The sequence below is a fragment of the Gemmiger qucibialis genome (assembly GCF_027689445.1).
Lineage (GTDB): Bacteria > Bacillota > Clostridia > Oscillospirales > Ruminococcaceae > Gemmiger > Gemmiger qucibialis.
Genome location: NZ_JAQFEN010000015.1, coordinates 1 through 57671 on the forward strand (window position 1 = coordinate 1; position 57671 = coordinate 57671).

The 57671-nt window shown below is 52.5% G+C and carries 44 protein-coding genes and 1 pseudogene (1 of these 45 running past the window's edge); 19 read left to right on the forward strand and 26 right to left on the reverse strand.

The window, feature by feature from the left end; all coding sequences use genetic code 11:
• Positions 1-450 (forward strand): IS3 family transposase (locus PG062_RS14135; RefSeq protein ID WP_270752750.1); only part of this gene is annotated, 450 nt, incomplete at its 5' end.
• 122 nt (positions 451-572) lie between these two features.
• Here PG062_RS14135 and PG062_RS14140 read toward each other — a convergent pair.
• From PG062_RS14140 to PG062_RS14150, 3 genes are all read right to left on the reverse strand, one after another.
• Positions 573-794 carry an HPr family phosphocarrier protein gene (locus PG062_RS14140; protein WP_113999179.1) on the reverse strand — a complete coding sequence of 74 codons (222 nt, stop codon included), beginning with the start codon at positions 792-794 and terminating at the stop codon, positions 573-575.
• Positions 795-1199: 405 nt separating this feature from the next.
• Positions 1200-3368 carry a Tex family protein gene (locus PG062_RS14145; protein ID WP_270752753.1) on the reverse strand — a complete coding sequence of 723 codons (2169 nt, stop codon included), beginning with the start codon at positions 3366-3368 and terminating at the stop codon, positions 1200-1202.
• Between the two features lie 631 nt (positions 3369-3999).
• Positions 4000-6375 carry a YfhO family protein gene (locus PG062_RS14150; protein WP_270752755.1) on the reverse strand — a complete coding sequence of 792 codons (2376 nt, stop codon included), beginning with the start codon at positions 6373-6375 and terminating at the stop codon, positions 4000-4002.
• Positions 6376-6744: 369 nt separating this feature from the next.
• On the opposite strand from PG062_RS14150, the gene yfbR reads away from it, so the two are divergent.
• A complete protein-coding gene (gene yfbR, locus PG062_RS14155; protein ID WP_270752757.1) occupies positions 6745-7341 on the forward strand; it encodes a 5'-deoxynucleotidase in 597 nt (198 codons plus the stop codon).
• A 140-nt stretch (positions 7342-7481) separates the two neighbouring features.
• Here the strand turns inward: yfbR and dusB are convergent, their stop codons facing one another.
• A complete protein-coding gene (dusB, locus tag PG062_RS14160) occupies positions 7482-8465 on the reverse strand; it encodes a tRNA dihydrouridine synthase DusB (protein ID WP_270752760.1) in 984 nt (327 codons plus the stop codon).
• A gap of 590 nt (positions 8466-9055) precedes the next feature.
• Here dusB and polA point away from each other — a divergent pair.
• The 3 genes from polA (at position 9056) to PG062_RS14175 (ending at position 14609) form a co-directional block, all read left to right on the forward strand.
• Positions 9056-11569 carry a DNA polymerase I gene (polA, locus tag PG062_RS14165; RefSeq protein ID WP_270752761.1) on the forward strand — a complete coding sequence of 838 codons (2514 nt, stop codon included), beginning with the start codon at positions 9056-9058 and terminating at the stop codon, positions 11567-11569.
• 227 nt (positions 11570-11796) lie between these two features.
• Positions 11797-12804 (forward strand): tRNA (adenosine(37)-N6)-threonylcarbamoyltransferase complex transferase subunit TsaD, encoded by a 1008-nt coding sequence (gene tsaD / locus PG062_RS14170; RefSeq protein WP_270752763.1) that lies wholly within the window; start codon positions 11797-11799, stop codon positions 12802-12804.
• A 143-nt stretch (positions 12805-12947) separates the two neighbouring features.
• Positions 12948-14609, forward strand: a complete 1662-nt coding sequence (locus PG062_RS14175; protein ID WP_113999151.1) for a glutamine--tRNA ligase/YqeY domain fusion protein — start codon at positions 12948-12950, stop codon at positions 14607-14609.
• Between the two features lie 93 nt (positions 14610-14702).
• On the opposite strand, the gene PG062_RS14180 is transcribed toward PG062_RS14175, so the two are convergent.
• Positions 14703-15704, reverse strand: a complete 1002-nt coding sequence (locus tag PG062_RS14180; protein ID WP_270752766.1) for an alpha/beta hydrolase — start codon at positions 15702-15704, stop codon at positions 14703-14705.
• Positions 15705-15799: 95 nt separating this feature from the next.
• Entirely contained in the window at positions 15800-15970 is a 171-nt protein-coding gene (locus PG062_RS14185; RefSeq protein WP_270752767.1) for a hypothetical protein, read from the reverse strand.
• A gap of 264 nt (positions 15971-16234) precedes the next feature.
• Here PG062_RS14185 and PG062_RS14190 point away from each other — a divergent pair, with 264 nt between their 5' ends.
• The 7 genes from PG062_RS14190 (at position 16235) to PG062_RS14220 (ending at position 23576) form a co-directional block, all read left to right on the forward strand.
• Positions 16235-16936: a sigma-70 family RNA polymerase sigma factor gene (locus tag PG062_RS14190; RefSeq protein ID WP_270752768.1), complete on the forward strand. Its 702-nt coding sequence runs from the start codon at positions 16235-16237 to the stop codon at positions 16934-16936.
• A gap of 322 nt (positions 16937-17258) precedes the next feature.
• A complete protein-coding gene (locus tag PG062_RS14195; RefSeq protein WP_270752769.1) occupies positions 17259-18002 on the forward strand; it encodes a nucleotide-binding protein in 744 nt (247 codons plus the stop codon).
• Positions 18003-18056: 54 nt separating this feature from the next.
• Positions 18057-18461 carry a methylglyoxal synthase gene (gene mgsA / locus PG062_RS14200; RefSeq protein WP_113999155.1) on the forward strand — a complete coding sequence of 135 codons (405 nt, stop codon included), beginning with the start codon at positions 18057-18059 and terminating at the stop codon, positions 18459-18461.
• 575 nt (positions 18462-19036) lie between these two features.
• Positions 19037-19429, forward strand: coding sequence for a TnsA endonuclease N-terminal domain-containing protein (locus PG062_RS14205; RefSeq protein ID WP_270752770.1), 393 nt, complete (start codon positions 19037-19039; stop codon positions 19427-19429).
• Positions 19416-21293, forward strand: coding sequence for a TnsB C-terminal domain-containing protein (locus PG062_RS14210; protein ID WP_270752771.1), 1878 nt, complete (start codon positions 19416-19418; stop codon positions 21291-21293). The genes PG062_RS14205 and PG062_RS14210 overlap by 14 nt, the downstream gene beginning before the upstream one ends.
• Positions 21283-22569, forward strand: a complete 1287-nt coding sequence (locus PG062_RS14215) for an ATP-binding protein (RefSeq protein ID WP_270752772.1) — start codon at positions 21283-21285, stop codon at positions 22567-22569. The genes PG062_RS14210 and PG062_RS14215 overlap by 11 nt, the downstream gene beginning before the upstream one ends.
• Complete coding sequence (locus tag PG062_RS14220) at positions 22566-23576, forward strand: TniQ family protein (RefSeq protein WP_270752773.1); 1011 nt, start codon at positions 22566-22568, stop codon at positions 23574-23576. Before PG062_RS14215 ends, PG062_RS14220 begins: the two co-directional genes overlap by 4 nt.
• A 77-nt stretch (positions 23577-23653) precedes the next feature.
• On the opposite strand, the gene PG062_RS14225 is transcribed toward PG062_RS14220, so the two are convergent.
• From PG062_RS14225 to PG062_RS14275, 12 genes and pseudogenes are all read right to left on the reverse strand, one after another.
• Positions 23654-25360: a hypothetical protein gene (locus tag PG062_RS14225; RefSeq protein WP_270752774.1), complete on the reverse strand. Its 1707-nt coding sequence runs from the start codon at positions 25358-25360 to the stop codon at positions 23654-23656.
• Positions 25361-25710: 350 nt separating this feature from the next.
• Positions 25711-26631, reverse strand: coding sequence for a replication/maintenance protein RepL (locus tag PG062_RS14230; protein ID WP_270752775.1), 921 nt, complete (start codon positions 26629-26631; stop codon positions 25711-25713).
• A 1370-nt stretch (positions 26632-28001) separates the two neighbouring features.
• Positions 28002-31157, reverse strand: a complete 3156-nt coding sequence (locus tag PG062_RS14235; RefSeq protein WP_270752776.1) for a type I restriction endonuclease subunit R — start codon at positions 31155-31157, stop codon at positions 28002-28004.
• On the reverse strand, positions 31154-31888 hold the full coding sequence (locus tag PG062_RS15935) for a restriction endonuclease subunit S (RefSeq protein ID WP_408611419.1): 735 nt from the start codon (positions 31886-31888) through the stop codon (positions 31154-31156). The genes PG062_RS14235 and PG062_RS15935 overlap by 4 nt, the downstream gene beginning before the upstream one ends.
• Positions 31874-33112, reverse strand: a pseudogene (locus PG062_RS15940) (restriction endonuclease subunit S); the annotation flags it as partial. The gene PG062_RS15935 and the pseudogene PG062_RS15940, both read right to left, overlap by 15 nt.
• Positions 33105-34286 carry a hypothetical protein gene (locus tag PG062_RS14245; RefSeq protein ID WP_270752778.1) on the reverse strand — a complete coding sequence of 394 codons (1182 nt, stop codon included), beginning with the start codon at positions 34284-34286 and terminating at the stop codon, positions 33105-33107. The gene PG062_RS14245 and the pseudogene PG062_RS15940, both read right to left, overlap by 8 nt.
• 42 nt (positions 34287-34328) lie before the next feature.
• Entirely contained in the window at positions 34329-34955 is a 627-nt protein-coding gene (locus PG062_RS14250; RefSeq protein ID WP_270752779.1) for a hypothetical protein, read from the reverse strand.
• Between the two features lie 167 nt (positions 34956-35122).
• Positions 35123-36688, reverse strand: coding sequence for a type I restriction-modification system subunit M (locus PG062_RS14255; protein ID WP_270752780.1), 1566 nt, complete (start codon positions 36686-36688; stop codon positions 35123-35125).
• A gap of 216 nt (positions 36689-36904) precedes the next feature.
• Positions 36905-37072: a hypothetical protein gene (locus tag PG062_RS14260; protein WP_158538804.1), complete on the reverse strand. Its 168-nt coding sequence runs from the start codon at positions 37070-37072 to the stop codon at positions 36905-36907.
• A gap of 56 nt (positions 37073-37128) precedes the next feature.
• Positions 37129-38463 carry a type IV secretory system conjugative DNA transfer family protein gene (locus tag PG062_RS14265; RefSeq protein ID WP_270752781.1) on the reverse strand — a complete coding sequence of 445 codons (1335 nt, stop codon included), beginning with the start codon at positions 38461-38463 and terminating at the stop codon, positions 37129-37131.
• A 12-nt stretch (positions 38464-38475) separates the two neighbouring features.
• Entirely contained in the window at positions 38476-39165 is a 690-nt protein-coding gene (locus PG062_RS14270) for a plasmid recombination protein (RefSeq protein WP_270752782.1), read from the reverse strand.
• 332 nt (positions 39166-39497) lie between these two features.
• Positions 39498-40106: a hypothetical protein gene (locus tag PG062_RS14275; protein WP_270752783.1), complete on the reverse strand. Its 609-nt coding sequence runs from the start codon at positions 40104-40106 to the stop codon at positions 39498-39500.
• Positions 40107-40274: 168 nt separating this feature from the next.
• Between PG062_RS14275 and PG062_RS14280 the strand changes: the two genes are divergently transcribed.
• The 4 genes from PG062_RS14280 (at position 40275) to PG062_RS14295 (ending at position 45390) form a co-directional block, all read left to right on the forward strand.
• On the forward strand, positions 40275-40580 hold the full coding sequence (locus PG062_RS14280) for a hypothetical protein (RefSeq protein WP_270752784.1): 306 nt from the start codon (positions 40275-40277) through the stop codon (positions 40578-40580).
• Between the two features lie 18 nt (positions 40581-40598).
• A complete protein-coding gene (locus tag PG062_RS14285; RefSeq protein WP_113999170.1) occupies positions 40599-41252 on the forward strand; it encodes a SprT-like domain-containing protein in 654 nt (217 codons plus the stop codon).
• 346 nt (positions 41253-41598) lie between these two features.
• On the forward strand, positions 41599-42312 hold the full coding sequence (locus PG062_RS14290; protein WP_270752785.1) for a recombinase family protein: 714 nt from the start codon (positions 41599-41601) through the stop codon (positions 42310-42312).
• Positions 42313-43368: 1056 nt separating this feature from the next.
• Positions 43369-45390, forward strand: a complete 2022-nt coding sequence (locus PG062_RS14295; RefSeq protein WP_270752786.1) for a fructose-1,6-bisphosphatase — start codon at positions 43369-43371, stop codon at positions 45388-45390.
• Between the two features lie 776 nt (positions 45391-46166).
• Here PG062_RS14295 and PG062_RS14300 read toward each other — a convergent pair.
• The 4 genes from PG062_RS14300 to PG062_RS14315 form a co-directional block, all read right to left on the reverse strand.
• Positions 46167-46622 (reverse strand): hypothetical protein, encoded by a 456-nt coding sequence (locus PG062_RS14300; protein ID WP_242979485.1) that lies wholly within the window; start codon positions 46620-46622, stop codon positions 46167-46169.
• A gap of 95 nt (positions 46623-46717) precedes the next feature.
• Positions 46718-47515, reverse strand: a complete 798-nt coding sequence (locus tag PG062_RS14305; protein ID WP_270752787.1) for a GGDEF domain-containing protein — start codon at positions 47513-47515, stop codon at positions 46718-46720.
• 190 nt (positions 47516-47705) lie between these two features.
• Positions 47706-49340, reverse strand: coding sequence for a 4-alpha-glucanotransferase (gene malQ, locus PG062_RS14310; RefSeq protein ID WP_270752789.1), 1635 nt, complete (start codon positions 49338-49340; stop codon positions 47706-47708).
• Between the two features lie 81 nt (positions 49341-49421).
• Complete coding sequence (locus tag PG062_RS14315) at positions 49422-50819, reverse strand: hypothetical protein (RefSeq protein ID WP_270752790.1); 1398 nt, start codon at positions 50817-50819, stop codon at positions 49422-49424.
• A gap of 146 nt (positions 50820-50965) precedes the next feature.
• On the opposite strand from PG062_RS14315, the gene PG062_RS14320 reads away from it, so the two are divergent.
• Genes PG062_RS14320 through PG062_RS14330 form a run of 3 tightly spaced genes read left to right on the forward strand, consistent with a single transcriptional unit; the run spans position 50966 to position 53846 of the window.
• The gene (locus PG062_RS14320; protein ID WP_270752791.1) at positions 50966-52126 is read left to right on the forward strand and encodes an alanyl-tRNA editing protein; all 1161 of its coding nucleotides are present in this window, start codon (positions 50966-50968) and stop codon (positions 52124-52126) included.
• 11 nt (positions 52127-52137) lie between these two features.
• The gene (gene trmB / locus PG062_RS14325) at positions 52138-52893 is read left to right on the forward strand and encodes a tRNA (guanosine(46)-N7)-methyltransferase TrmB (protein ID WP_270752792.1); all 756 of its coding nucleotides are present in this window, start codon (positions 52138-52140) and stop codon (positions 52891-52893) included.
• Entirely contained in the window at positions 52890-53846 is a 957-nt protein-coding gene (locus PG062_RS14330) for a putative ABC transporter permease (RefSeq protein ID WP_270752793.1), read from the forward strand. The genes trmB and PG062_RS14330 overlap by 4 nt, the downstream gene beginning before the upstream one ends.
• A gap of 624 nt (positions 53847-54470) precedes the next feature.
• On the opposite strand, the gene PG062_RS14335 is transcribed toward PG062_RS14330, so the two are convergent.
• The 4 genes in view from PG062_RS14335 to PG062_RS14350 are tightly spaced (at most 19 nt apart) and all read right to left on the reverse strand, a layout consistent with a single transcriptional unit that may run on beyond the window.
• On the reverse strand, positions 54471-55304 hold the full coding sequence (locus PG062_RS14335; protein WP_114000328.1) for an ABC transporter permease: 834 nt from the start codon (positions 55302-55304) through the stop codon (positions 54471-54473).
• Entirely contained in the window at positions 55292-56815 is a 1524-nt protein-coding gene (locus tag PG062_RS14340; RefSeq protein ID WP_270752795.1) for an FHA domain-containing protein, read from the reverse strand. Before PG062_RS14340 ends, PG062_RS14335 begins: the two co-directional genes overlap by 13 nt.
• Before the next feature lie 5 nt (positions 56816-56820).
• Complete coding sequence (locus tag PG062_RS14345; RefSeq protein ID WP_270752796.1) at positions 56821-57324, reverse strand: FHA domain-containing protein; 504 nt, start codon at positions 57322-57324, stop codon at positions 56821-56823.
• Between the two features lie 19 nt (positions 57325-57343).
• Positions 57344-57671: the 3' end of an FHA domain-containing protein gene (locus tag PG062_RS14350; protein ID WP_270752797.1), read on the reverse strand. It continues 1394 nt past the right edge of the window; only the last 328 of its 1722 coding nucleotides appear in the window; its start codon lies off the right edge, out of view — the gene reads right to left on this strand; its stop codon occupies positions 57344-57346.

Below are 57671 nucleotides of genomic sequence, written 5' to 3' on the forward strand. Positions count from 1 at the left end.
CTGTTTGGAGAAAAGCTCTATCTGTCCCCGATTCTCGATCTGCACAGCAGCGATCTGGTCAGTTATACCATATCGGATCGTCCTGTACTCAGCATGGTAACCACCATGCTGGATGAGGCGTTTGCAAAGATCCCGGCCGGAACAAACCTGATTCTCCACTCTGATCAGGGTTGGCAATATCAGCACAAGCAGTACCAGCGGATGCTCCGCGAGAAGGGTATCCGACAGAGCATGAGCCGCAAGGGAAACTGTCTGGACAATGCTGTGATAGAAAATTTCTTCGGACTGCTCAAAAGTGAACTGTTATATCTGCAAGAATTTCAATCCATGGAACACTTCAAACAGGAACTGATCGAATATCTGGATTACTACAACAACCGCAGGATCAAGGCAAAGCTAAAGGGCTTGCCGCCTGCAATTCACAGACAGCAAGCCCTTTCGGCTGCTTGAGCAATTTTTACTTCAAAATATTGTCTAACTTTTGGGGGTCACTTCAAATGGCCAACCGCCCTGTTCTGTTTTTCCTTATTCCTGCCTCCGGGGCTGAAAGCCAGCCCGCCGGGCAGCTGAATTTACTGGCGCAGTGCCTGGATCACACAGTCCAGGTCATGTTCGTCCTCACAGACGATCTTGACCGGATGGCTGTAGTCCAGACTCATCATACCGAGAATGCTCTTTGCATCAGCAATGCTGCCCTTCATGTCATGCACGCCGACCTCATTGTAACACTTGGCAGCGGCAGACACGATTCCCTGTACTTCTGCGAAGTTGGAAACCTTGACTTGTCTTACCATAATAATGACCTCCATAAATAAAACCCGGCACAGGCCATCATGCCTGCGCGGTAAGGGCGGGACCCACATTTCCTTTCCCTTACAGCTGCATTATAGCATAATTCTATCCGGCGTACCTATGTTAGATTCATTGTTGCCATTTTTTCATCGGGATGCACAAAAGACAAATTTGTTCATGTTCCGCTTTGTACAGGCTGCCAAAATTTTGTCGCTTTATTCACGAATTTTCTTTATTTTTTGACTTTTCTGATTTCAGTTTTTGTCTTTTCGGCTCTGTATTTTAACGGTTTTTGTTCCTGTTTTGGCAGGTTGCACATTCAAACTGTCCATTTGGCTTTTCCTTCCGGCAACATAATTCCATGCTCTGCCGAAAAGTGCTGATTTTTGCGGTTTTCGGCCAGGTTTTCAGCTCTGGGGCACGCCTTTCATGGTCAGGGCAATGCGCTTTTTGGCTGTATCCACGCTCAGTACCTTGACCTGCACCACATCGCCCACTTTCAGCGCATCTCTCGGGTTCTTGATAAACTTATCACTGATCTGGGAAACATGCACCAGTCCATCCTGATGCACGCCGATATCTACAAATGCGCCAAAGTCAATCACATTGCGCACGGTACCTTTCAGCTCCATGCCGGGCTTCAGGTCCTCCAGCCCCATCACATCGCTGCGCAGCAGGGGTTTGGGCAGGCTGTCGCGCACATCGCGCCCCGGCTTGCACAGCTCGGACACAATATCCATCAGGGTGGGTTCGCCCACGCCAAGTGCTTCGCACAGGGCTTTGGTGCCGCGGCTCTTCACCCGTACCGGCAGGCTCTGCATCGCGTCCGTGCCGATCTCTTTGGCGTCACAGCCGCAGGCTTCCAGCAGGCCCTTGGCGGCGGGGTAGCTTTCGGGGTGGACGGCGGTTGCATCCAGCGGGTTTTTGGCACCCGGCAGGCGCAAAAAGCCTGCGCACTGTTCAAATGCCTTGGGGCCAAGGCCCTTGACCTTTTTCAGCTGCGCACGGGAGGTAAACGCGCCCTCCTCCTCACGCCAAGCCACAATATTTTTAGCGGTAGCGTTGGTAATGCCGGCCACACGGGCCAGCAGCGGGGCGGACGCCGTGTTCAGATCCACGCCAACGCTGTTCACGCAGTCTTCCACCACACCGTCCAGCGTTTCGTTCAGGCGCTTCTGGGGCATATCATGCTGGTACTGGCCCACGCCCACGGCCTTGGGGTCAATTTTAACCAGTTCGGCCAGCGGGTCCTGCAAGCGGCGCGCAATGGAAACCGCGCTGCGCAGGTTGACATCATACTGCGGGAACTCCTCCGCCGCCAGCTTGGACGCCGAATATACCGAAGCACCGGCTTCACTGACGACCATATATTGCAGGTGCAGCCCCTTTTCCTCGGCCAGTTCACGGATTACGGCGGCGGCAAACTCCTCGGTTTCATGTCCGGCGGTGCCGTTGCCGATGGCCATGACCTCCACCCCGTTTTTCAGCACCATGCTCTTGATGGTTTTCTTGGCCTGATCCACCCGCTTGAATTCCGGCACCGGGTATACCACGTTGGTATCCAGCACCTTGCCGGTGGGGTCCACCACGGCAACCTTGCAGCCCATGCGGTAGCCGGGGTCCAGGCCCATCACGGTTTTGCCGCGGATGGGCGGCTGCAGCAGCAGCTGGCGCAGATTCTCGCCAAACACAGTGATGGCACCCTCGGCGGCCTTGGCGGTCAGTTCGGCGCGCAGTTCGTTTTCCAGGCTGGGGTGGATCAGGCGGCTGTAGGCATCCAGTGCCGCGGCTTCCACAATGGCAGCGCTGGGGCCGCCGGTCTTTTTGCGGGCGAACATCCAGGCCACAATGCCCCCGGCGCGCTCGGCTTCCACGGCAATGCTCACCTTCAAAAAGCCTTCCCGCTCGCCGCGGTCCAGGGCCAGAATACGGTGGCCAGGGATTTTGGCGACAGGCTCGGTATAATCATAATACTGGGTGTATACGCTGTCTTCGTCCTTAGCTTTTACGCTTTTAACCATGCCGAACGCATGGTAGTAGCGGCGCAGCTCGGCGCGGCAGCGAGCGTCATCGCTGATGGTTTCGGCAATGATATCTTGTGCCCCGGCCAGAGCGGCTGCTGCATCGGGGACTTCCTCGTTCAGGTAGTCGTTGGCGGCTGTCTGCGGGTCAAAGTTAGTATCCTGCTTCAAGGTAGCATCGGCCAGCGGCTGCAGGCCGCGAGCGCGGGCGATGCTGGCGCGGGTCTTGCGCTTGGGCTTATACGGACGATAGATATCCTCCACCTCGGCCAGTGTTTTGGCACCAGCCAAAGCGGCCTGCAGTTCCGGCGTCATGGCGTTCTGCGCTTCAATGGAGCCGGTCACTTCTTCTTTACGCTTATCCAATCCGCGCAGGTATTCCAGGCGGTCGCCCAAGTTGCGCAGCACCTGGTCATCCATAGAGCCGGTAGCTTCTTTGCGGTAGCGGGCAATAAATGGGATGGTGTTCCCGGCATCGATCAGGTCAATGGCACCCTGTACGTTTTTCAGGCTCAGGTTCAGTTCCTGCGCCAGCTGTTCGGCATGGTTCGGCATCTTTGTTCTCACTTTCTGTTTTACGATGGATTTTCCACGCGGGATTTTCCAGCCTTTTTTGAAAAAAGGGCTTCGGCGAAAAAACTTTAATACTTTAATATATAAATTATAGTAGATAGTTAAAAATCAGCTGTAGGGCGGGATGCCCTCATCCCGCCGGGGAGAGACCTTGCCATTTGTTGCAAACGTTGCAAGCAATCCGTAGGGACCGATGCTCGCCATCGGCCCGCAAAGGGGAATGCAATCACAGACCAGGTGTTGGCACCGGCGGGGTGTTGTGCCATGATTCCACATATCGGGCTGTATCCGGGTATATCACCCCATCATATGCCACACACCCGCGTGCGCACAATGTGCGCCCCTACGGTCTCTATCGGGATAAAACGCAATTTTCCGCCCCCGACTGCATCCTAAGGCAATACCGCATAATTCTAAGTGCCGATACGGCGAGCGAGGTACGGCAGATGCTAAGCCAAAAGCGCAGATAATACTTTGTGTATTATCGAGCATTTTGGCAACGCAGATGCCGTACCGCAGCCGCCGGAGCGGTGCTTAAGCCGTAAGGCGGGAATTATGCGGTGTTGCCCTAAATTTGACCGTGCACACCCCCAACGGTTTGGCGGGGCATCATTTACCCCACACTGCTCTCTTCCCGGCGCTTTTCCTGGTGCAATACTGACACCCACACGGCATACACCACAATAGCGCCGGCGCTGACGGCAACGCTCTGCCGCAGACCGGCCGTGTGGTAGGTGAACACGATCTCGCTGTGGCCCGCCGGGGCGGCAACCGCCATCAGGCCGTTGTCCACTTTCTCCACCTCCGCCGGCACACCGTTCACGGTTGCGGTAAAACCATCGTCATAGGGCACGCTGAACAGTACCAGATTTTCGGCTTCCAGATCCGCCTGCGCGGTAAAGCCGGTGCGCGTTGCGGTAAAGCTTGTCACAGCGCTTTCCCGCCGGGCCGTACAGTCCTGCACATAATCCTCATAGCTGATGTTATTTTTCTCATCATCCGTCAGGTTCTGCATCATCTGGCCGTACCGTTCCACCTGTTCATCGGTCAGCAGCAGGGCTTTCATCAGTACATTGCCCGCGTTGGTATCGCTCACCGTTTCAAAGTTCTCTTCCGTAATATAGGAATCATATGTAAAGCCCATCGGCACCCAGTTCTCGTTCTCGTAAATCAGGTAGCTTGTGGTGCTTGAAACAAGGTTCCAGCCTTCCAGCTTTTCTTTTTCCCAATCCTCAACTTTTTCTTTCGGCACAAGGGTATACCGCACGCTCAACAGACCGCGCAGGGCATACAGGCTGGCTTCCGGCTTGGAGTTCACATCCCGCTTAACGCCCACCGTAGGGTAAAATTCCAGAATGCTGGGTGCTACCGTGGAGTTAAAGAACTGGATGCAGCTTTTGTCCAGCCACAAACCAAGGTTGTTATAACTGTCGTAAGCGTCCAGCCGGTAAAAGACATCGTCCGGCAGAACGGCGTTCAGCTCCGGGGCTTCGCGCCAGGTCTGCTGCACATAGTCCGCATCGTGGTACCACTGGCCGTATTTGGTGATGGAAAGGTGTACCTGCCCATACACAAAGCTGAACCCCAGCGCCACGGCCAGCACCACCGCCGGGAACCGTGCCGCCAGCTGCCTGCGGTAATGCAGCAGCAGCCAGAACAGCCCCACGCCCAACATGCTGACCAGCAAAATGCCCCAGTAGCGCAGCGGTTCCTCCACCACGCCAATGGTGGTGGTGCCGTCTTTTTCATTGGGCACCAGCACAAAGGCAATGCTGCTCAAGGTACACAGCGCCACAAGGCCCAGCGCGCGGCGGTACTCGGTTTCGCACAGGTTGGCTTTTTGCAGCGTCATAGCCGTGGCGGCGCAGAGCACCAAAACCGGCATATAATACCAGCGCGCATAATAGCTGGAATTGAGGGCATAGAACATGCTGTTCAGCACCGGCACAAAGGCGCAGATAAGGCACACTTTCATGATGCGCGCAAAGGGGTGGCGCCGCCGCACGCGGCAGAACACCAGCCCGCCCGCAATGCCCACCACCGGCAGGTAGACGGTCATGCTGGTGTGCTTTAAGATGCCCTCCTGGAACAGGTCTTTCAGGTAGGGGGCATCCGGCATCAAAAAAGCGCTGTAAAAAATGGCAAGGTACTGCTGGGCGCTGCCGTATACAAGGTAGCCGTACCCATTGAATGGATCGATTGTGCGCGGGTTCTGCACCAGCGAAAGTGCCGCCGGAACCAGCAGCGCACAGCCCATGCAGCAGCCCAGCACCGTCTGGAACGCCAGCGCCCCAAACAGGCGCAGGTTCAGCTTGTACCGGCCGCCCGCCACCATGCAGACAAAATAAATCATCAAAAACACGGCCTGCCCGGCAAAAAAGAAATAGTTGTTGAGCAGGTTGACCGCAACCCAAAACGGGAATGCACCGTGCCTGCGGTCCAGCACGGCGTCATCCAGCGCTTTGAGCATGTAGGGGAACAGTGCCACAACGTCCAAAAAGTGGTTAAAGAACACGTTGTACACCGTAAAGCCGGAGAACGCATACAGACACGCGCCCACCATGCTCCAGCGCTCGTCTTTTACCCAGCGGCGCATCCACAGGTAAGCCCCGCCGCCCGCCACAGCAAATTTAAGGCAGAGCATTGGCACCATGGCCCAGGGCGTCCACCGATAGGGCAGCAGCAGGGTGAGCCAGAAAAACGGGCTGCCGCACAGATAAAAGCTGTAGGAGTTCACAAACCCGCTGCCCAGGTCCGTTGCCCAGCTGAAACTGCCCCCCTGCTTAACAAAATTGTTGGCATAGGAATAAAAGGAAATCTGCTGGTCGTTAAAGTCACCGGCGTAGTGGAAAAAGTCGCCGTTCAGGCCATCAATGATGCAGTGGGGCAAAAACAGCGCCGCCGCCACCGCAAAGCAAAGCCAGAACACCTGCCAATACCGTGACCGCCCGCCTGTTTTGCGCTCCAAAAGCTTGCCGCCAATCTTCAATGCAATTCCCTCCTTTGAAGGGATGTGATATACTTTATAATTAGAAATTAGAAATGAGGAATTAGCAATGAGCAATTATCTGCCATTCTTTGGCTCCTCGTATTTTGGCAAAAGGTCTGCCCCATTGCCCACCATTTAATTTCTCATTACTAATTCCTAATTTCTAAGGCAACACTGCACAATTCCCGCCTAGCGGCTTAAGCACCGCTCCGGCGGCTGCGGCACGGCATCTGCGTTGCCAAAATGCTCGATAATACACAAAGTATTATCTGCGCTTTTGGCTTAGCAGCTGCCGCACCTCGCTCGCCGTATCGGCACTTAGAATTATGCGGTATTGCCCTAATTTTTTCAAGAGTGAGGTGCTTTGTTTTGTCTCTATACCCTTTTCACGCTCTTTTGGGGCGCATGAAGTATATTACGCGGTGGGCGCTGATGCGCTGCATGCGGCAGGAAAGCCTGAGTGAGCACACGGCGGATACCGCCCTGCTGGCCCATGCGCTTTGCCTGATCGCCCAGAACATCACCCACACCGGGGCCGATATCCGCCCCGACACCGTGGCCGCCGCGGCGCTGTACCACGATGCACCGGAAATTTTGACCGGCGATATGCCTACCCCGGTCAAATACAAGAACGAAGCCCTGCGCACCGCCTACAAAGCCGTGGAACGGGAAAGCGCCCTTGCCATGGCGGATCTGCTGCCGCCGGAGCTGCATGAGATCGAAGGCAGCTACCTGACCGGCAGTGTGCTGAACGATGCCGAGCGCAAGCTGCTGAAAGCCGCAGACCGGCTTTCGGCCCTGATCAAGTGCATGGAGGAGGTGGAAAGCGGCAACCGCGAGTTCACCGCCGCTCTCGCCCAGCAAAAAGCCGATCTGGCCGCCATGCACAGCCCCGAAGCCGATTATTTCATTGAGCACATGCTGCCGTGCTATACGCAGAACCTGGATGAGCTAACGAAAAAGTAAGTAAATAGTTAGGGCAATACCGCATAATTCTAAGTGCCGATACGGCGAGCAAGGTGCGGCAGCTGCCGGAGCGGTGCTTAAGCCGCAAGGCGGGAATTGTGCGGTGTTGCCCTAATTAACTCCTCACTCCTACCTCCTAACTACCCTTGGAGCTTATATACCGCCTCAATCAGCTTGTCCACATCGGTAAAATGCTCCAGCATGGAACAATAACGGCGCAGGGACGCGGCGCCTTTCAGACCTTTCATATAGTGCATGGCCTGGCCGCGTGCCTGGGGCATAGCGGTCCATTCGCCTTTTTCTTCGCACATTTCGTAGATTTGGGCGCGCAGTGCGCTCATCCGGGCGTTCAGGCTGGGTTCGCCGGGCTCCGGCTGGCCAGTCAATACGGCGTTGATGCGCTCAAACAGCCAGGGGTCGCCCAGCGCGCCGCGGCCGATCATCACGCCCGCGCAGCCGGTTTGCTCCAAAATCTGCTTTGCGTCTTCCGCCGTGGTGATATCGCCGTTTGCCAGCACCGGAATGCCGACCGCTTTGCGGATCTCCGTGATGGCATCCACATCAATGGGCGGGATGTACATCTGCTCCCGCGTGCGGCCATGCACGGCGATCAGGTCTGCACCGTTTGCTTCACACTGCCGGGCCACGGCAACGCCGGTCAGCTGCTCGGCATCCCAGCCAATGCGCATTTTAACGGTTAAAGGCTTATCCGGTCCCAGGGCTCCGCGGGCAGCGGCCACCATGCGGCCGCACAGCTCCGGGTTCTGCATCAGTTTGCTACCTGCACCGCTGGATGTGATCTTGGGGGCCGGGCAACCCATGTTGATGTCCAGAATATCAAACTGCACGCCTTTTTCCTGAATGATCCGGATCGCCTGCGCCATCGTTTCGGGCTCGGCCCCAAACAGCTGCACGGCATAAATGCCGTGGGAGGCCTTGTCCCGCAGCAGGCGCACGCTTTTGTCATCGCCAAAGGTAATGGCCTTGGCGCTGGCCATCTCGCTTACCGTCCACGCCGCGCCATGGTCCGCCATCAGGTGCCGGCACGCCGCATCCGTAAACCCCGCCATCGGCGCAAACACCGCAGGCTGTGCATATGGAATGGTTAGATTGCGTAATTGCATATTTTTGATAGGCAGGAGTGAAGAGCGAGGAGTTAGGAGTGAGGAGTTAAAGGTGCGGCTTGCGCCGCGTTTTGAATTTTTGGGGTAAAGCAATAAAACCTAAGGCAATACCGCATAATTCTAAGTGCCGATACGGCGAGCGAGGTGCGGCAGATGCCAAGCCAAAAGCGCAGATAATACTGGATGCTGCAAAGGTGAGCGCCGCCAGTGGCGGAAACAGCGAACCGAAGCAGGGGCAGCGGTCGCAGAGTGCGAGGGGCTTTTGCCCCCGAAGCACGATGCGGGTACCGCAACCCGACATTATCGAGCATTTTGGCAACGCAGATGCCGTGCCGCAGCTGCCGGAGCGGTGCTTAAGCCGCAAGGCGGGAATTGTGCGGTGTTGCCATAACATTCAAAATTGTGCGCGCCAGCGCACACCAATAACTCCTAACTCCTACTTCCTAACTCCTAACTCCTAACTCTCTCCCAACTTTTGTTTTTGCTTCAGCTAAAATATTATTTTACCACACTCCCCACACCAGTGCAATTTGTGATATACTATTTTTATTATTGCGATCGATGTGTTTCGTTTTTTCGGAGGTTCCTGTATGAAACTGCTGGTTTTGGATGGCAACAGTCTGGTGAACCGGGCTTACTTCGGTATCAAGCTGCTGACAACCAAGGATGGGCGCTACACCAACGCCATTTTCGGCTTCCAGAATATCCTGCTCAACCTGCTTTCCGCCCACCACCCGGACGCTGTGGCCATTGCCTGGGACGAAAAAGCCCCCACCTTCCGCCATACCGCCTATGACGGCTACAAGGCCACCCGCCATGGTATGCCGCAGGAGCTGGCGGAGCAGATGCCGGTATTAAAGCAGCTGCTGACCGACCTTGGCTTTGTGCAGGTCAGCAAGCCCGGCTGGGAAGCGGACGATATCCTGGGCACGCTGGCCGCCGCCAACGAGGCCGCCGGGGGCACCACCCTGCTGGCAACCGGTGACCGGGACAGCCTGCAGCTGGTAGACGATGCCACCACGGTGCTGCTTGCCACCAACCGCGAAACGCTGCCCATGGACCCCGCCGCCATCCAGGAAAAATACGGCGTGGCCCCGCCGCAGCTGATCGAAGTAAAAAGCCTGATGGGCGATGCTTCCGATAATATTCCCGGCGTGCCCGGCATTGGCGAAAAGACCGCCCTTGCCCTGGTGCAGAAGTTCGGCAGTTTGCAGGGCGTGTATGAGCACCTGGACGACAAAGCCATCAAACCCAAACAGCGGGAAAAGCTGGAAGCCAACAAGGAGCTGGCCGAGCTTTCTCACATGCTGGGCACCATCCGCAAGGACGCTCCCATCGAAACTGCGCCGGAGCACTACTGCCGCACTGCCGGGGACCCGGCTGCCGCAGCCCAGCTGCTGGCTGAGCTGGAAATGCACAAGCTGACCGCCCGCTGGGGGCTGGATGAATCCCCGGCAGCGGTTGCCGCCAGCGCAGAAACTCTGCCGGAAGTGCAGCCCGACCTGCTGCCCCTTGCGCCGGAAGGCCGATATGACCTGGCCCAGAACAAGGACGGCAGCTGGTACGCCGTGCAGGGGGATTCCGTTTACCTGCTGGATAACGACCGCCTGCCCTCTCTGCTGGATGCCGCCGGGGTGCAGCTGCGTGTGTTTGATGCAAAGCCGTTGTACCACATTGCACTGGAGCATGGCGGCGTTGGCGCGGCCATTGTGTTTGATGGCAAGCTGGCCGCCTACCTACTGAATCCTTCGGCCAGTGATTACCAGGCCGGGCAGCTGGCGGCAGAATACGCTGCTGCCCCCGCCTTTGCCTGCGCCGCCGCGCCGGATGCCGGGGCGCTTTCCGCCTTGCTGGATGTGCTTTCCACTAAGCTGGACGAGCAGGGCGGCCACGACCTGCTGGCCACGATGGAGCTGCCTCTGGCCCGCGTGCTGGCCGACATGGAGCGCATCGGCTTTGCGGTGGACGCCGAGGGCATCCGCCAGTTCGGCGATAGCCTGCGCGCCGAGCTGAACGGCATTTTGCAGAACATTTATGCTGAGGTCGGGTACGAGTTCAATCTGAACAGCCCCAAGCAGTTGGGCGAAGCCCTGTTTGACAAGCTGGGCCTGCCGCCCCGCAAAAAAACGGCCCGCGGCTATTCCACCGACGCCGAAACGCTGGAAAGCCTGCGCGCCTACAGCCCGGCGGTGGATGATATTTTGAAGTACCGCACCTATTCCAAGCTGCTTTCCACCTATGTGGAGGGCCTGCTGAAAGCCCTGGGGCCGGACGGACGCATCCATTCCACCTTTATCCAGACCGAAGCCCGCACGGGACGCATCAGCTCCACTGAGCCGAATTTGCAGAACATTCCCATCCGCACCGAGCTGGGCAGCCGCCTGCGCGGCTACTTTGTGGCCGCCCCCGGCGAAACGCTGGTGGACGCCGACTATTCCCAGATCGAACTGCGCATTCTGGCCCACATTACAGGCGATGAAGCCATGCAGCAGGCGTTTTTGTCCGGGGCAGACATTCACCGCGCCACCGCGGCCAAGATCTACCACATCCCGGAATCGGATGTCACCCATGAGCTGCGCACCTCCGCCAAGGCCATCAACTTTGGCATCATGTACGGCAAGGGAGCGTTCTCTCTGGGCAAGGACCTCGGCATTTCGGTCAAGGAGGCAGATACTTTCTTGAAAACGTATCTGAATACCTTCCCGAAAGTGGACGGCTACATGCAGAACTGCATTGAACACGCCAAAGAGAAGGGCTATGTAGAAACGCTGTTTGGCCGCCGCCGCCCGCTGCCGGAGCTGGCAAGCTCCAACTTCCAGGTGCGCAGCTCCGGCGAGCGCATGGCCCGCAACACACCCATCCAGGGCACCGCGGCGGATATCATTAAGCTGGCCATGGTGCATGTCTGGCAGCGCCTGCGGGACGAAAAACTGCAGGCCCGCCTGCTATTGCAGGTACACGATGAACTGATCGTGGAAGCGCCGGAAAACGAAGTGGAACAGGTCAAGCGTATTCTGAAAGAGGAGATGGAGCAGGTGGTATCCTATTCCGTCCCCCTCACCGCCGAAGTCGGCACCGGCAAGACCTGGCTGGAAGCACATTAACAGATAGGAGGTAGGAAGTAGGAGTTAGGAGTTAATTAGGAATTAGCAATGAGCAATGAGAAATTGCAATGCTCCCGCCAACCTTGCTGCAAATCCCGTCATGGCATCTGTAGGGAACGGTCAAGACCGTTCCCTACAGATCAAAATAAAAGGTTGCTAAAATCTTTTCGTTCCTATTAACTCTTAACTTCTCCCTCCTAACTCCTAACTTCACACGGGGGTATACAATGTATATTTTAGGCATCGAATCGAGCTGCGATGAGACGGCGGCTGCGATTGTGGAGGATGGAAAACATTTAATTTCCAACGTTATTTCTACCAGCGTCAAAGAACAGGCGCTTTACGGCGGTGTTGTGCCGGAAATTGCCAGCCGCCGCCATGCGGAATACATCAGCGCGACGGTGCAGCAGGCTTTGCAGGATGCCAACATGGCCATTGCGGATGTGGACGCGGTGGCCGTCACCTTTGCCCCCGGCCTGATTGGGGCCGTGCTGGTGGGGGTCAACTTTGCCAAGGGCCTGGCTTACGGCGCGGGCAAGCCGCTGGTGCCGGTACATCACCTGCGCGGGCACATTGCAGCCAACTATCTGACCCACCCACAGCTGGAGCCGCCATTCCTCTGCCTGGTGGCCAGCGGCGGCCACAGCCATATTGTGCAGGTAGAGGACTGGTGCAAGTACCATGTTCTGGGCCGCACGGTGGATGACGCCGCGGGCGAAGCGTTTGATAAAGTTGCCCGCACCCTGGGGCTGCCCTATCCCGGCGGGCCCAGCGTTTCGCAGGCCGCCAAAACCGGCGACCCGCACTATTACAAACTGCCCACCCCGCATGTGGAGGGTAAATACAACGTGAGCTTTTCCGGCTTAAAGACTGCCGTTGTCAACGAGGTTCACAACGCCCAGCAGCGCGGTGAGGAAGTGCGCGTGGCCGATATGGCCGCCAGCTTCCAGGAGCGCATTGCACAGATCCTGGCCAAAAAGCTGCTGGCCGCCGCAGCGGATACCAACGCCAAAACCATCTGCCTGGCGGGCGGCGTTGCGGCCAATGGCCGTCTGCGCCAGCTGGTGAACGATGGTGCCCAGAAGCTCGGCGCGAAAGTGTATCTGCCGGAACTGAAATACTGCGGCGACAACGGCGCGATGATCGCCGCGCAGGGCTACTATGAATTCAAGGATGGCAACATTGCAGACCTTACCCTGAACGGTCTGCCCACCCTTGCCATTGACTATCGCTAAGCGTTTTTTTGCTTAAAAAGCGGTTTTGCACGTTCAATTCTGCATTTTGCCCCTGTTCCCCATATTGCAAAACCCTGCCGCTTATTGTAAAATAAGAAAATCGACAATATTACAATCTACAATATTTTATTGGAGTGGAATACATGGCTGACGAAAAGTTTTCCAATTTTTTGACTGAGATCATTGACGCGGATCTTGCCGAGGGCAAGGTCAAGGAGATCCATACCCGTTTTCCGCCGGAGCCGAACGGCTACCTGCACATTGGTTCCGCCAAGGCCATTTACATCAACTACATGACCGCCAAAACCTATGGCGGTAAGTTTAACCTGCGCTTTGACGATACCAACCCCGCCCGCGAAGGCGACGAGTATGTGCAGAGCATCCTGAAAGATCTGGAATGGCTGGGTGCCACCCCCAACGGCGGCATTTTTTACGGCAGCGATTACTTTGAAAAGTGCTATGAATACGCCGAAAAGCTCATTCAGGAAGGCAAAGCCTATGTGGATGACCTGACCCGCGAGGAGATGCAGGAATACCGCGGCAACGATGCCGGTAAGCCCAGCCGTCCTTCCCCCTACCGCGACCGCACCCCGGAAGAAAACCTCGACCTGTTCCGCCGGATGCGCGCGGGCGAGTTTGCCGATGGCGAAAAGACCCTGCGCGCCAAAATCGACCTGGCCAGCCCCAACATGAACCTGCGTGACCCGGCGATTTACCGCATCAAGCATGTTTCCCACCACCGCCAGGGCGATAAGTGGTGCATCTACCCCCTGTATGACTTTGCCCACCCCATTCAGGACGCCATTGAGGGCATCACCCATTCCATGTGCAGCCTGGAATTTGAGAACCACCGCCCCCTGTATGAGTGGGTCGTGACCAATATTTTTGGCGCCGGCTTCCCCAAGCAGCGCGAATTTGCCCGCCTGAATGTGACCAACACCGTCATGAGCAAGCGCTACCTGCGCGAACTGGTGGAAAAGAACATTGTGGATGGCTGGGATGACCCCCGCATGCCCACCCTGTGCGGTCTGCGCCGCCGCGGCTATACCCCCACCAGCATTTTTGAGTTTGTGCGCACCGCCGGTGTTGCCAAGGCAGACAGCCTGGTGGATATGCGCCAGCTGGAAGCCGTGCTGCGCGCCGAGCTGGAGCTGAACGCCGCCCGCCGCGTTGCCGTTCTGGAGCCGGTCAAGCTGGTGATCGACAACTACCCGGCTGACCAGGTTGAGTATTTTGACCTGCCCAATAACCCCAACCGCGATGCCAACGACACCACCACCCGCCCGGTTGCCTTTACCAAGGAAGTCTGGATCGACAAGAGCGACTTTTTTGAGGTTCCCCCGCCGAAGTTCAAGCGCCTGACCCTGGGCAGCGAAGTCCGCCTGATGGGCGCTTACCTGGTGCGCTGCACCGGCGTGGACAAGGACGAAGCCGGTAATGTGGTGACCATCCATGCCGAAGCCGACCTGGAAACCCGCAACGGCAACCCCGCCGATGGCCGCAAGGTGCGCGGCACCATCCATTGGGTCAGCTGCGAGCACTGCGTGGACGCTGAGATCCACCTGTACGACAAGCTGTTTACCGAAGCCAACATGAACGGCATTCCCGATGGCGCTGACTTCAAGGATTACCTGAACCCCGACAGCGTGCAGGTCATTGACCACGCCAAGCTGGAAGAGAGCCTGGCTGATGCCAAGCCCGGCGAGCGGTTCCAGTTCGTGCGCACCGGTTACTTTACGCCGGACAGCAAGAACCCCCACGTTTACAACCGCATCGTCACCCTGAAGGACAGTTTCAAGTTCTGATTTTTCAGGCTTTCCATTTCATCGTTCAAATTATAATTCAAAGGCCGTTGTGCAAGCCAAACTGCACAACGGCCTTTTTGTTATGGCAAACGCTCAGCCGGCCATGTACTGGCCTTCAAAGTCAAACACGGTATTCCAATAGGTATCACCCAGAACATCCATCGCCTCGCCGTGGCCTGCGCCCTCGGCGGTCAGAGTGGCCTTGTTGGTGCCGGGTTTGGCGTTATACAGGGTCCCCATCATCTCATAGGGGATAAAATCATCCGCGGTGCCGTGGATGAACAGCATCGGCTTTTCACAGTTCTGCACCTGCTGCAGGGCGGATGCTTCCTTAAAGCCATAGCCCGCTTTGGCTCTTGCCGTGGCGCTGGCGGTATACAGAATTGGGAACTCCGGCAGGCCGAACCGCAGTTTCAGCTCACTGGAAAAAATATCCCACACGCTGGTGTAGCCGCAGTCCTCCACAAACACTTTTACCTGTTCCGGGGTGTCCTCCCCTGCTGTCATCATGGTGGTGGCGGCACCCATGGAAACGCCGTGCAGCACAATTTCAGCTTCGCTGTCCTGCGCCAGCACCCAGTCGATCCATTGCAGCACATCCTTGCGGTCCAGCCAACCCATGCCGACATAATCGCCCTCACTGTCGCCGCAGGCGCGCAGATCAGGGGTCAGCACCTGGTAGCCTGCATCGTAGTAGTGCTGGGCCAGGTTGGTCACGCCGGTATGGTTGCCGCGGTAACCGTGCAGGGCAATCACCCACAGGTGGCTGCCCGCATTGGGGTAATACACGCCGTTCAGCCGCAGGCCGTCCGCTGCCGTGATCTGCACCGTCTGGCCGGGATTCTGCTGCAAAAATTCCTCATTGGCCTGCTTTTGTACGGCGCGGTTTTCGGCAATCAACTGTTCCACGCCATCCGTGGGGGCTTCCACATCCAGCGCCACCTCACGGTCACCGCCGTCCCCGCTGCGCCCAATGGCATAATTGACCAGGTAGCTGCTGGCAAACGCAATGACAGCCGCCACCAGCACCACCACGGCAATCAACACGCCAATGACAATCTTTCTTCTGTTCTGCTTTTTTGTTGTAACTTCCATTCTGTTTTCCTTTCCCTCTGTGCCCGTGCCATATGTTGCACGTTTCAATCCAGAATGTTCAATATTATACAACAATTAACAAGAATGTTCAACGGTTATTTGCTGGCATACAGCGGGTTGGCCGCGCGGGTCTGGGTGCCATAAACCGCTTGCAGCCGTTCAAATGCCGCCTGTACCTCCGGTGGGATGTCATCATGCGCAATATAATTTTTGCCGTAGGGGGCGCACATTGTGTCAAGTCCCCTCGCCCCATCATTACTTATCATCTTAAGGCAATACCGCATAATTCTAAGTGCCGATACGGCGAGCGAGGTGCGGCAGATGCTAAGCCAAAAGCGCAGATAATACTGGAGTCTTATCGAGCATTTTGGCAACGCAGATGCCGTGCCGCAGCCGCCGGAGCGGTGCTTAAGCCGTAAGGCGGGAATTGTGCGGTGTTGCCTTAATATTACCACATTTCTCCCGCCCCCAAAATCCCGCGTCATCTTTTTCCCGCCGCCCGCATACCCATGGTGCAGGGGTGAAGTCTTATGATCGGGATTTTATGGCTTTTTTTGCAATCGGCTGCTTCGCATCTGCTCTACCTGGCCCTCCGGCTGGAAACCGGCAGCTTTCCCAAGCCGCTTTCCGCCAAGGAGGAACAAGCCGCCTTCGCCGCCATGCGCGCCGGGGATGCCGCCGCGCGCGAAACGCTGATCTGTCACAACCTGCGGCTGGTGGCACACATTGTAAAAAAGTATTATACCGTTTCCGGCGGGCAGGATGATTTTATCAGCATTGGCACCATCGGCCTGATTAAAGCAGTAGATACCTATGACTGCACCCGCACCACCCGCTTTGCCAGTTACGCCAGTCGCTGCATTGAAAACGAGCTGCGGATGCAGCTGCGCCACACCCGGCACGAAGCAGGCACCGTTTCTTTGCAGGAGCCGCTGGAAACCGGCGCGGACAGCGGCATGCTGACCCTGGCGGATGTTCTGCCCGACCTGGCCACAATGGAAGAAGACTGCGAACTGCGGGATGCCGCCGCTCAGCTGCGCCAGCTGGTTACCGCCCTGCCGGAGCGCGAGCAGCAGATTTTGACCCTGCGGTACGGCCTGAATGGCGCCGTCCCGCAGACGCAGCAGCAGATTGCCGCACAGTTCGGCATCAGCCGCAGCTATGTATCCCGGCTGGAAAAGCACGCCCTTGCCCGCCTGCGCCGTGCGTGGAACCAACCGCACCCGCTGTAACTGCTCAAACGTTTGCATTTTATAACAGCCGTTCATCGGCGGACAACTGTTTCTGTAAAAGTCAAAAGTATGACTTTTCAAAACTACTTGCACTGTCCCCTGCTTTTCCTTTATAATAGTATATATTTGTGCGTTTGTGCGGCTGCGGGGGCTTCCATTAAACTTATGGGTTTGTAGGAACTGTCGGCAACCGATGCACAAATTTCAGCAATTTTTCATAGTTAAAGCAGTTGTTTCGCTGTATTCTTTGTGATAGAATAATAAAAGGGGTGTTTTCTCTTTTGTAGGGCAACACCTACAAGAGAGCGAGGACTTCCACCATATGAACGCGCAAACCATTATGATCTGCTCCGGCAAGGGCGGCACGGGCAAAAGCACCGTATCGGTCCTGCTGGGTGCCCAGCTGGGTGCCTGGGGCCGCCGCGTCCTGCTGATCGAGTTGGACTCCGGGTTGCGCAGTGTGGACATGATTGCCGGGGTATACGGCAAGACGGTTTACGATATCGAGGATGTTCTGTGCGGTCGGTGTGATGGCAGCAAAGCTATTGTGCCCAGCCCCTTGTACCCTGGGCTGTCGGTCATCAGCGCCCCCTATGAGGGCGGTGAGGTCCGCGCAGCACCGCTGGCCGGGCTGATTTTGGCCATGCGGGAATATTTTGATTATATCCTGCTGGATACTGCAGCGGGCATGGGCGCACCGTTTACCGCCGCCAACCGCTTGGCGGACCGCGCACTGGTTGTTTTAACGCCGGACCCGGTCGCCCTGCGGGATGGGCGCATTGTGGCGGATGCCCTGTTACAGAACGGCCGCCCCGCCAGCGCCGTGCGGCTGGTGATGAACCGTGTGTCCCGTTCCAGTTTTGGCAAGGATGCTGCGGTGTTTGACCTGGACGAGTGCATTGACACCGTTGGTTTGCAGCTGATTGCCGTTATCCCGGAAAGCCGCACCTTGCAGCGCGCCGGTGCCGCAGGCACCGCCCTGCCGCAGGACTGCCCCGCCGCCATTGCCGGGCACGCCCTTGCGGGCCGCATTTTAGGCGAGCGCATTCCGCTGACCTGTTTTTGACGAAAAACGCATAGCCATGCTATGCTGTAACTTATAAAAAGTGGGGGATTTCTTATGACGATTGCCCTTGTTGCACATGATACAAAGAAAGAACTGATGGTTCAGTTCTGCATTGCCTATCGGCAGATTCTGAGCGAGCACAGGCTGATCGCCACGGGTACCACGGGGCGGCTTGTGGCCGAAGCCACCGGCCTGAACGTACAGCGCTTTTTGCCGGGCGGCCACGGCGGTGACCAGCAGATCGTTGCCCGCATCGCCTGCGACGAAGTGGACATGCTGCTTTTCTTCCGTGACCCCATCTGCGCTAAGCCCTCGGAGCCCAACGAGATGAACCTGCTGCGCATCTGCGATGTGCACAATATTCCGGTTGCCACCAACATTGCCACTGCCGAGGTGTTGATCCACGGCCTGGAGCACGGCGACCTTGACTGGCGTACCATCCTGAACCCCCAGCACTAAGGGCAAAATTTTTGATACAGGGCGTTCACCGAAGACTAAAGAGACAAGTTAAGAATCCACACGCAGGCCCCTCCGCCATCCGGCTCCGGGGCCTGCTTTCTTTTTTGTTTCCAATCCTCTCTCATTCTGTCCCATGCGGGAAAACATGAGATAATGCGTTGATTTTGCTTGGTGTGGACTTGGAATGTTCTTGGAGTTGGCTTGGAGATTAGGCGGATTGCGAGCGGAACGGAGTGGAGCGAGCTCCTATGCGCTCTCTTGATTTCCTCTGCGCCTTTCTGGATTTTTTCGGGTGCCCGCGCATATAGTACGGTCAATGCAAAATCGGAAAATGTGGAATCCTGTTTTGCCTCTTAGTATCGTTTTGTACCATCCTAGCGACAAATCCATAAGGCAGGCAAAAAATCAAGATTTTCCAAAAGGCACACTGAAATTCCACTTTTTCCAAATTTCGTTCTTTTCGGTTCGATTTTTGGAAAATGTGGAACGGAAGTTTGCCCCAAAAGGGCACAAGTAATTTTCCTTTTTCTTCGGTGAACGGACGCCCCAAATTTACATTAAGGAGCGTCAAAGAAATGCGAAAACAAGTCCAAAAAGAGCGCTGTACCAAAATCATGCTCACCAAATGCAAAGCTGTCTGTCACCTGTACGACAAAGTGCAGCTTGCCGCCGCGAAAATGCTGGATGCTGAACCGGCGATTTTTCAATTTGAATGTAATGTTCCTATCCTCTGCAATAATATTCCTGTCAACGACTTGAATCTCCCCAGCGAAACCTACACCACAGATTTTGTCTTGCACTATGACGATGGACATACGGCAGTCCGTGAGGCTGTCTTTCAGTCTTATTTAAGCCGTCCCTCGGTTGCGGAAAAACTGGAACTATCCCGCCGATACTGGCAGCAGCAAGGCATCTCCGATTGGGGTATCATCATCGACAAGGAGGATACCAACCATGAGGAATCTTGACATCCTTGCCGCTGAAAACGGCGAGCACGTCCGTGTCCTGCTCTGTGGAGAAGAACAAAGCTATGTTGTCAGCTGCCAGCACTTTCGGATGCCGTACCCCGTTGCATCGGAATTGCTTGCAGAATTGCAGCCCGTTCCTGCCGAGGCGTACTCTGTTTTCGTTCTGGATGAGGACATCACTAACCGCCAGCGCGAGGGACGCAACCGCAAGCTCGACCTGATTGCGCCGCTGTTAGAGGATGCTTGTATCTATGATAAGTCCCACCGCAATGAGATTGTCCGCCAGATAGCTGCCGAGCATAATATTGCCCGCCGCACGGTGCTGCAATATCTTTGGCGCTACTGGGTATACCAAAGTAAAAATGCACTTTTACCCGCAGAGCGTCCCGCGCCAGAACAGCATGAGCTTACTACCGATGAAAAAGCCATCCGCTGGGCACTGAACAAGTATTACTACACCCCGCAGCGGCAGAGCTTGCAGACCGCCTACAAAATGATGCTGCGGGCGAAATACTGCGATGCACACGGCACATTGAAGCCGGAATATCCCACGTTCTGGCAGTTCCGCTATTTCTTTCGTAAGAACCGCGACCCCATCAGCGAGACCATCAGCAGGCAGGGACTTAAAGCCTATCAGCGCAATCATCGTCCGTTTACTGGCTCGGTCTGCGATTATGCACACACCATCGGCGTGTATATGACCGATGCCACCGTTGCCGACATCTACATCGTCAGCCGCCTTTCCCGCAAGCCCATTGGCCGACCTGTCATTTACACGATGGTCGATGCCTACAGCCGCCTGATTACCGGCGTTTATGTTGGTTTAGAGGGCGGGCAATATGCGCTGCGTCTGCTGCTTCAGAACACTTTTACCGACAAAGTCAGTTTTTGTCATCAGCACGGAATCGACATTGACCCACAAGACTGGCCGAGCCATCATCTGCCCACCAAAATTATGACAGACCGAGGCAGCGAGTTTGTGGCCGGGACATTGGAAAATCTGTGCGAGAGTTACCACATCGAGATTGAAAATCTTCCCGCGTATCGCCCGGATTTGAAAGGTGTAGTTGAAAAGCTGTTTGATTTGGTTCAGAGCGCCTACAAGCCCCTGCTTAAAGGCAAAGGTGTCATCGAATCCGATACGCAGGAACGCGGTGCGCCTGACTATCGCAGGCAAGGCACATTGGATTTGGAGCAATTCACGGCTGTCGTTCTTCGCTGTGTTCTGTTTTACAATTCAAAATCTGTACAGACAGGTTTTACTCGCACTCCAGCCATGATAGAAACCAACACACCGCCACTGGCTGCAAGTATCTGGTCGTTCTGTGAGGCGCAGGATGATTGTCCAGTAAAGGAAGCCACTGACAAGAAACTGCTCTATACGCTACTGCCCCGTGCTGAGGGAAAAATCACGCAGCGCGGTCTGGAAATTTTCGGCCTCCGCTTTTCAAACTGCACTTTTAAAAAGCGTTTCGTTTCTGCCGGTCTCGGTGGACGGGAAACTGTACAGATTGCCTATGCGCCGGAATGTATGGATACTGTTTGGCTATACGAAAATGGCACTTACTCGGCTTTTGATTTGGCTCAAAAAGCCTATTTTGGCAAATCGCTGGCAGAAATTGCTGATGCACAGCAGCAGGAAAAGATAGAACGTACTGACTGGAAAAAGCAGGAATTGCAGGCACAACTCGACCTCATGAGCGATATACAAGCCATTGCAGACGGCTCCGAACGTACAATGCCAGACCGCAGCAATATCAGCAGGCAGATACAACGCAACCGCAGCACAGCCCGCAAACAAGAAAGCGTATCGCTGATGGATTTACTGGCCGAGCAACAGGAGGATGATTTCGATGCACGCTGATTATGTCCCCAATCCGCTTTATGATAACAACCCGTTCATAGAGGCTTTGCCACCGATGCTGTCTGGCAAAGACTTGATTCGCGCTCTGGCGGTCATCCCACCCTATAGCGATAGTGACCGTGACCGCAGCACCGGGGAGCGCTTGCAGCTGTTGTCCTCTCTATACGAGTTTTACCAGCCCCTATCTATGACGATTGACCTGTACTGTGAAATCTACACTGCCATGCAGCATTGCTATGGACAATATTCAGTCCAGAGCGAAGCCGCCGCCATGCAGAATGGTTACTCGCTGATGCACGGCAATGCCCTTGCGGCATCCGTCGGCGGCGGCAATTCTTTTTCTGTCATTGGCGTATCAGGACTTGGCAAGTCCACCGCATTGCAACGCGTATTATCATTGTTCCCGCAGGTTATCGAACACACTTCGTATCACGGGCAAAATTTTTATTGCCATCAGATTCCGTATCTAGTCGTGCAAACCCCGCACGATGCGTCCATTAAAGCACTGATTTTGGATATTTACCTGCAAATCGACAGTTTGGTTGGAACCAGCTATCAAAAAGATGCCCTATCGCGCAGATTGAGCATTGATGTCCTTGTCAGCCAGCTCAACCAAATTGTACGGGTCAATCATATTGGCCTGCTGGTGATAGACGAATTGCAGAACATTGCCTATCGTAAAAGCGATGGCGGTATACGTTTCTTAAATTTTCTCGTTCACCTTATCAACGGGGCAGGAGTAAGTATCTGCATGGTCGGAACGCCTCGCGTCTTGCAGGTATTGCAACAGGAGTTCCGCTCTGCGCGGCGAACCACAGGGCTTGTCTATGACCGTCTACCCAATGATAAGGAATTTGCGTTGCTCCTGCATGGGCTGTGGCATTACCAGTACACGCAATATGCCACCGACCTGACACCAGAGCTTGCAAACTGGCTGTATCGCAAGACACAGGGCATCCCGGATATACTCGCCAAGCTCTTATATAATGCCCAAAAGCAAGCTATTCTTGATGGGCGCGAAAAGCTGGATTTAGAAGTCTTTGAAAGTGCATTTTTAAGAAACTTGGGGATGGTATCCGAATACATCAGTGAGCTTTCCACCAAATCCGTAGCCAAGCGGCAGACAAAGACCGCGCCGGAGGTATCCGTAGGTTCCGCAGCCCCCACCAAGATTGTTGGAAATGATATACGGGCGTTACTCAAAAAAGCAAAAAAGAACGGCGAATCACCTGTATCTGCTTATGCTGAGTATATCAAAGGCGAGGTGGCAATATGATTAGCTTCTTTCCCTCGCCGTACCCTGATGAACTATGGTACAGCGTCATTTGCCGCTACCATGTTCACAGTGGCAACTACTGTGCTAAGCACACCCTACGGCAGCTATATGGGGACAATTTCTGTGCTCCCAGTCTGATGCTCTGCGGGCCTATAAAGGCGCTGTTGGCACAGCTTCCGCAAGGTTTCTTGTCCGCAAGGGATGTTGTAATGCAGCACACATTTTTCCCATATTACGCACGATTTTTTCCCACACAGCGTAAGCGCTCCTCTTATGCCTATGTTGTCAATGGCAATCCATTAGCTGTACATCGAATGGGCATTTCCCAAGCCAACGGTAATCATTGCTCCGTCATGCGCTATTGTCCCGTCTGTTATCAAGAGGATTTGCAACTATATGGTGAGCCTTATTGGCATCGCAGCCACCAACTGCCGGATATGCAGATTTGCACCAAACATCGCTGCTGGCTTGTCGATACCGATGTCACATACAACAGCGCACGGCAGCAGGAACTATTTCCTGCAACATTTACTATGCAGCTAAAAAAGCTGCCAGCAGAACCCGTGCCGGATTGTCTGCTGGCATTAGATTTATTGCTACAAGATACTTTCGATTCCAATTTTGATTATAGGGACGGCTCTGTTTACCACGCCATCCTTGACTGCGCATTACGTTCCCGTGGCTGGCGTTCCCTGACCGGAGGTAGAACGTATGCCACTAAAATTGAAACTGCACTTTTAAGTCTATATGGCAATTATATTCCCACAGCCGACATATCCGCCAAGCAGCTGCACGCCACACTATGCAGCAAATCCGTTGCACCGCGATACGTTCTGCAACTTGCTGTCCTGCTGGAGCTGTCTCTCAATGACCTGCTCCACACGCCTGATGCCGTGCCAGACTATAAGGCCAAGATGAAAGCAATGTATCAATCAGGAGCCAGTATGTACCATATAGCGCAGTTATACGGCATGGATGCAAAGACTGTGGCAAGATGGGTGAAATAGCATATGTAGAAGAGTTGGCACAAGACTTTACTTACACGAGATAAAATATGACATCGTCTGCAGATTATCTTTTCTCGTTATAGACTGCATCCAAGGCGTTCCAGTTCCTCAAACACGCTTTTTTCAACCAATTCAAGAGCTGTAACATCTCCAATATATCCATACGGTATATTACGGCGCACAGCAATATCTTTTATCGGGTTATATTCTTTATGACCCATATTATCTGTTTTGAATAAGATTGCATCTGCATTATCAATCTGATTCTCCGCAGTTATTGATTTATCTTTCGTTACTACTACAGCTTTCGGAAACTTTTGTGCAAATTTTGTCATAATATTTTGGTGTCCGCCAATAAATACCACCTTCTTGCTTTCGAACACTTTTGTAAGGCATCCAACATAATCGATTTTAGGCTCTTCGGGTAAATCGATTTTTTCTGCTTCTTCCCTCTCGGGTATGGCGCGGCTCAGTTCCTCATTTTGGGCTTTCAAATCTTCTAGTTGCTTCTTTAAGCATTCAATTTCTGATTGCTGAGTTTCAACCTTTGATTGGATACTTGCGTAGCGATTACGAGCAATTTCTGCATTCTTTTCCGCCACTTCCAACCTTTTATGATATTCATCCAAAGTGGATTCTTGCTTTGCAATCAGTTCTTTGTCTTGTTTTATCCTCGTCTGACATTTTTTAAGTTCATTGTCTAGTCGCTTTCCTTGCGGATTAAAGAAATATTCACTAAGCGTCTCTCTTATTGCTTTCTTACATTTTTCCGAAAGAAACGTGTAGTAGGTTGCGTTAAACAGCGCCGCTTTATATTTATTCCGGATGTTTTCAGCTTCTTCTATAATTTTGTCGTCATATGTACTCTTTTCTTGCTGGTCAATTTCTTTCCATACTTTCTCAAGCGGAACAGCTCCATCATCAACATGAGCAGCTTTATAGGCAATAATGCTAATACTTGTTAGCATATCTTTCGTCAATGGGAATTCATCCATTGATTGTGAATTAAGTATTCCGCTGGAATTTAATGCTCCTGTAAGCGGAATTGTATACTCATCCACATCCGCTTTTTCTGCTAATGTTGTATATCGTAGCTTTCTTGCGTCTTCTGTAAATGTTGTGCTTAAGTTCTTTCCCGAAAATCTTTTACTGACAATCGTCTTCGTTAAATAATTATACCTTTCTGTATGGGATATACTATTCACTGAATAACTAGCATCAATTAGTTTAAGCGCAAAAAAAGCGTTTAGATATATGTCTTTGTAGCACTTTTCAAAGTTCTGATAACGAGGTGCGTAAGCCGCAAAGAAAGCTCTTGTCGGTGTATTGATAAGATTTTGTGTGAAAGCATTGTAAGCCACAAGGCATTTCTGCTTGTCGTCCCGTTCATCATTTTCAATTTGTCTGTAAAGGAACATCAACGCATTTTCGTCAATCGAAGGTAGTCCTTGCCTTTTGCTATTTTTTATATATAGTTGCATTACTTCATTTATGAAGTTCATTGGCTCATTCTTACAGTCATACAGTATGCACGCCATCATCACAACGGCATTTTTGTTTTGAACACTGTTAAGTCCCAAGATAAAGTGTAGTGGATATTTCCCATCACAGATATTCTTTATATAACTATCAACTTCATCCCTGTTATTTTCTCTGAATTTCTTTGCCACCTCCATACATTCCTTGCAACAATAAGAAAAGCATGCCATTCGTTCTGCATACTGAGTCATTAGGCTCTCTGGCGTTATCATAATCATTTTATTTTCATCGCCGTATTTGCTCATATTTATCTCCTAATCTTCACCTATTGCAGCTTAAGTATCGTTATTCTTCCATACTAATTTCTTCATCGCATACTTTCTAATATTGAAACCAACACATTGTAGATAGACCCTGGTTTTTATTTTTGTTTTCTCGCCCATCAGAATAGCTCAATATCTAGCAAAACAGCATATTCATTCTTTGACCTTTCACCTCAATTAGCCATTCTCTACCGTTTGCTGTTTCTTTGATTATACAATACATTCTCCCACATCATCATACCAAAATACGTCTCATATTTTTAGTGAATCTGTATATCACTTACGTTATTGGAGCTAGAATATTTCCCTTCCTCTAGCCACTTTCGGATGACCTATGCCTCAGCTTCTGCTTTTCCTGTAGTTTCTTTCCGCCTTTTCCCATTCTTACGTGCTTTCCGCTTCTCGTTGTATTCCGCTTGAATCATAAGAAAATCATCCATCAGAACCTTTTCCTTGTTGCGGTTTCCCTTGATAACCATAGAAGGGTTAATCCGCCAAACACAATCAAATTCCATCGCAACAAATCCTTTATCTGTAAGCGTATCCATCGCTCTCTGTACAGTGGCTTTCGAGCAACTTAAATTTTCTGCAATCTTTTTCATCGGCCCAGTATATGTATTATCACTGTTTCGCATTGCACACACCAAAAAATTTAACACCTCAGATTCTTTGCCGCCCAGCCCGGAAAGAGTTTCAAAAAACAAATGATACACTTTAATAAAATCGCTTTTTGCAGTATCCAGGCTTTCTGGTGTTGGATATTCTATCGGCAGGAATAACGGGTCATTGCCATTGCTATCGGTTATAATCCAGTCACTCAATGGGCGGCCAAGCAGTGAATCATACTTTGACATCAACCGTGCCTTAACAATATTATCGCCCTTTACCAGCAATCTTGGATTGAGCATCCAAATCCGCTCGTCATCAGTCTTAGCCAGCATATCATTTTCCATCATCTTTTTGAATGTTTTACGAACTGTTGTAACATCGCAACCCAGTTTTCTAGCAATGGTTTTATAGGCTCCGATAAACTCATTCTTTGTGGGCTGCGTTTTTTGCAGGATATATGCCACCACCTTGCTTTCTGCCGCGGAAAACGTTGAAAGCAGTTCAAAGAATTTTTTGTCTGCTTTCCAAAAATGCTTTGCCCCGTACTCGGCTTTGTGCTGCTCGTGCTGAAACTCTAATGCCTCGCCAGTTTTTGCATTCTCAAAAATGACAGTTTCAACGTCCTGTTTGCTCATTTTCTTCATTGTATTGCTCCTTGATACTTTAGGGGTGATTTCATGATACTTTGTGTATTTTTGGAAAATATTTCCTTTTCAAATATTTAATTATATGTCGTTATATTTCTACACTTTCCATTTCAAAAATGCCAAGTCTCTCATCTTATATCTTATATTGTCCAATGTTATTCATTTCATGAAATATCATTGAATTAAATAAGGAGTATTGCGGAAAGTTGCATCCTAACCCATAAATTTTCGATTTGTTTATCCGCTTTTCCTTATTTCCTCCTATATAAGTTCGCGCTTCGCGGGATAAATAGGAAAAAATAAGAAACAACTTATTACTCCCTATAAGTTCACGCTCCGCGGAGATGATAGGGAGAAAATAAGAGCTAACTGCTACATCTTTCATTATTTATTTCCTTCACATTAAAATTAAAAGTTTCCTCTTATCTTTTCCTATAAGTTCGCGCTTCGCGGTCTGCATAGGGGAAAAATAAGCTGTATCTTTGATGGAATCCTTTGCCTTATTGCTATGCCTAAATTCTTACTCGCTTCCATTGCAGTGTGCAGCTTTTTGCTCTACTAGTAATAGGTTATCTGTCCATTTTATTAACCATGTAGTCATTGATAGCATTTTACGTTCTGAACACAGCTTTCTGGCTGGCAAATGGTTTCATCTTATCTTGAAAGGAAGCAACTTCCTTATGTTTGGTGTTTTTTCCTACATTTCTAACGCCACCTTTCGTTATAGCCAAAAGCGTTGACTGCCATGCACTTTTGGGCGCTTGGAGCACTATAATTTAGGCTGAACCACTTCACCCAGAATATCTGTAGCGCAATGGTAGGTTGCTTTTTTACGTTCTGAACACAGCTTTCATGTAGGGCAGGCACTTCCCTCTTGTTCTGAAAGTTGTGCGTTACCTTTTCCCTCTGCATTTTTAGCGTTGTTTTGCTTGCAGCCCAAAAGGCAGGCTGTCATTTTCCCTATTGGCTGTGTGCTAAATCTTGGCGGGATGTTTCGTTCAGAACGTCAGCAACGTAACGGTAAGCTGCACTTTTACGTTCTGGAGATAAGCTACAGGCAGGTTGACACTTTCCCAAAAAGTTGGCACTGCTCATAAAGTTATCGCTTTGAACTTTGCAACCATTTTGCAGTTATCATCCATCACAGGGTTGCCGATGATGCGTATTATTCTTTTTTCAATGTACAAAAAAAGAGCCTGCACAAACATAAACTGCAATTCCGCAATAGGGATGCAATAAATTTTGTACAGGCTCTTTATTGGCCTATATTCAATTTTTAATGTAATCGCGTAAATTTTTATATACTCTTCGAGGTTACATATATATTATGCCTCGATTCGCACAGAATGTCACTATATTTTTTTGCATTATATTAGCCCAAAATATTTATCAAAGAACGCTTGCAATTTTGCAATAATTCCATCCTTTTTAGCCGTTCGGTTGCCGCCGCCAAAGCGCGAGACCGGCGGCAGGATGCGGTCAACGTCTGTGCCGGTAGTCTTTAACACACCATCGCGGAAAGAGTTATCCACAAACTTGCGCGTTTCGTCCGGCTTGAGCTTTTCCTCCGCAATAAGTGTATCAAGGTCGATTTTCTTTTGTTCAGTGACAAACTTTATCCAGTCGTCATCTACCTTGGTAGCCGTATTGATGGTCGCAATAAAGTTTTCAATCAAGTCTTTCTTGCTGCGCAGCTGCATACTGGAATCCACGGCCTTGCGGATGTCAACAAGGATTTCTTTATCCTCGCAGTTGCTATCGTGATACTTAGCAACCAGCATAAGGATATAGTCAATGTTGATTTCCACCTGACGGATAAGCTCCATCTCAAAAACTATATCGTCATTGATGACTTCCTTATCCGGCTTTGGAGTCCGCATTTCATGATAGAGGTCAAGATAGCGGCTTTGGTAATCTTGCATATCACGCGGGGCAAGCAGCTCATTGCCTGCAAAATCATCAAACGAGGTAAGGATATTCCTCATTCGCAGGATTGCGCCAAACAGTGCGATAAAATCCTTTTTGTTTTGGTCTCCAACAATCGGCTGGTCCAGCGGGAACTTTGCTTGCAGCTTGGCAATCAGCTCTTCGTAGCCATCATGATGTTTGCCGCCTTCATCATAGCCATCATAGTAGGCTTTATAATTTTTCAGCAGAACAACGCTGCCCGCTTCACTATCTCCAAATAGTGCTAAGGCCTCGTTGGTTTCTTCCTCCAAATTGCGGAAACAGACAATGTTGCCGTATGTCTTTACGGAGTTCAGGATGCGGTTCGTGCGCGAGAACGCCTGTATCAAGCCGTGCATGGCGAGGTTTTTATCCACCCAGAGCGTATTTAGCGTGGTAGCGTCAAAGCCCGTCAGGAACATATTAACGACAATCAGGATGTCAACCTCGCGGTTTTTCATGCGCAGGGAGAGGTCTTTATAGTAGTTTTGGAATCTGTCGGCCGAGGTATCATAATGCGTTTTAAAAAGTGCATTATAATCTTTGATTGCGGATTCCAAAAAGTCGCGCGAACTTGCATCAAGCTGGCTGGTATCGTCAGAATTTTCCTCACCCAGCAGGCCGTTAGCGTCTTCCTCGTCCTCGTTGGCGGCATAGCTGAAAATCGTTGCCACGCGCAGGCGCTTTGCTTCGGGCAAGTCCTGCATCTGGCGTTTGAACTCCAGATAATACGCCTTTGCCATTGCAATCGAACTGACCGCAAAGATGGAGTTAAAGCCCGACAGGCGTACACTGTCCTTAACTTCTGCGACCTGCCCGCGTGTCTTATCGGTTGCCACCGCCTCAATATTGCGCAGCGCACGGAAAGAATACGTCTTACCGTTACGTTTCGTCTTCTGGTCGAAATGTTCTAAGATATATTTGACGATTTCCTTTACGCGGCGCGGGTCGGCAAGTGCCTTTTCGGTGTCGATGGCCTTGACCTGCTTATCACCAATGCCTGCTTTGCGGTTGACCGTATCCACATAGTCAATGCGGAATGGCAGAACGTTGTTATCGTTGATAGCGTCAACAATCGTATAGGTATGTAGCGGCAGAACTTTCTTACCCTCTTTATCAGGCTCACCGCCAAATGCCTGCGGTGTGGTTTTCAGGGTAGGTTTGCCGCGCGTGCTGGCATTGGTTGCAAAAATCGGCGTACCCGTAAAGCCAAACAGGTGATAGTTTTTAAAATACTTGGTGATGTCCTCGTGCATATCGCCAAACTGGCTGCGATGGCACTCGTCAAAAATCAAAACAACGTGCTTTTGGAAAATCTCGTGTCCCTTATTGCGGGCAACAAACAGCGCCAGTTTTTGAATCGTTGTGATGATGATTTTATAAGTATGCGGATTGCCTTTGGCATCCCGGTCTTCCAGCTGGCGTTGCAGCACCTGCGTGGAGGTGTTGCCGTTGGCTGCTCCTTTTTCAAAGCGGTCATATTCTTTCATGGTCTGGTAGTCCAAGTCCTTGCGGTCTACCACGAACAGAACTTTATCAATATAGGGAAGATTGGACGCCAGCTGCGCCGTTTTGAAGGAGGTCAGCGTTTTGCCGCTGCCTGTTGTGTGCCAGATGTACCCGCCTGCCGCCAGTGTTCCCGTCTGCTTGTAGTTGGTTGAAACCTCAATGCGGGACAAAATACGCTCTGTCGCCGCAATCTGGTACGGACGCATCACCAGCAGCAGGTCTTCGGACGTAAAGACGCAATACTTCGTCAGGATGTTCAGCAGCGTATGGCGGGCAAAGAACGTGCGGGTAAAGTCCACCAAATCGGGAATGACGCGGTTTTTTCCATCCGCCCAAAAGGACGTAAATTCAAAGCTGTTGCTTGTCTTTTTGCTGCTCTTTCGGGTCGTTCCGGCGCTCTCTTTAATGTGGCTGTCGCGGGTCGTGTTGGAGTAGTATTTCGTGTTCGTTCCGTTGGAGATAACAAAAATCTGCACATACTCGTACAGACCGCTGCCAGCCCAAAAGCTGTCCCGCTGGTAACGGTTGATTTGGTTGAACGCCTCCTTGATAGGCACGCCGCGCCGCTTCAATTCCACATGAACCAGCGGCAGACCGTTTACCAGAATCGTGACATCATAGCGGTTATTATAGTTGCCGCTGTTTTCCACATATTGGTTGATAACCTGCAAACGGTTGTTGTGGATGTTCTTTTTATCCAACAGCGTAATATTGACCGTAGAGCCGTCCTCGCGGGTCAGGTTCTGAATGTTGTCCTCTTGGATGCGGCGGGTCTTTTCTTTGATGCCATCGTTCGCATTGGCGATTTTATCCTTAAAAAAGTTGTCCCATTCCTTATCCGTAAAGGTATAATGGTTCAGAATCTCCAGCTGGCGGCGCAGGTTTGCCACAAGGTCAGCGTTATCGTGGATAGGAAGATAGGCATAGCCCTGCTCCTCCAACATCTTGATAAATGCCTGCTCCAGCGCGGCCTCGCTCTGGTAAGCGTCAGAGCGTTTGCTTTGCGGTTCGTATTCTGTTACAACGGTACTTTCGTTGCTGGCAGCAACTACATTGTAAGTGCTCATGCACCCAACTCCTTAAATGTTAAGAGCTTGTCCCGATAGTATTCGTATTGCTTTTGCCGTGCCTCGATTTCGGCGGGGAGGCCGGTGGTGAGGTCATTGCAGAGGGTGTCAAAACGGTCAAGGATGGCTACAATATCGGATTGCTTTTCTAATGATGGGATTGGTAATTCAAGTTCTCGTACAATATCTGCATTTAGATTTTGTACTGCTCCTCCAAAAGAGGCTTTTTTCTTCATTTCTTGCTGAATTTCATTCGAGTTTAGCAGATGATACAGGTAATCCGGCAAGAGCCAGTTTTCATAATCGCTTATTGCTAACCAACCGTCATGAATACAGCCGTCTATTTTCAATATATACGGTCTGCCAAAACTCATCGAATTGGAGAGTATAAAGTCGCCTTTTTTGACGTATCTGGATTTTTCAGCGCCCTCTTTTGTTATCTTCTCTGCTGTACTTACGATATATTTTGTGTTTGGCTTAACATCGCCAATTTTTATCCAACAAACGCCATCCTTATCCGTAGTGATATAGCTTCGTATCGGTCTTGGCGATGCACCTCTAACGATAGTTGCAATCTCTCCGAAAGGCAAGGCAACATAGCCAAACACATACTGCAAAAGCTTAATTAGGCTTTGTCTGTCTGTCTGTCTGTCTGTCTGTCTGTCTGTCTGTCTGTCTGTCTGTCTGTCTGTCAAGATTATGTCGTCAGCCGCAGCAAACGTCAAGAGCATATCCCGATAATATTCATACTGTTTTTTACGGGCTTCAATTTCCGCAGGCAGACCAATGTTAAGGTCAGAACAGATGGCATCGAAGTTATCCAGCACTTTTGCTAAGCGTTCCTGTACTTCATACGGGGGTACGGGAATTTTATAGGCAAGCACCTTTTGAAAATCCAGTGAATCTACAGTTCCGCCCTGCTTTTTAGTCTTTACAAGGATGTCTTTGCCATTGCCTTGAATTACATGAAAAGCATAGCGAGGGTGTACATCGTTTGCCACCGACAGAATTTTAATATCCTGATTTACTGTTGTTTCAAACGGGATATATGCCACCGGGAATGTATGTTTTAATATGCCGGAACGGGTCACAATTGCAATGCTGTTTTCCGGATAAACCGTCATAGAGGCATCCTTTACCGCCCATTCGGTGATATGGTCTTGCGTATCGCTTAATGTAGAGGATTTCATATCCTTAGAAGAAATCCAAGGAATCGTTCCATCATTCCAATAGCGCGGTTCAGCCATAGATGGAGTCTTGCCGCCAGACCATTTTCCCAGTTCCGCCAGCGTTCTCCACTTTGTCTCAAATGTCCCCCCCCTGTGGACACCGAAGGTCAAAAGTGTATCGCGGTAGTATTCATACTGCTTTTTGCGTGCTGTAAGCTCCTCTGTAAGTTTCTCCGTAATCTCCGCTGTAAGCTCCGTGAAATTGTCAAGTATCTGAACAATTTCACGTTGGACAGGCAGCGGCGGAATTGGTATCTTGAACTTTGCAAACTTTGCCATATCAACAGAGGGAAAACTCGATATGTTTGTGTTATTCAGGCACCATTCATCTAACTTATAGCAGTAATAATAAACAAATTTAGGGTCGAGCTTTTCCTCATATTCCGGGCGGCGAACTAAGTAAGTAAATCTTTGATTTGCCAGTGATTCAACCGTTATCAGCGCATGTTCACCGATAGTCGCGGACGTTGCCACAATAATAGAGTTGGCGGGGAAAAGCTTTCCCTTAACCGCAGCAGGCGTAATATGTTGTGCCGAATCTGAGAGAATGTTTCCGTTTTCCCGAATGTCCTCCATGCGGAACCACGGTATTGTCCCACCCTCCCAAAATTCCGCTTTCGCTTTTGAGGGCGTGTATCCGTTCCTCATTTCAAATACACTTTTTAATTCCTTATACTCAACGCCATCTGGGCAAAGTTCTTGTATCAGCGTATCTAATTTAGTCATTTTGTCCACCATCACCCCAACGCTTCTTAAACGCTTCGCTTCGTTCGTCAAACATTTCTTTGCTGTTATCTTTTAGAATCGGATATACCATCCATTCCTTACCGGGAGTTTTGGACCTTTCCCAACAACATACATTGTTCCTTAAAAGTTCGATTATAAAAAGCACTCCCTTTGTTGTTGCATATGGTATTCCTTTTTTCTCACATTCGAGTGCTTTATATGTAGCTGCAAAAAGGTATGCCGCTTTATCTTGTATCGGGGTTTCTGTCAACGCCATAGAAATCTCAAATTTATTGCTATCAGTTTTGTCCACTTCACATGTAACACTTGACTCTGATTTCACATAAGGCAATTCAAATGCCTTTAATCTAAAATCTTCTCCTGCATACTTATACACCGGCTCATTTTGCTTTTTTAATTGTTCTCGAATTGCTTTCGTTTGTACAACAACAACTCTATCCCTTTCCGTATCCAAAGTTTCTGCGAAATAAAGTATAGCAAACGAGAATCGACTTGTATCAACCTTTTCCTCTATTAGCGCGACAATGTTATCAAGAATTGGCGTGTACCCTCGTCTTCCTTTCCTTGTTTTTCCATCACGCCATAAATATAAGTGGTCAAAGTCTCCGTGAATTTCCACCAAGAGTCCTAACTTCACATCATTATTGCCACATATATCACTTAGATTTTCCCAATATGCGTCAGTATGCTCTATGTGCTTTTTTAATCCGTATTCAAACGATGCAACAAAGTTTCCATATGTTGCTTTTTGTTCTACATCAATTTGATTTCTTAGTAATTCAGCCAAGTCATTCAATGTCTCTTGCGGCACAGGTTGTGCATTCAAAACTTTGTCCCGATGTTCGTGGTAAAATTCATTAACGTACTTTTGCTCGACTACTGCCGTTGATGCCACTGCATTCGTCTTCTTTTGTATTACATGAGCATCGACACGAAAGTGCTCAATACCAATCAGCACTTTCTTCCCGTTTGTTATCGGTGGACATAATACAACAAAATCAGGGCGGTCTCTATCCACTTTCTTAAAACCCTCCCGCAATCCAGCTTGAAGACTTTTAGCAAGCTTTTTTGTCCATCCGCGTTGTTTTAAAGCCAATTCAATCGCTTTGTTTAAACAAGCTTCTTCCGCCGCCCTGTTTCCCATCGTTTCCACCGCCTTTTTGCTTTTATCAAACGTTAGTGTATCTCATGCCTTTTACGGTTCCAATTTTATCAAGTTCTCTACTCTTTCTACAATTCTGTCTTTTTCCAGACCTTCAAATGCGTCTTTCAACGCCGCATATGCCATTAACAAATCATTTCTTCTGTCTTCTTCTCCAAAGCATTTTATCGATTGTGCTAAATCCATCCTATCTATTTGCTTATCCATTTCATTCAGTAACAATTTATAGCCATACATTTTTTGTAATAATTTTTCATATTCGCAAATAAATGACGCCATCTTCTCGCCCAGTTCTCTTGGAAATATCAACCGACTTTCCATTGCAAGTTTCTTCAATTCTTCCCTCTTCGTCAAAAATTCTTTGCGGGCCAGACTTGAATTTGGCCTCTGCATCGCTTCCATACATACTTCTAAATAAGAATTATTAGTCAACCAGAGAAAATTGACATCAACGTCAAATAGTGGGTTATCTTTCCGCGTTTCTCCGAAAATAACCCTATTTTCGTTATAAAGCTCATATAAACCATAAAATGTAAAAAAGTTATTTAGTCTTCTTTCAAAAAGCTGGTGCTTATTGCTCAACTTTATCTGACGTTGCGTTTGTACAAGCGTAAAAACTGATATAATTAAGGATATCACAGAAAATGCCATGCTTGACATGGTTTATCTCCTTCTTGTTCGTCACTACATTAAAGTTTCGGATAACTTACAACGCATTATCGGTTTATCATCAGTAGGCTTTTCTTTCAATTACTCTATGCCGAGTGGTTGTTGCATTTTTTATGCTAACCACTTTCCACTTACCTTTCAAGTGGCTGTTCTATCCATCACTCGGCCTCAATCTCCGCAATAATCTTATCAATCTCGTCACGCAGCACCTGTTCCCGCGCCACGATGCGCTTGATTTCTGCGTTCAACTCGGTAATGTTGATGACCTCGCGGGTGTCCTCCTGCTCCACATAGGTGGATACAGACAGGTTATAATCCTGTTCCGCAATCTTGTCGTTATACACAAGACGGCAGAAATAGTCCTTATCCTTGCGGTCAATGAACGATGCCACAATTTTTGCAATGTTGTCCTCGGTCAGTTTGTTATTGTTCGTGACCTTGACAAATTCTTTCGAGGCATCAATAAACAGCGTCTTGTTCTCTGCCTTGCTCTTTTTCAGCACCATAATGCAGGTTGCAATGCTGGTGCCAAAGAACAGGTTTCCGGGCAGCTGAATAATGCAGTCGATAAAGTTGTTATCAATCAAATACTGGCGAATCTTCTTTTCCGCGCCGCCGCGATACATGATACCGGGGAAGCAGACGATAGCCGCCGTGCCGTTGGTTGCCAGCCATGCCAGCGAGTGCATGATAAAGGCCAAATCCGCTTTGGATTTCGGGGCCAGCACACCGGCAGGGGAGAAACGCGGGTCGTTAATCAAGACCGGGTTATCATCGCCTTCCCATTTGATAGAATAAGGCGGGTTGCTGACGATGACCTCAAAGGGTTCCTCGTCCCAATGCTGGGGCGAAATCAGCGTATCCTCATGGGCGATATTGAATTTATCAAAATCAATATCGTGCAGGAACATATTGATACGGCACAGGTTGTAGGTCGTCAGGTTGATTTCCTGACCGAAGAAGCCCTGCCGGACATTCTCTTTGCCCAGAATCTTCGCCGCCTTCAGCAGCAGGGAGCCGGAGCCACAGGCCGGGTCATAGACCTTATTGACCTCGGTCTTGCCCACAACAGCAAGGCGGGTCAGCAGTTCCGAAACCTCCTGCGGAGTGAAGAACTCGCCGCCGCTCTTGCCCGCGTTGGAGGCGTACATACTCATCAGGTACTCATACGCATCGCCAAACGCATCAATCGTGTTTTCCTTGTATTCACCGAGCTTCATTGCACCGATGCCGTCCAGCAGCTTGACAAGCATTGCATTGCGCTTTGGCACCGTTGCGCCCAGCTTGTTGCTGTTGACATCAATATCATCGAACAGACCGGCAAAGTCGTCCTCGCTCTCGGTGCCCTTGGCCGAATCCTCGATATGACGGAAAACGGCCTCCATCGTCATGTTGAGGTTATCGTCCTGCGGCGCACGGGCACGGACATTTACGAACAATTCTGACGGCAGGATAAAGAAGCCTTTGGTCTGCACCAAGTCATCCCGTGCCTGCTCGGCCTCCTCGTCAGACAGCTTGGCATAGTCAAAATCCGCGTTGCCTGCCGCGATTTCGTCCGCGTTGATGTAGTTCGTCAGGTTCTCGGAAATATAGCGGTAGAACATAATGCCCAGAACGTAGGATTTGAAATCCCAGCCATCCACGCTCCCGCGCAGGTCGTCCGCAATCGCCCATATTGCGCGGTGAAGTTCTTCGCGTTCCTGCTCTTTTTTGTTATCCGGCATCGTGATTCCTCCAAATTTTAAGTACACTTTTTAACCCTATGTATATTGTAGCAAATACGCCATCCTATAAATCGGACTTGCAGCCAAAGATACATATTTTTATCTATTATAACGAAAAAGCGGGTGTATGTCACCCGCTTTTTGCTGCTATTTTTTGATTGATGGAAAGAATGAACTGTGACAAAAGAAAAAGAGGACGGTTGCCCGTCCTCCCAATCAATCATCATTTTCTGCTTTGCTTTCATCTTCAATAATTTCATGCTCAACGCCATTACCTGCGTCAAGCGCATCAATACCACGGCGCAGGTGAGCCATATTGCTTGCAGAATAAAACGGGTCTACAGCAATTTTAGAATCAAAATTTTCATTAAGCTTTTGTGACATATACAGCACCTCTTGCATAAAGTATATGCCCGCACCAATTATGTGTAAAGTGATTTTTATTTGAAGTAGAAATTTTTCCGCAGCCGGATTGCCCCATCATCACAGATTACAAAGAGGTCTTGTTCCAAGTGTGCAAGGTCAGCTGGCTTGATGATGGGCTGTGATTTCTGGTTTGGGTCTGTTGCCAGTAGGGAACGCTTCTCACCAATCATTTTGGAGAAATACTCCTGTGTTTCGGTATCCTTACAGCCGAGCAGAACAGTAAACTTAAAGTTGCCCAGCATAGCTTTCCGTTCATCTTTTCCGTAAATCATGTCAAGGTCAGCCAGCGATTGCGTCAGCACCATAATGCGGATGTGCCGCTTTCGCAGCTTGCGCAGGGCCTCGGTGATTTGCAGCTTGCCAAACGAAGCAAATTCATCCAAACAAAACAGAATCATTTTCTTATGCTCTGGCGGTCTGGATGAAAAATATTCCATCGACTGGGCCGTGATAATGCGCAGCAGGTCGCCATAAATTTTGAGCTTTTCATCAGGGATATAGATATAAACACTGTTTGTTTCCAGCGTAGCCGGGCTGATTGACTGCTCATAGCTGGCTGATTTTCGAAGTGCATTTTTAATTTTTTCGTTTGCGGCAAACAGTTTTAAGGCATCGTCTGCCGCCTGCTTGCAGCCTGCTGTATTCTGTTCTGACGCACCCACAAAAGAACTAATGAACATATTGGCAATCGGATTTTGTTGCTTTGCAATATCGTTCAGCAAACCGCGCCAATCGTGGCCGAGGAAAAACTCGCAGATTTGCACAAAGCCCCAGCCCATGCCATAGTAGCAGATAAGCGCTGCCGTTATCATTTTGCGGCCATTTTTCGTGAAAAAGATGCCTGCCTCGCTGTCGTTGGCTTTGTCCGGCAACAGCAGGTAGGCAAGTTGTTCCAAGCGTTCCTGCCGTTCGGTCTCATCCACCACCGCGTTGATTGAGGCAAACACGTCATACGGGATGCAGTTTTCCGCTGTCGGGTCAAATATGATTTTGTTCGGTGTTTTGACATTAGCTGAAATATCGCCGGAAATGTCTACCACCAGCGCTGTTCCCTGCCAGCTGCGTAGCGTTGGAATCAGCAGCGCACTGGTCTTGCCTGTGCCAGACGGCCCCATTACGAGAATATGCCCCTCGTCCTGTTCAGGAGAGTAGGCCAATAGGCTCAGTTTCTTGCCGAATAGTATTCCTCTTGCTTGCGCTGGCTGCCGATACGCAAGATTCTTTTTGGCAAATGGATTTGGCAGATGATTAACCTGCCCGCGCAGATACACCAACAGCAGCAGTATAACCAGTAGAATTACCGCCGCGCCATAAAGATAACAGCTGATAATCCATATAACTTGTTTCATGGTCGCACCTTATTAAAAGTGAAGCCCCTGCTCAATTTTGGATTTTCCAAAATATAGCGCAGGGCGTTCCACTTCCTGCTGGTACTCGCGTTCGGCTTTCAACTGTGCAACAGTGCGGTTGCCGCCCTGCCGTTTGGTTACGCCGGTCATAACGCGGGCGTCTTCCAGACCGTGCTCATTCAGGTAGCGTTGCAGGTCAGGGTGAAAATTGCGCAGTTCCCGGCGGTCCAGCACATCGTTCGCACAGATTTTATAGCCCTGCTCGTGCTTCGGGTCTTCGACAACGGGCACGAAACAAAAATGTAAATGCGGCTGGCCGCCCTCGTCATCATGGACGATGGCTTGCACGACATTTTCCTTGCCATAACGATTTTCTAAGAAATCGTATGTTGCGCAGAAAAAGTTATCGTAGCGCTCCGGGTTTAAATCCTGCGGAGCTGTCACAATCCAGCCAGCCATAACCTTTACATCATCGCGGTTATAGCAGTACAGTTCCGATTTGCGCTGCAAAAAATAGTCATACTCAGTCATGCCCCGGTCTGGGGATAGTATATAGTCCCGCTCCAGCCTTTTCGGGTCAATGTCATGGTTACTCGAATGTTCGATTTCTCGCCGGTTGTGGCGAAGTATATTGCGGACTGCGCCCGCACCAAACTTCTCGGCACACGCCATCATAATCATTCCCTTCTCGTTGGGGGCCATGCCCCATCCGATTGCGGCTTAAAATGTACTGCAAAAGCAAGCAGTACATTTAGTCTCCATCTGCTGTGTCATACAAGGTATGGCAGTTTCCCCGGAAACTCCCACCGCCCTTGCGGGCTTACCTTGCCAAAGGGGCGTGACCCCTCTGGACTCCCCGCTGCCGACAAGACCCGCTTGCCGTCAGTGAGGGGCTGCGGCCCCCATCGGGACGATTTTTCATCGTCCCTGCCCCTATAAGATTGGCGGTGCCAAGTTCTGCACTTCCACGCAGAGCATCAGCACCGCCCTTGCTGCGACCTGTACGCCTTACTATCGCAAAGGCGTGTCAGGTCTTATTTTTTTCTACCCGATGTACAGCACCACTGGCCCATTGCATCATGCTCAATCCCTGTAAGGAACTGCATGCCCTCAAACCAGTGGAACGCCTGGTTCGGCTCGCAACGAAACGCAAGCGCCGCCAGCACATCGTACACAGCCTTTTCGCTCCACAAAGTATCCCACTCTGCAAAAATGTCATCCACCAAACGCGCACCGTTAATTTTGCTGATGCCTCCAGCTGAAATCTGTTTGCCGAGAATATTGTAGACCTCAACAGCAGATTCCCACAAGGCATCATTCTCTGTAATGGTGCAGTTCTCTACATCCTCATGCAAATGGTACCGGGCAAAAAATCCTTGCAAGCGGTCTGCATCACGCACCGGGCGCGTTCCTAACGCTCTAATACCGCGCGTCATCGACTGCTTGATTTCCTGAGCTTCCAACGCTCCTTCTGTATGGCGTTGCAAGATAAATCTTGCCTCCGTGCGGAACGGTTCCGTAATCGGCAGAAACTGATTTTTAATTGCCATATTGATGATGTCTCCAATTTTCAATCCAAAGGTTTTGGTTGCCTCAGCGATAAGCATATCACTCTCAGCATCCGACGCAAAGAAACGTTTCATAATGTTTTTCCTCCTTTAAAACGTTCATAATTCAATACATCATGTATATATCGTTTAAAGCATGCACACGGAAAATATATACATTTTGTATATTCGAAATCGTTATGCGTGTGCTATAACGGTAAAAGGGATTTCCCTACAAATTTCATTTTCTGCAATTCGCAAGGATTGGCAAGCCAAAAAATGTTTTTTTGCAAAAATTATATTTTTGTTTTAACGCGTTATTTTTACTTTAAAAAGACTGATAAACCGCTGCGGCGGAGATTGAGAAGCGTGGCTCTGCCGCTCAAAAAAGTATATAAGCCCCCAGCCCTAAGTCAACAGACTTTCACGGCATATTCTCGCACTTTTGCGGGGAGTGCTGCGATATTCCATGTTCTGTTGACACCGGGATGGGGGCTTTACTTTTTCTTTTCGCCGGCAGGGGCCAAACCTGCAAACCGCTTCGGCGGGGATTTAAAAGTATACTTTTAAGACGAAAGGACAACGAAAATGAAACAGACGATTAAAACGAGCCGCGTGGCAGGTCAGTTAGAGAAAATGTTCCGAGCACTTAACAACCGCTTTTTTGACGGCGAACTGCCGGAAGTCGTTATTAGTTTAAAAAAGACTGCTGGCGCGTATGGGCACTTCACCACTGGAAAGGTTTGGAAGACAGGCGAAGAACGGCGCTACGAAATCAATATAAGCTCTGCCAGCTTAAATCAGGAGTGCGCCTTTCTCGCAGGCGTTTTAGTCCATGAGATGGTACACGAGTATTGCGCTGAGCACGGTATAAAAGATACTAGCAATAACGGCGTGTACCACAACAAGAATTTCAAGCACATTGCAGAAACCCACGGTCTGGAAGTCGAACACCATCCCAAATATGGTTGGACAATTACCAGCCCCGGCCTTGAACTTCTGGATTTTGTTGAGGAACAGGGCTGGCAAGATTTCCAGATGGTCGAGAGCCTTAACCTACTGGATGTACTCGGAACGCTCCCCAAGGGCGGCAACAGCGGTGCAGGCGCAGAAACCAGAACGAAAAAGCCCAGCAGTACCCGCAAATATATTTGTCCCAAATGCAGCAACAGCTGCCGAGCAACCAAGGTCATCAACCTAATATGCGGCGACTGTATGGAAAAAATGGTTGTTGCCGAATAAATTATAACAACAGTGATAATGGTCGAGTGAGAGTAGACCGCTATTTTTATATGTACACTTTTAAAGGAGCTACACAATGCAATACGATTATTATTCCTGTCCGTATGAGCCTGATACCGGCATACCACCGTGCGGAGAAATGCCAGAGTGCCAAACCTGTTCTTGGTGCTACCTTGCAGACAGCGAAAAGTAGAACGATGGCGGCGGTCACACAAGCGACCACCGCCATCATTTTCAGTACCAAATTTAAGCTATGTGCAAGTAGTATCAAAACTGCTTGCTATCGTATGACAAAGTAAGTATACTATCAGTATCAAAATTAACGAGCCTTAGAGGTGATACCGCCATGCAGATATATGGTTACTGCCGCATTTCCACACCACAGCAAAATATCGAACGGCAAGTACGCAACATTTTGGCAACGTACCCAACCGCACATATCATCCGAGAAGTATATACTGGCACGACCTATCAAGGCCGCAGAGAATTAGACAAATTGCTTCACACCGTGCAAGCAGAAGACACTATCGTATTTGACAGCGTATCCCGCATGAGCCGCAATGCGGATGAGGGTTGCCAACTGTACGAAAACCTGTACGCCCAAAATGTAACTCTTTGCTTTCTCAAAGAACCGCACATCAACACCGAGACTTACCGCCAGACCATCCAGCGGCAAATCAGCCCCCAGCTGAAAACCGGCAATGCCGCTACCGACAGTTTTGTATCCTCGGTCATTGCTGCACTGAATCAGTACACCGTTGACCTCGCCAAAGAGCAGATACGCCTTGCCTTTGCGCAAGCTCAAAAGGAAGTTGACGACCTGCACCAACGCACCAGAGAGGGAATGCTGACCGCCAAACTGAACGGCAAGCAGATTGGGCAGGAGCGTGGCCGCAAACTGATAGTCAAGAAAGCTGCCGCTTGCAAGGAGTCCATTAGAAAATATAGTAGGGATTTTGACGGAACGCTGTGCGATGCAGATTGTATCAGGCTCATTGGCATTGCACGGAATACATATTACAAGTATAAAAGGGAACTGCGAGAGGCAATACCCCTATAACCGAAACAGCCTGTAAAATGATTTCTCATCCCACAGGCTGTTATCTCCATGACAAAGAAAATGAGAATGGTGTCCTGTTCGCAATCCTTTTTATCTCTTGTCACACATCATTGTAATGCCTACACTTTAATTTAAAAGTACATTTATAAAAATTACAGTTTGTCGTCGCATATTGACTTATATTCTTTTCTATATTACTATGATACAGGGCGTTCACCGAAGACTAAAGAGACAAGTTAAGAATCCACACGCAGGCCCCTCCGCCATCCGGCTCCGGGGCCTGCTTTCTTTTTTGTTTCCAATCCTCTCTCATTCTGTCCCATGCGGGAAAACATGAGATAATGCGTTGATTTTGCTTGGTGTGGACTTGGAATGTTCTTGGAGTTGGCTTGGAGATTAGGCGGATTGCGAGCGGAACGGAGTGGAGCGAGCGCCTATGCGCTGTCTTGATTTTCTCTGCGCCTTTCTGGATTTTTTCGTGTGCCCGCACATAAATTGATACAGGGCGTTCACCGAAGACTAAAGAGACAAGTTAAGAATCCACACGCAGGCCCCTCCGCCATCCGGCGGCGGGGTTTGTTTTTTACAGCAAAACAGCACCGCCCGCGATATGGTATTACCCGCGGGCGGTGCTGCTATTTCTATTTGATAAAGAAAATGAGAACGGCATCAGTAACGGCGTTCTCACAAAAGATGCTTTCTTTTTGATTACAACCGTATCATACCGTTCCCCACGCAAAAAGTCAATCACTTTTGAGCAGGGCGGTGTATTTATGCCAATTTTTCCTCTCTTCTATTGAAAACTTTGTTTGCATGGTGCACCAGTTTTCTGTATTTTATCCATTACAACATCATCCTCCCCCGGCAAACCCTGCCATTTTGTAGGGCAAGGATTATCAAATAGTCAAATATAACGGATGCAGCACAAGGTTTTTCGGCACTTTTCCGATTGACGCACCGCATGGGACAGCGTACAATAAAAGTACCAATTTTTGCAACAATAATACAATTGTGTGCTTTGATTCAAGCCCTTCAAAAAGGAGAGAATACTGTTCCATGGGTTCCAATTCCACTACTATCCCCACCACCAGCGTGGCAGAGTTAAAGTATCTTTCGCTGCTGGCACGGGATTATCCCACCCAGGCCGCGGCTGCCAGCGCCGTTATCAGCCTGGAAGCCACCGCCAAGCTGCCCAAGGGCACCGAGCATTATATCAGTGACCTGCACGGCGAAGACGAGGCTTTTATCCACCTGCTGAACTCCGCTTCCGGTGTTATCCGCGAAAAAGTTGACCTTGTCCTGGGTGAAAACGTGCCCAAGGCCATCCGTGCCGAGCTTGCCACCCTGATCTACTACCCGGCGCGCAAGCTGCCCTTGCTCAAGGCCCGCTACCCGGAACGCTTTGAGCTGGAAGCCTGGTACCGCCAGACGCTGCTGCGCCTGATCGATGTATGCCGCTTTGTTTCGTCCAAGCACACACGGGAATATGTGCGTTCCTGCCTGCCGCAGGGCTGTGGGCATATCATTGACGAGCTTCTGCACGCCCACTTTGAGGACCACAACAAAACCCTCTACTATGGCCAGATCGTGGGCAGCATTATCGCCAATGACCGCGCGGACGCTTTCATCATCCGCCTGTGTGAGCTGATCAAGCGCCTTGCGGTGGACAAGCTGCACATTATTGGTGACCTGTTTGACCGTGGTCCCCGCCCGGACCTGATCCTGGACCGACTGATGACCCACCACAACGTGGATTTCCAATGGGGCAACCACGACGTTGTGTGGATGGGTGCCGCCGCTGGCAGCGCGCTGTGCTGCTGCACGGTGCTGAAAACCACCCTTGCCTACCACAACCACGGCATGATTGAAGATTTTTACGGCATCAATCTGCGCCACCTGCTGCGCATGGCGGAGCAGTATTACGGCAATGAGGATCTGACCATTTGGATGCCGCACACCGACGCCACCCGCGGCCCCTACACGGACGGAATGCTGCACCGCTGTGCTGTCATGCACAAGGCCATCACCATCCTGATGCTGAAGCTGGAGTGCGAAGTGATCGACCGCAACCCGGATTTCAAGATGCAAGGGCGGGATTTTTTGCGCCGCATTGATTACGAAGCCGGAACGGTGGATTATTTTGGCAAGATCTATCCCCTGCGGGACCGCAACTTCCCCACGGTAGATCCAGAGAACCCGGCCCGCCTGAATGCCGACGAAAAGTTTGTGCTGGACAAGCTGGTGGCATCCTTCCGCCACAGCGAAAAGCTGCAAAAGCACGTTGCCTTCCTGTATGCCAAGGGCAGCGTATACCACATTGAGAACGGCTGCCTGCTGTACCACGGTGCGGTGCCCCTGACGGACGAGGGCGAATTTGCCGCCGAAACGTTTGAGGGCCATTCCCTGCGGGGCCGCGCGCTGCTGGATTACTGTGACCTGCGCGCCCGCCTGGGCTATTTTGCGCCGGAGGGCTCGCCGGAGCGGCAGAGCGGGCAGGACTTTTTGTGGTACTTGTGGTGCGGCAAGCTCTCCCCGCTGTTTGGCCGCAGCGCCATGACCACCTTTGAACGGCTGTACATTGAGGACCCAGAAACCCACAAGGAGATCAAGGATCCCTACTATACCTGGTACGATGATGCGGCCATCTGCTGCCGCATCCTGGCGGAGTTTGGCTTAACGGCCAACTGCCACATTGTGAACGGCCATGTACCCGTGCGGGAAAAAGCCGGCGAAAGCCCCATCAAGGGCGGCGGGCGCTTGTTGGTGATTGACGGCGGGTTCTGCCGCGCTTACCACGAGCGCACCGGTATTGCGGGGTACACGCTGGTGTATTCCAGCCACGGCATGAGCCTGCGCACCCACCAGCCATTTGAAAACACCGCCAAAGCAGTGCAGGAAAACCTGGATATTTTGTCCCGCGTGGATGTGGTGGACGATAACCACACCGACCGCGTTCTGGTGGAACATATGGACGAGGGCGCCAATCTGTACGCCCAGGTGGCCGACCTCCACCGCCTCATCTCCGCCTACCGCACCGGCCTGATCAAAGAACAGCCGACGAAAGATACGATCTGGTAGCGATTACGGGGATTTTCCAGTTTTTTATAATAGAATATAGAATAAATTATAGGATAAATCGAAAACAGCCGCAGCGGCAGGGAGTCATTCCCCACCGCTGCGGCTATTTTATTTGTAGGGGACGATGGGCCTTACCTAAGGCAATAAGGCAAACGTCCGCAGGCGCACAATGTGCGCCCCTATGGGTGAGATATGCGTTTATTGCCCGTTATGCACAATAAAACAACCTGTAGGGAACGGTCTTGACCGTTCCGAGACCGAGGAGCGGATGTCTTTAGGTTTGTTGCAGAGAACCACCCCTCAGGCCGCTTCGCGTCCATCGCAAACCTAAAGTAAGATATTGGCTCCCCTTTGAGGGGAGCTCCGGCGAAAGCCGGTGAGGGGTGGTTCCCCGCGTAGAGCCTAAAATTTATGGTTCCACATTTCCATCCGGGGCGTTGAGGACGCCGCCCCCTACCATAGGGCAAGGCAAAACATCAAATTTATAATGTGCAATAAGACAAAGCTCCAGCAGGACGATGCAAGCATCGTCCCCTACAGATAGGTTTCGGGCTGCGTTAAGATTGCGGCATTCAATTTACGTTTTCCCGGCGCGATGAGGGCATCGCGCCCTACAGATTGTTTTATCATTCATCCCGCATTTCTAAATACCAGCAACCCTAATATTTCCTGAGCGGCACACCGCGCCGCGGTCCACCACAATTATTCTTTATTATTTATTCTTTATTCATTAAGCGCCCCCAACTCCTAACTCCTCCCTCCTAACTCCTAACTAATCAAACAAATTCCCTCCACGCCTGCTCCGCCCCGGTCTGGAACGCGCACAGTTCTTCCATCAACTTGTGGGCGCCGGGGCTGGCCTGGGGGTAGTCGGTTTCGGCGCGCTTGCAGTCCAGCACGCCCTGGCCGCTGCCCTCCGCCAGCATGGTGGCAAGGTTGCGGGTGCTTTTGTCCAGCATGGTGCGGGTGCGGATGCCCATGCTCACACTCATGCGTGCGGCGGCGCTCTGACCCTTGGCCTGTGCGCCGATGGCATCCAGCGCCGTGTGGGCCTGCTGGTTCAGGCGGCGATACTCGTTTTTCTGGCGCATCATCTCGTCTTTCAGCTTCTGGTCATACGTCAGCCCCATCAGCTCATCCAGGGTGTTTTTGCCCATCTCGGTGTTCTGCACGATCTCCTGCAGCATGGCTTCGTTATCACTGGTTTTTTGCATATTCTGGTTTTCCGGCATAAAAAATCCCCCTTGTGTACAGCCTTTTCCTTTGGGAATGTTCCCAAAGCTAGTATGGCTCCACAAGGGGGATTTATTCTTTTGTTTCAGCTTCTTCAGCAGCCGGAAAGGCGCTGCTCGGCCAGGGCCACCATCAGGTCCCAGCTGCCGGCTTCGCCCCAATCGGCAGAGCTGAGCGACACGGTAAATTCGCCGCGGCGGGACAGGGTGATGCCGAACGTGCGGCGGGATTCGCCCAGCGCTTCATGCAGCGCAGCCTGCAGTTTTGCCGCCGGGGTGCCAACGCTCACCACCAGGAAAATGCCGTCTTCCAGGCGGACAACAGCGTTCTGCTGGTCCGGCCCGGCAGCCAGCTGCAAAATACCGGCTGCGGTATTCAGGCAGCAATCTGCTGCGTGAGTGCCTTCCTCGCGCAGCAGGTTCCAATACTCGTTCACGCGGGCAGCAACCACGCTGACCGGCTTGCCTGCGCAGGCAGCAGCCGCCACTTTTTTGCGGTAAGTGGAATCCAGGAACGCACGGTTATATACACCGGTCACATAATCGCGGCGCATCTCCTCGCGGTACTGGCCCAGCAGGCGCAGCAGGGCGTTTGCCTCGCGGTCATTGGCGGGCAGATCTGCCGTAAGGAAATAGGTGGCAGCCAGCACAAACGGGCGGTTCTCCACCTGGATGTTCTGGTAAAACACAAAACCGGTATCCTCACCCAAAATCGGCTGCCAACCACGGCCATCTGCATTCAGCACAGGCACAGCATCGGCATGGCCGGTGGCCTGCAGGGTGGCGGGGTCCACCTCGGCCTGGGCCAGCGGGTCGATCAAAGTAACCTGGTCAAAAAAATTCTGCAATGCGGTAACCTGCATGCCAATTTGTTCCAGAGTAAATTCCTGCATGACGCGTCTTCCTCCATGTAAAACATACAAGATCCAACAAAGCGTTTTTCGGTTCTCTATGTTGCCCTAATGTTGTAATGCTACAACTTGACATAAAATCTTTGTATATTTTACCATACCGTGCATGCTTTTCCCATACCCGCATTACACAAAGAATTGCTTAATAATAAAAGTATTACTGTTCAAAAAATCACTTTGCACTTTTTGCTGCTTTTTTCGCCGGTGCTGTCGTTTTTTCCTCTTTTGCGTCAGCCGCCTTGGCCTTGGGCTGCGGGGCGGGCGCTTTTTCCTTTTTCGGCTCCGCTTCCGGCAGGGGTTCCGCGCGGAAATACCGTGCGCTCATCTCGTGGATCTTCCGCGCCAGCGCGGGGGTCAGGTCCTTAGCGGCAACGCGCCACTGCCAGTTGCCCGCCGGGTTGCCGGGGGTGTTCATGCGGGCTTCGCTGCCTTTTTCCAGCCAGTCGGCCATCGTCACAATAGCCAGCTCCGCCGGGCTTGCCAGCACACCGCGCAGCAGGCCGGTGATCTCGCCCTCCTGCTCGGTCAGGGCAAAATATGCCTTGGCCTGTTTGCGCTGGGCGGGGGTGGTTTCGTTTTCCAGCCAGCCGCGCAGGGTGTTATTGTCATGGGTGCCGGGGTAAGCCACGCAGTGGGCCGGGTAGTTATGCGGCAGGTCCAAGCTATCGGTGCCGTTCAGACTGAACTGCAGCACCTTCATGCCGGGGAATCCGCTTTCCGCCAGCAGCGCACGGACGGAATCAAAAATTTCGCCCAGATCCTCGGCCACAATGGGCAGGTCACCCAGAGCGGTGCGCAGAGCGCGGAACAGGTCCATGCCGGGGCCCTGTTCCCACTTGCCGCCGCGGGCGTTTTTGTCCCCCGCCGGGATAGCCCAATAGGTATCAAAGCCGCGGAAGTGGTCAATACGCAGGATATCATAAATGCTCAGCGCATGGCGCACGCGGCGCACCCACCAGGCATAGTTGGTACGCTTGTGGTAGGCCCAGTCATACAGCGGGTTGCCCCACAGCTGGCCATCCTCGGCAAAATAGTCCGGCGGGCAGCCAGCCACGCGGCGGGGGTGGCCCTCGCTGTCCATCTCAAACAGCTCACGGCCTGCCCACGCATCGGCAGAATCCGCCGCCACATAGATGGGAATATCGCCCATGATCTTGATGCCCTTGCTGTTGGCATATGCTTTCAGGGCCTGCCACTGCTTGGCGAACTCATACTGCACAAAGGCCCAGAAGCCCAGTTCATCGGCATGGCCGGTGCGGAACTCTTCCAGCGCCTTGGGGTCGCGCAGGCGCAGCGGGGCAGGCCAGGTCTGCCAGTCGCACATCTTGTTTTCTTCTTTGATTGCCATGTACAGGCAGTAATCCGGCAGCCAGGCATCGCTCAAAAAGGTAAAACGGTACCAGTCATCGCTGTAGGGGGTATCGTACCCCGGCACCGGGCGCTGCTGCAAAAATGCGGCGTATGCCTTGCGCAGCACCTTGTAGCGCTTTTGGTACAGCAGGGCATAGTCACAGTAATTGGGGTTGGTGCCCCAATTTTCTTTGGCGTAATCCTCCGGCTTCAGCAGGCCATCCGCAGCCAGCTGATCCAGGTCAATAAAATACGGGTTGCCCGCAAAAGCCGAGCAGCTCTGGTACGGGCTGTCGCCATACGAAGTCGGGCCAACGGGCAGAATCTGCCACACGCTCTGTCCGGCCAGCACCAGAAAATCCACAAAATCTCTGGCAGCCTGGCCCATGGAGCCAATGCCATACCCGCCCGGCAGGCTGGAAACCGGCATCAGGATACCGCTGCAACGCTTCTTCATTTTTTCTCTTCTCCTTAAAACTTTTTGTATTCCGCAAAGCCCATCCAGGGTGCGCCTGTTTTTCAGGTACACCCCGGGGCATCAATTATCGTCTGCTTCGGCGCTTTCTGCGCCAAGGGCCGCCATCACGGCGCTGCGCCAGGCAGCGGCGGCATCTTCATCCCACAGGCCATCCCGCAGGGTAATGCCGTCCGCTTCATAATACAGTCCGCGCTGGGCCTGCTGCAATGCGGCGGCCTGGGTTTGGTCCAGCGCTGCGCCAGGCAGAATACCGGCTGTCACCTGCGCCGCCTGCATGGCCGCGGCGGCGTTCTGGTTGCTGCCGGTACCCCATGGGGTGATCAGGTCCAGGGTGTCGATCAACGCGCTCTCCCCCGCCTTGCTGGTGTACAGCCACAAAATAGCGGCGGCTGCGGCGCGGGCGCTCTCCTCATCGGCATCCGCCGGGATAGCCAGCCAGGCACGGTTGGCCAAAATGGGGTAATTCATCAGCCCGGCCAGGTTGAACCGCTGGTTGGCAATGTCGGCTTCGGTCAGGTTATTTTTGATGGGCAGCCACACCAGCGCGTCTTTCTGGGCGCTGCTCAACGCTGCGCCGCTGTCACTGATCAGGTCGGCCAGGTAGCCGCGGTAGAACAGGGCATTGCCCTGCTGGAACAGATACTTGCTGGTCCATAGGTCTGCAATGCCGGCCTGCCAGGCGCTGTTGGCATCTTCCAGCCGCAGCTCCTGCTCCAGCGCGTTCAGCGGACCGGTCAGGTTTTCTTCGGTCAGCGGCTCCCCCGCCGCCAGCAGGGCGGTGGTGTACAGCGCAGGGGTATTTTCCGCCACGCCGCCATCCCCGCTGTTGCCGCTAACCTCCGGTCCCTGGGCGGCAAACACGCCGTTCAGGTTTGCCAGTGTCTCCCGCCGCTCAGCGGGCAGGGTGTAAGCATTGCCGTTCAGCGTTACCTGCACAGCGCCGGGTTCCGCGCACCAATGGGTCACAGCTGTTACGAAATCGAACCATTCCTCCCAGGTCGCAGCGCGCAGGTCGTCCAGCGCGGCATCGCTCTGCAAAAGCTCGGTCAGCACACGGTTATCCGCCCAATAGGCATACAGGCTCTGGCCCACCGGCAGGGCGGTGACGGTGCTTTCCGTATCCAGTCCGGCACGCTGCGCGGCGGCGGCCAGCAGCTCGTCCTCCGCCAGATTCTTCCAGGTTCCATCATCCTGCGGCGGGGCATCCAGAATGACCAGGTCCGCCGTTTCGGTCTCAAAGCTGTTTTGCAGCGTCACATTCTGCGCCTGGGCATACAGCTCCAGCGCGCCAACAGCAGCGCTGGTGTCCAGCAGGCCGTTCACCGTCAGGCTTTGGGGTGCCGCGGTGGGCACGGCCTGGCTGGGTGCTGCGGTTTCGCCGGTAGCAGCCGCCCCTTGGCCCGCGCAGCCCGCCAGCAGGCAGCTGCTCAAAACCAGTGCTGAGATTCGTTTTTTCATATGGTTCCCGCCCCCTTTCCGGCTCCCACCTTGCCGGGGAGCCGCCGGAATTATAACTGATTTTTATTATAACGGATTTGAACTGTTTTTTCCACTGCCGTTTTATGCTATAATGTAAAAATATTCCGAAAGGGGGATGACCTTGCATGCCCGCAACGGCAAAACTATACGAAACAGACCCATATGTTCAAACTTTTACCGCCACGGTGCTTGTCTGCACCCCGGCCGGGGAACAGTTTGCCGTGCAGCTGGACCGGACCGCCTTTTATCCGGAGGGCGGCGGCCAGCCCTGCGATACCGGTGCGCTGGGCACCGCCCTTGTAACGGATGTGCAGGAGCATGGCGGCGTGATCACCCACACTGTCAGCGCAGCGCTGCCGGTTGGGCAGACGGTGGAAGGCCGCATTGATTGGGCGCGCCGCCGCGACCATATGGAGCAGCACACCGGTGAACACATTTTAAGCGGCACTTTGCACCGCCTGTTTGGGGCGGAGAATGTGGGCTTTCACATCGGTTCCCCCGCGGTGCGGATGGATATGAGCGTTCCGCTGACCGCCGGCCAGCTGGCCGAAGCAGAAGCCCAGGCCAACGCGGTGATCCGTGCGGACGCCCCGGTGCGCTGCTGGTACCCTGCGCCGGAAGACCTTGCAAAACTGACCTACCGCAGCAAAAAGGAAATTGACGGTGCGGTGCGGCTGGTAGATGCCGGCGGGGCCGACCTGTGCGCCTGCTGCGGCACCCATGTTTCCACCACCGGTCAGGTGGGGGCCATCAAAATTTTGAGCGCCCAAAGCTACAAGGGCGGCACCCGGCTGGCGGTTGTGTGCGGGGAGCGTGCGCATCAGTCCATTGCTACCGCCTGGCAGGATGCCGCCGCGGTGGGCACCCTGTTAAGCTCCGCCCCCGGTCGCCTGCTGCCCGCCGTGCAAAACCTGCAAACGGCGGAAGCTGCCCTCAAGCAGCGCCTTGCCGCCATGCAGAACGCATTGTCCGAAGCACTGGCCCAAGCCGCCGTGCCCGGCCAGCCTGCTGTGCTACACTGTGACGGTGCGGACGGTGACGGACTGCGGCGGATCTGTTTGGCGGTATCGGCCCGCACCAACGCGCTGACGGCGGTGCTGGCCTCCGGCGGGCAGGGCCTCGCCTATGCGCTCTGCCTGCCCGGCGGGGATGTGCGCCCGGTGTGCAAGGCGCTGAATGAAGCGTTCGGCGGGCGGGGCGGCGGCAAGCCCGGCTTTTGCCAGGGCAGCCTTGCCTGCACTGATTTTGCCGATGTCCAGAATTTTTTAGTGAATTATCATGAGTGAGGTATTGTTGTATGCGTATGCGTTTTAAGCCCTATGCCAGACCGGAACTGCTGGCCTGCGATTTCCATGTTCACGAACCGCTGACCCATGCCGGGCACTGGCATGAGCTGTATGCCCGGCCGGAGCAGCCCCTGCACCTGGAGCTTGGCTGCGGCAAGGGCGGCTTTTTGAGCCAGCTGGCCCCCCTGCACCCTGATATCAACTACCTTGGCATTGATATCACGGATAAGGTCCTGATTTTGGCCAAGCGCAAGGTGGAAGCCGCTTACGCCGCCGCTCAGCTGCCGCCGGATAATGTCAAGATCGCCTCGCTGGATATCGAGCGGCTTTCCGGCGTGTTCAGCCCGGCGGATACCGTGCAGCGCATCTACATCAACTTCTGCAACCCGTGGAGCAAAAACGCTGGCAGCAACAAGCACCGCCTGACCCACCCGCGCCAGCTGCTGCAGTACCGCGCTTTGATGCCGGAGGGTTCCGAAATCTACTTCAAGACCGATGACGATGACCTGTTCCGGGACAGCCTAGGTTACTTTCCCGCTGCCGGGTTCGAGATTACCTGGCAGACCTTTGATCTGCACAAGAATGAGCCGGATTGGAACCTGCGCACCGAGCACGAGGGCATGTTCAGCGAACAGGGCATTCCCATCAAGGCGCTGATTGCCCGCAAGGGGCCGGATTCCAGCGTGACCTGGGTGGAGCCCAAAGAGCTGGCCCGCCGCCTGGAACCGGAGGAAGAAGCCGCCCCCGCCGGGGAGGTGCAGGAATGACCACTTATGCCCTGCTGCATACGATATTTTTCTTTTTCGTCTATGCATTCCTGGGCTGGTGCGTGGAGGTTGCCTATGCAGCCATCACCACGCGGGAGCTGGTCAACCGCGGATTCTTGAACGGCCCAATCTGCCCCATTTACGGCTGCGGCATGACGGTAATGATCGCCGTTCTTGGCCGTTTTACCATGCCAAGCAGCGATATGGCATGGTACCAGAACGTACTGGTTGCCTTTTTCGGCGGCATGGTCATCACCACGCTGGTGGAGCTGGTTGGCGGATACATCCTGTACAAGATGTTCCACACCCGCTGGTGGGACTATTCCATGTATCGCTTTAACCTGGGCGGGTTCATCTGCCCGCAGTTTTCCTTGCTGTGGGGGCTGGGCAGCGTGCTGCTGATGGTGGTAGTTCACCCGCTGCTCAGCAAGCCGAGCGCCGCTATCCCCACCCTTGTGCTGATCTGGCTGGATGTTATTTTCGGCGGCCTGTTCCTGGCGGATCTGATCGTATCCGCCATTCAGGCTGTCGGCTTCAGCAAACAGCTGGCCCGCATTGATGAGCTGCGCAAAGCCATGCGCACCACCAGCGATGCCCTGACTGAAGTGATCGGCACCAGCGCCATGACGATGGACACCCTGCTGGATGAGCAGAAACTGCAGCTGACCCTGGCCGCCATGGAGGGTGCCACCAACGCTGCCGAGCTGCGTGACCAGCTGCGCGAACTGGCAGGCAAAGCCGGCACCCTGCGCGATACCACCATCCGCCTGAGCAAGCAGCGGTTCTTTGGCACCGGCCGTTTGCTGCGGGCCTTCCCGGACATGGTCCCCGACCGCCGCGAAGCACTGGCCTCCCTGCGCGTTGGCCTGACCAAAGCCACAGCCCGCGCCAAAGCCGCCGCCAAACAGGCCGTAAAAACCGGCAAGAACGCCATGAAAAAAGAAGACAAGTAAATATCTCCCTATACCAAAAGCCGCCGGGCAGCAAGCAAAGCACTTGCCGCCCGGCGGTTTTGTTGTTTTTGTTTGTAGTTTGGGATTTTTAAGGCAATACCGCATAATTCTAAGTGCCGATACGGCGAGCGAGGTGCGGCAGATGCTAAGCCAAAAGCGCAGATAATACTGGATGTCTTATCGAGCATTTTGGCAACGCAGATGCCGTGCCGCAGCCGCCGGAGCGGTGCTTAAGCCGTCAGGCGGGAATTGTGCGGTGTTGCCTTAAGGTTTGTGGCGTGGAACCACCCCTCACCGGCTTTCGCCGGAGCTCCCCTCCAGGGGAGCCAATCTCTTACTTTAGGTCTGAGGTGGCTCCCCCTAGAGGGGAGCTGGACGCGAAGCGGCCTGAGGGGAGGTTTCCCGCTGCCAGGCTAAAAATTTGCAGGGAACAACACCTGCATCGGCCCGCATGACGGACCTTGCCAAATATTCTGCCCCTGAATACCGCAAACACCCGCGGGCGCACAATCTGCGCCCCTACGGGTGGGCAGCCATTAAAACCTGATGATTTCATTCCAAATGTGTGGTAGGGTTGGGTGACCCTATCCTACCGTGAAAAAAATGCCGATTGTGCTGTACCGATTATCCCTTTTTCCGATTGAACCCAATATACAACACCAGCCATGCCGCCGCCACGCACACCAGGGTAATCAACCCCAGCATCTGCCAGCTGTGCACCAGGTTGGGCACGGTGGCATCGTACATCGGGCTGTCCAGCCCTGCTTTCAGCCAGGAAAGGCGGTCGTTCAAATCGGTGGAAGCGCCCAGCGCCCCCATGCCCCAGCGGCAGACAATGATATAGCTGATGGCCGTCAGCGCGCCGGTCATACTGAACATAACGCCGCTGAACACCACCTGCCCGATGATGAGCACCAGCACCAGCAGCACCGCGGCTTCGCTGCTTTTCAGGCTGGCAGATACCAGCAGGCCCATGGCACTGGATGCTGCCATGAGCAGGAAAATCGTAATGAAGATTTCTACATTGGTATCCAGCAGCAGGTGGTTTTGCGGAATATGGATGATCTCCACAAAGCCTGCCGTCAAAATGCCCGCCTGCACGGCTTCCACCAGAAACAGGGTGATGGCCTTGCTGAGCACCGTTGCCAGCAGCGAAACGCCGACGCTGGCTTCACGGAAGATAATCTCCCGGTCTTTACAGATCTCGCGGTAAGAGTTCAGCAGCCCCATAAAGGACGCCATGGCGCACACAATGAACAGCACCGTGCGGCTGCCGATGTTGATCAGGTTGGAGGTAAAGCAGTCCGGCTCCCCCACCAGCTTGATGACAAGCACCATCAGCGGGGCCTGCAAAATCAAGCTGCCAAGGGTCAGCTTCTGGTTCCAGATCAGCTGAAAATTGCGGGAGATGAGCACCGCCAGCTGGCGCAGCAGCTTGCCGATTTTTACGCTTTGCATCGTTTTTCCGCCTCCTTGGCTGCTGCCGGGAACCGCGCTGCAAGGCGATTGAATTCCGGGCTGGTAAAGTATTTCCGGCGGTAATATTCCACCTGTTCGGGGTCGTGCAGCTTTTCAAAAATATCGCTGGTCAGTTCCACATCAAAATATTCATCCATCGCTTCGGGCGAACCATAATAGCACAGCACGCCGCCCGTACCCAAAAAGGCGATCTTATCGCATAGATTGATGTTGGACATGTTGTGGGTAACCATCAGCACGGTGCAGTTTTCGTGGCTCAGCTTGCGGCACAGCTCCATCATGCTGCGGTCCAGATCCGGCGAAAGCCCGCTGGTGGGCTCGTCCAATATCAGCAGCCGGGGCGAAGCCAGCAGTTCCATAGCGATGGAAACCCGCTTTTTCTGCCCGCCGGAAAGGTTTGCAATCATCGTTTTTTCCCGCCCGCCCAGGTCAACGGCTTCAATGGCGTGGGCCACAGCAGCTTTGATCTCGGTGCGGGTGGCATCGCGTGCAATGCGCAGCTTGGCGGTGTAGGTCAGGCTTTGTTCCACCGTCAGCTCGTCGTGCATAATGTCTTTCTGCGGCACATAGCCCAGCACGGCATCAAAGGCATTGCGGTTGCCGCGGGTGTCAATACCGTCAAAACAGACGCTGCCGGAGGTGCAGGGCGACGCCCCGGTGATGCAGCCCAGCAAACTAGATTTGCCGGTTCCGGAACCGCCCACCACAACCACAAAGCTGTTGGGTTCCACCCCCATGCTGGTGCCGTCCACAATGTTCAGCGGCTTGCCGGTGTTGCGGTTTTTGACGGTTTTATACACATCCAGCAGTTCAATGCTGATGCCCACCTTATGCTCATGGTAGTGCAGCATTCCGCCGGAAAATGCAAACACCTGGGTGGGCACATTGATGACAGCGCCGTCCGTCAGCAGCTCATTGCGCACGCGGGTGCCGTTCAGGTAAGTACCGTTGGTGGAGCCAAGGTCATTCAGTTCATAGTGGCCGTCCTTATACACCACCTCGCAGTGGTGGCGGGAAACACGGTCGCTGGTCAGCTGCACATCGCAGTCCTCGCCGCGGCCGATCAGGATGCGGCGCTTGCGGCGCACATCCAGCTCCCGCAGCACGGTGGCGTTGGGCGTTTCCCGCCGCAGGGCGGCGGTACCCTCGCCCTGGCGGATTTCCTCCACGCGGAAGGTGATTTCCTGTGTGGTTTCGTTGCCGTCGGTATTCAGGCCGATCACATCCCCCGGCTGCAGGGTCACTTCCTCACCGGAATGGATATAGCGGTTATTGTACCAGGTGCCGCAGGTCGTGGAGCCTGCGTCCTGCATCAGCCAGGCATTGTTTTTGTATTCGATTGTGAACTGGTGTTCCCCCACGTTGTTGCGGCGCAGCACAAAGCTGCAATCGCGCCCACGGCCAAACACAAAGGGAGCTGCCGTGCTGGAAAGGGTCAGCTTTTGGCGGTTGCGCCGCTCGCTGACGGTTAAAATAATCTCACTGGCCAAGGGAGTCACTTCCTCTCTTTCGGCGCTGCATTCCAATTGAACTCCGGCCCACACAGCGGCACAAAACGCAGCTGTGCGCCGCCCACAGCAAAGGTATCCCCCGCTGTCAGCGGCATTTTTTCAATCAGACTTTTTCCGTTCAGGGTGCACAGCTCGTTGGAAGATCCCGGCAGCGCACACCAGTTGTTATCCTGTGGGTCATACACCACAATGCCGCGCCGCACCGCAAGCGGGCTGTTGGCATCCAGCACGGCGGGGTTCCCGGCCGCATCCACCCCCAAAAAGTTTCGGCCTTCGCCCAAACGCAGGTCCTGCCCGCGGGCGGGGCCGTCCAGTACCACCAGCCAACCGGCCACCGGGCCTTTGGGTGCGGCAAGGTCAACCTCGGCAGCGGTGCCGGGCTGAGCAATGGCGCTGCCGGCCTCCAGCCCGCCATTGCAATAGGGGCATTCGGGGTGTTTATCGGCATCATAAAAATGGCCGTTGGGGCATTTGGTCAGTTTCATCATTTTCCTCCTTCGGGCGCGTTTACAGCACAAGCCGCAGGGTGGTGCGGCCAATTTTTATGGTATCGCCGTTTTGCAGGCGGTATTCCCCGCCGATGGGGTCGCCGTTCACCATCACGGCGGCTCCCTCCAGCGGGCGCAGGGTCACGCCGTTGCTTTCCACTTCCAGCACTGCGTGCTGGGGGCGGGTGCGGCCATCCGCCAGGCAGAGGTCACACTGGGTGGCATCGCTGCCGATAATCAGGCTGCTTTCCACATAGGCGGACCAGCGGGTTTCTGCAATGCCCCGCCGGGTAGAAAGGTACAGGGTGATCCACCGCCTCGGCAGGCTCTGCTGCACGGGGGCGGCA

What these genes read in the sequence shown, in the direction of transcription:
- PG062_RS14140 (WP_113999179.1), bottom strand. Translation starts at nt 794, where the DNA reads ATGGTAAGACAAGTCAAGGTTTCCAACTTCGCAGAAGTACAGGGAATC.
- PG062_RS14145 (WP_270752753.1), bottom strand. Translation starts at nt 3,368, where the DNA reads ATGCCGAACCATGCCGAACAGCTGGCGCAGGAACTGAACCTGAGCCTG.
- dusB (WP_270752760.1), bottom strand. Translation starts at nt 8,465, where the DNA reads ATGCAATTACGCAATCTAACCATTCCATATGCACAGCCTGCGGTGTTT.
- polA (WP_270752761.1), top strand. Translation starts at nt 9,056, where the DNA reads ATGAAACTGCTGGTTTTGGATGGCAACAGTCTGGTGAACCGGGCTTAC.
- tsaD (WP_270752763.1), top strand. Translation starts at nt 11,797, where the DNA reads ATGTATATTTTAGGCATCGAATCGAGCTGCGATGAGACGGCGGCTGCG.
- PG062_RS14175 (WP_113999151.1), top strand. Translation starts at nt 12,948, where the DNA reads ATGGCTGACGAAAAGTTTTCCAATTTTTTGACTGAGATCATTGACGCG.
- PG062_RS14180 (WP_270752766.1), bottom strand. Translation starts at nt 15,704, where the DNA reads ATGGAAGTTACAACAAAAAAGCAGAACAGAAGAAAGATTGTCATTGGC.
- PG062_RS14185 (WP_270752767.1), bottom strand. Translation starts at nt 15,970, where the DNA reads ATGATAAGTAATGATGGGGCGAGGGGACTTGACACAATGTGCGCCCCC.
- PG062_RS14190 (WP_270752768.1), top strand. Translation starts at nt 16,235, where the DNA reads ATGATCGGGATTTTATGGCTTTTTTTGCAATCGGCTGCTTCGCATCTG.
- PG062_RS14195 (WP_270752769.1), top strand. Translation starts at nt 17,259, where the DNA reads ATGAACGCGCAAACCATTATGATCTGCTCCGGCAAGGGCGGCACGGGC.
- mgsA (WP_113999155.1), top strand. Translation starts at nt 18,057, where the DNA reads ATGACGATTGCCCTTGTTGCACATGATACAAAGAAAGAACTGATGGTT.
- PG062_RS14205 (WP_270752770.1), top strand. Translation starts at nt 19,037, where the DNA reads ATGCGAAAACAAGTCCAAAAAGAGCGCTGTACCAAAATCATGCTCACC.
- PG062_RS14210 (WP_270752771.1), top strand. Translation starts at nt 19,416, where the DNA reads ATGAGGAATCTTGACATCCTTGCCGCTGAAAACGGCGAGCACGTCCGT.
- PG062_RS14215 (WP_270752772.1), top strand. Translation starts at nt 21,283, where the DNA reads ATGCACGCTGATTATGTCCCCAATCCGCTTTATGATAACAACCCGTTC.
- PG062_RS14220 (WP_270752773.1), top strand. Translation starts at nt 22,566, where the DNA reads ATGATTAGCTTCTTTCCCTCGCCGTACCCTGATGAACTATGGTACAGC.
- PG062_RS14225 (WP_270752774.1), bottom strand. Translation starts at nt 25,360, where the DNA reads ATGAGCAAATACGGCGATGAAAATAAAATGATTATGATAACGCCAGAG.
- PG062_RS14230 (WP_270752775.1), bottom strand. Translation starts at nt 26,631, where the DNA reads ATGAAGAAAATGAGCAAACAGGACGTTGAAACTGTCATTTTTGAGAAT.
- PG062_RS14235 (WP_270752776.1), bottom strand. Translation starts at nt 31,157, where the DNA reads ATGAGCACTTACAATGTAGTTGCTGCCAGCAACGAAAGTACCGTTGTA.
- PG062_RS15935 (WP_408611419.1), bottom strand. Translation starts at nt 31,888, where the DNA reads ATGCTCTTGACGTTTGCTGCGGCTGACGACATAATCTTGACAGACAGA.
- PG062_RS14250 (WP_270752779.1), bottom strand. Translation starts at nt 34,955, where the DNA reads ATGTCAAGCATGGCATTTTCTGTGATATCCTTAATTATATCAGTTTTT.
- PG062_RS14255 (WP_270752780.1), bottom strand. Translation starts at nt 36,688, where the DNA reads ATGCCGGATAACAAAAAAGAGCAGGAACGCGAAGAACTTCACCGCGCA.
- PG062_RS14260 (WP_158538804.1), bottom strand. Translation starts at nt 37,072, where the DNA reads ATGTCACAAAAGCTTAATGAAAATTTTGATTCTAAAATTGCTGTAGAC.
- PG062_RS14265 (WP_270752781.1), bottom strand. Translation starts at nt 38,463, where the DNA reads ATGAAACAAGTTATATGGATTATCAGCTGTTATCTTTATGGCGCGGCG.
- PG062_RS14270 (WP_270752782.1), bottom strand. Translation starts at nt 39,165, where the DNA reads ATGGCCCCCAACGAGAAGGGAATGATTATGATGGCGTGTGCCGAGAAG.
- PG062_RS14275 (WP_270752783.1), bottom strand. Translation starts at nt 40,106, where the DNA reads ATGAAACGTTTCTTTGCGTCGGATGCTGAGAGTGATATGCTTATCGCT.
- PG062_RS14285 (WP_113999170.1), top strand. Translation starts at nt 40,599, where the DNA reads ATGAAACAGACGATTAAAACGAGCCGCGTGGCAGGTCAGTTAGAGAAA.
- PG062_RS14290 (WP_270752785.1), top strand. Translation starts at nt 41,599, where the DNA reads ATGCAGATATATGGTTACTGCCGCATTTCCACACCACAGCAAAATATC.
- PG062_RS14295 (WP_270752786.1), top strand. Translation starts at nt 43,369, where the DNA reads ATGGGTTCCAATTCCACTACTATCCCCACCACCAGCGTGGCAGAGTTA.
- PG062_RS14300 (WP_242979485.1), bottom strand. Translation starts at nt 46,622, where the DNA reads ATGCCGGAAAACCAGAATATGCAAAAAACCAGTGATAACGAAGCCATG.
- PG062_RS14305 (WP_270752787.1), bottom strand. Translation starts at nt 47,515, where the DNA reads ATGCAGGAATTTACTCTGGAACAAATTGGCATGCAGGTTACCGCATTG.
- malQ (WP_270752789.1), bottom strand. Translation starts at nt 49,340, where the DNA reads ATGAAGAAGCGTTGCAGCGGTATCCTGATGCCGGTTTCCAGCCTGCCG.
- PG062_RS14315 (WP_270752790.1), bottom strand. Translation starts at nt 50,819, where the DNA reads ATGAAAAAACGAATCTCAGCACTGGTTTTGAGCAGCTGCCTGCTGGCG.
- PG062_RS14320 (WP_270752791.1), top strand. Translation starts at nt 50,966, where the DNA reads ATGCCCGCAACGGCAAAACTATACGAAACAGACCCATATGTTCAAACT.
- trmB (WP_270752792.1), top strand. Translation starts at nt 52,138, where the DNA reads ATGCGTATGCGTTTTAAGCCCTATGCCAGACCGGAACTGCTGGCCTGC.
- PG062_RS14330 (WP_270752793.1), top strand. Translation starts at nt 52,890, where the DNA reads ATGACCACTTATGCCCTGCTGCATACGATATTTTTCTTTTTCGTCTAT.
- PG062_RS14335 (WP_114000328.1), bottom strand. Translation starts at nt 55,304, where the DNA reads ATGCAAAGCGTAAAAATCGGCAAGCTGCTGCGCCAGCTGGCGGTGCTC.
- PG062_RS14345 (WP_270752796.1), bottom strand. Translation starts at nt 57,324, where the DNA reads ATGATGAAACTGACCAAATGCCCCAACGGCCATTTTTATGATGCCGAT.